The sequence below is a fragment of the Vibrio sp. NFR genome (assembly GCF_027587095.1).
GTDB lineage: Bacteria > Pseudomonadota > Gammaproteobacteria > Enterobacterales > Vibrionaceae > Vibrio > Vibrio harveyi.
Genome location: NZ_JAPPTN010000004.1, coordinates 230,686 through 288,356 on the forward strand (window position 1 = coordinate 230,686; position 57,671 = coordinate 288,356).

Genomic DNA, 57,671 nt, shown 5'->3' on the forward strand with positions numbered 1-57,671 from the left:
AAACAATCGCCAAACAAAAGCATAGTACGTTGGAGTTTCGGTGAAATCCGTCAAGGAAATTTATGGCCGATCAGTGTTGCCTTAATTCTCGTGATTGCCAGTATCTTTGCGCTCTCGGCTCTGGCAGAAAGAATGGAGCAGGTGATCGTTAAGCAAGGTAAAGATGCGTTAACAGCTGATGCTGTTTTTGTGTCTGCTAACCCTATACCAAATACTTTGTTGGCTGCTACCGACGAGATGTCACGCTCTACCATGACACGATTCGCTACCATGGCATTCAGTGATACTGGCATGCAGCTTATCTCTGTTCGTGCCGTTGATGAGCAGTACCCTCTGATGGGTGAATTAGTCTTGGACAATAACTCAGCCGGCCACGTCAAAGAAAACCAACTATGGCTTGATGAACGCATCATGGCGCAGCTTGATGTCAAAAAGGGTGACGCTGTCACCATTGGCGATGCGGACTTTATCGTTTCAGGTGCAGTTTTGATGGAACCAGGTTTGAGCTTTAACCCATTCCAACAAATGCCTTCAGCCTATATTCATCAAAGCGACGTTGAAAAAACAGGGGCAATCCAGTTGGGGAGCCGTGTTCAATATCGTTTGTTTTTAAAAGGCGACGATGCAACATTAACGCAACTGCAAGACATTACTGAATTGTCACCAAGTGATCGCTGGAGAACGCAAGATACTGCAAGTCGAAGTAACGAAGTCTTCGAACGAACAACTCAATACCTGTCTTTGACGGTTGCTATTGTTATCATCATGGCGGCAACGACGTTGGTTTTGACTTGCCAAAGCTACGTGAACAGCCGAACGCAAACCATCGCAATGTTGAAAAGCTTGGGGGCGAGTCGCCGCTGGATTGAAAAGTGGCTTTTGATTCAAGTCACTATTTTGCTGCTTAGTGCCAGTATTGTTGGTCTGCTATTAGGTAGTGGTTTGGAGTATTTATTGCGAATTCCCCTCAGGGATTTGTTGCCTAATCCACTGCCTAGTTACGGCGTCACTCCTATCTTGATTTCAGTTGTATCAGCGGTTCTTATTACTGTTCCAGCGCTTGGGATTCCCTTACTCGGATTAATCAAAACACCTGCTCTAGAAGTTCTTCAACAAGGTTCTGGCAAACGCTCTTGGAAACGCATGTGTCTTATCTTAGTGCCCGTCGTGCCTTTGCTTATCCTTTATGCAAACAACACTCTGGTTTGGATTGTACTTGCGGGCATTGCGATGTTATTTGTCGTGCTTGCGGCAACGAGCGTTGCGCTCACTAAGTTATTTGCTCGAGTTTCTACTCGACCAGCAATGAAGCTTGCACTCAGTCGAATCAATCGCACACCAGTTACCAGTGGTTTGCAGTTTGGTGCTTTATCGCTTTCTCTGATGTTACTTTCGATAATTTGGTTAGTGCGTAGCGATATTCTTGCTGATTGGTCGAGAACACTTCCTGCGGACGCACCTAACGTATTTGCTTTGAATATCGCTGATTACGAACTAGACAGTTATCTAGAAACATTGGATAAAAACAACGTGACGCGGTCACAAGCTTTCCCAATCATTCGTGGCCGATTAGCAGAAATTAATGATGTAAGCGTTAAAGAGATTAAATCAGAGGGGCAAGGCTCAGATGCCGTGAGTCGTGAACTTAACCTCACTTGGGGGGAGACGCTTCCTGAGTACAACGATGTCATATCTGGTGAGTGGAAAAACAAAGCCAGTGTATCGGTAGAAGCACAGGTTGCAGATGAACTGGGTATCGAACTTGGTGACAAATTGCGGTTTGTTATTAACAGCCAAAACTTCGATGCCACTGTTGATAGCATTCGTCATGTTGAGTGGCGTGATATGAAGCCTAACTTCTATTTCATCTTTTCGTCTGACGTGATGGCAAGCTTACCAGGCTCTTATTTGATCAGTTATCGTATCGACGATGATAACAATGCATTGTTGACGTCGATGTCACGTGCACATCCGACGGTCTCCGTACTCGATATTCGAACCATGGGTGACAAAATCCAAACACTTATCCAACAAATTGTATCGGCAATCACCATATTGGCATTGCTTGGTGTAGTGGCTGGTCTTTTGCTGATATTTACATTGCTTCGTTTGAGTTTGTCTCAACGCCAGCAGGAAATTCGACTCTATCGAACATTGGGGTCAAGTAAGAAGCGTATCAACACTACGCTATGGGCTGAATACGGCATTATGGCAATGGTGGCGAGTGGCGTTGCAGTGTTTGCAGCAGAGGTCTGTGTCGCTGCTGTGATGAAATATGGCTTTGAGCTTAATGCGCAGATCCACCCTGAATTGTGGATAGCTTTACCTTTCGCTACGTTTGTTGTTCTTGCTTTAGTGGTAATGAGCCTTTTGAAAAGATTGTTAACGCCAGTAAACACTTAATTAGCCTCCGTTTAACTACCGCGGATGCACTCCATGACAGTTTTATTTTAGTTATCCACAAAAACGGTGGATAACTTTTGGGATAACTGAGTCGTTAGTAAAGTGGGGTGTTTCCGCAGGCTTTATGCCATGGGTGTTAGCGTAAAAATATTATTCACACAGGGTCAAAAACACGCTTTCCTAACAACCTCGTCAAGCACTTTTTTCGGAAATTTTTTGCTCTCAAAAGTAACTTTTGACGTATACCGTTAACAAACGCAAACCCATGAACTTTTTGTGATTTTAATCATACTCAAACCCGAGTAGAATCGACACTAAGTAAAGATTTCTCCTTATAAAATTTCAGTGAAGCAATGAAGTCTGAGTTTCCAAATCGTAAAGATAAACACATCGCTATCGTTGGTGGTGGCGTAGCAGGTTCAACTGCTGCGATTCACTTTGCCGAGTTAGGTTTTAAAGTGTCCGTAATCGAAAAAGGGGTATCGTTGGTGAATGGTCCCCCAATATGCCATTTGCATGCCGGCGGCAACCTGTATCGAGAGATTTCTGAACAACAATGTTTAGATCTTCTAACCCAGTCTATTGAGACGATTCGCTTGTATCCCCATTCACTGAATATTCGTCCGACTATTATTGCTGTTCCGTATTCAGACGGTGGTGATCCAGAAACTTTGTTACCACGACTGGAAGTGATTAAACGTGCTTACCAAACGCTGGTTGCCCAAGACTCTCGAAACCAAGTTCTAGGTGAACCTGATGAGTACTACAAACTCTACTCGAAGGAAGCGTTACTACAACTTGCGAGCCAAGCTCAACCAGAACAGCCTCAAAGCATTGATGAATGGTGCATCCCATTTGCTCAGCATGCCGATCTAGATGAGCTTAAATACCCGGTTGTGGCGGTTCAAGAGTATGGTTGGAGCGTATTCCGTCTTGCTGCAATCGCGAACATGACTTTAGAGCAGATGCCAAACGTCGATGTAATTACACAAGCGGAATTGGTGGAGTCTCATTGGAATGGTTCTGCTTGGACTTTGGCTTATACAAAAGATGGTTCTGAACATGCGTTGAACTGCGACTTCTTAGTGAATGCGTGCGGTTTTGAAACCGGAGTCGTGGACGACAAGGTAGGTGTCCGGCGTGAACGTCTTGTTGAGTTTAAGGCAGCATACGTCACTCGTTGGAACGAATGTACTCAACAATGGCCAGAGGTTATTTTCCATGGTCCTCGTGGTACTGATAAGGGCATGGCTCAATTAACACCTTATGGTGATGGTTATTTTCAACTACATGGGATGACCAAAGGTATTACGTTGTTTGACGATGGCTTAGTCGAAAGTTCACAGGCTTCTGCGCAGCCAGAACTACCGACAAGTTTGTTGTCGAAAATACGTCATGGTTGGCGTCAAGAGATACTTGATGAACGTACCGACAATGCGATAGCACACATGGCTCAGTTCATTCCAGATTATCACACGGCAGTAAGAGGTGGTAAGGCGTTATTTGGTGCTCAGCAGATCCCAGGGACAGATCCAGTACTGCGAGCCGCGGACGTCACGTTTGAAGAAAATAACTACGCGCGTATCGAAGTGGTTAAAGCGTCGTCTACATTACTCGCTGCGCAGAAAATGGCGCAATATTGGTTTGATATTGAACCTAGCGATAACGTCGAGCAGCAGCATCCTGTGACTGTCCATTGGACTGATCAAGAAGTAGAGGATTGTGCGATCAAACTGACCTATGAGCGTGGTTATCCGCAAGCATTAGCAGAGCGCTACGGTATGTAACATCCGCGCTTGATACTAAACTACTAGAAGGGCTCAATAACCAAAAAATTGAGCCCACTGACACCATACATCTTGTAGACCTTGTCTATCTCCTCGTATAAAGCTTACGGATTGTCCCGGTTTTGCCTGAGCCAAGCGCGGCAAATCAATCCTAGCGACGCAGCCAAACTTAGGATACCCCCCAATAGTCTGATGATCATTTAACAAAATGATTGGTTTCCCGTCGTTTGGTATTTGGATAGACCCAAGCGCAATACCCTCAGATAAAATGCCATCGTAAGGAGGAGTGATAGTTTCACCTTCTAGGCGATAACCCATGCGATTCGAGTTTGGCGATATTTCAAATATCGTGGAATAGAAACGGTCGATCGCTTCTTGAGAGAAGTCGTTGTATTGATAACCCTCAATAACGCGAAGCTTGATAGGAAGGTTATAATCAGGCTTAAAACGAAAAGTCATTTGCTTGGACTTTCGGCTAGGGAGTGCGTGTGGGTTGAAACTTAAGATGTCTCCAGCTTTCAATGCCAAGCCATTTTGTTCGATGCCTCCTAAGGATTCTCTTAATACTGTTGATGAACTTCCTAAATGTTTCTCGACATTAAAACCGCCTTTCACGGCTAAGTAAGCTCGAAGACCATTGCGTGGCATTCCAAACTTAAGTGTTTGTCCTTTTTTTAACGAAAAGTCAGACCAATTGGTGAGTGCTATTCCGTCAATAGAAGCGTTTAAATCGCCCCCACAAATAGAAAGGTGACAGTCTTCTAGTGCTTTGAAGCTGGCATTCCCAAGCGTAATTTCAATGACTGAGCAATTTACAGGATTCTTTAATAGATGATTTGCCCAACTGTAAGCGTAATCATCAACCGGACCGCCTTGCGTAATACCAATATGAGCGAGCCCAAAACGACCGAAATCTTGAATCAATGAGAGTGGACCTGGTTTCTCTACGATTAAACCTGAAAAGCTCATAATTTGCCCCCTAAATTGATGTATTCCTGTCTTGTGATTGAACCAAAAGTGACCTTGTCACCAACTTCAAAAGGAATAAATGGAGGCGTATCAGTGAACAACGAGATGGGTGTTCGACCTATGATGTTCCAGCCTCCAGGGCTATCTGAAGGGTAGACAGCGGTTTTACTGTCCGCTATCGCGACGCTGCCGGCTGGAACGTGAGTGCGGGGGGTATTGTGTCGTGGCATGTGTAATGCCTTTGGTAAGTCTGAAAGAAACGCGAACCCTGGCGCAAAGCCGATTGCTGATACCGTGTAAACCGTTTTGGTATGCAGCTCGATCAATTCAGCCAACGGCAAACCAGCATCGTTGAATCGTTCTAAATCGAGCGCGGTCTCTTCTGAGTAGTAAACCGGAATGGAAATGTAGTTAGGTTGCTTATTATCCATCGAGCGGACATCAAAACGAGTAACGAGTTGGTTCAATTCTTTGAGGATGATGGATTCGTTAATTCTAAAGGGCAGGTAATCGATCAAAATAGTTCGGTATGACGGAACAACATTCATGATTATGAGGCTAAGTTTATCGGCAATCTGATGTGCTAACTCCCCAATGTGTTCGACGGTCACCGCTTCATGAAAGCGAATCAGAATACTGCATTCAGAGATAGGAGAGATTGAAAACTGCCCTTGATTCATTAATTTCCTCCGGTGTAGAGACTTTGGCGAATCTTTTTAATCAATGCGATGGATTCGTCATTATCTCCGTGAACACAAATTGTGTCAGCTTCTAACAAAATATATTGACCCGATGCCGTTTTGACTCTTCCTGATTCAGCAAGCATTTTGACTTGTTCTAATATAGCGTGTTCGCTGTTTAAGACCGCATTAGGTTGTGTTCTGGGGGTTAGCATTCCATCATCTTGATACAGACGGTCCGCAAAGGCTTCAAATAACAGAGGTACATCAAAATCATCTGCTATTTCGAGATACTTTTCATTTTCTTGAGAGGCGAGGATCATTAGTGGAACTTTAAAAAGTGCCGCTGCTTTCACTACGGCGAGAAAAACGCCATCGCTTTGCATCATATCGTTATAAAGCGCACCATGGGGTTTGATATATCCTATGTCGGTATACTGCGCTTTGCACAAAGCTTGTAACGCGCCAACTTGATAAATCACCATGTTGGTAATTTCATCATTGGTCATTTTTAGGCTCCGACGACCAAAGCCTTGTAGGTCGGGATAACCAGGATGAGCACCAATTTCAACGTCGTGTTGGTTAGCGAGAGTAATCGTATCGTGCATGACATTAGGATCCGATGCGTGAAATCCACAAGCGATGTTCGCCATGTCAATGTGAGGCATTACGCTCTCATCGGTCCCCATTTTCCACGCGCCAAAGCTTTCGCCCATGTCGCAATTCAGTGTCAGTTGCTGGTTATTCAATGTCATACGTTTATAAAAGTCCAAAGTATGCTTTAAAAATGCAGGAAATTACGTTTAAGTTCAGTGACTAACTTCATTCTTCAAGAAGAAGATTATCAAATGAAGTGGTGAAAAGATCGTCGTGTTCTTTGAAATGATCCGAAATTTTAAGAAAATCATGACTAATCAGTCTAATAATTGAGATTTACGGCTTCATTTCAAGATTTGTCGTGTTAGTCTTGGGTCTTCTTTTTTGTGTGATAGTTTGCATAGCAATCCTTTCGTTATTTTGATTGCTTTCTGCGACAGGAATATATATGTCATTACGAGCAAAGCTAATATGGCCGATTCTCGCTTTCATCACGGTCATCTTTGTTACATCTCAAAGTTACACGTCATATAACACTTATCAGTCCGCCAAACATGAACTGGTCGAACAGACCAAAGTTCTGATCAATGATGCTTCTCACTCAATTAAAGATGCGCTTGCAACAAAGAACAAGCCAAAAGCGCAAACCATTTTGGCTGATCTGCTTAAGAAGCCAAACGTATCACGCGTAAAGCTTTACGACAAAGACAATAATCCATTTGCTGTATTTGCTTTGGATGGCTTTGCCGCACCTTCGCCGACAGTTAAAGAGCGAAGTCGTCTGCATGAAGTAGGATACGCACTATCTGCACACTTTCTCTACGTTTTTGAGCCTATTATTCACGAAGGACAAGTCATCGGATCGATTAGGGTGACGTTGTCACGAATTCCATTGTTCGAAGTACGAGATGCATTGCTACAAGACGGTGGGCTGTTCTTAGTCATTCTTTTAGCTGGTGGAGTTATGTTCTACTTTGGGGTTGAACGACGAGTTCTTCGTCCCATAGAGGAAGTCAATCGAGCGTTGCAAGATTTAGCTAACGGGCATCACCTTAGTGGAAGGATTCACCATAAATCAAAAGACGAGGTCGGTGCATTGGTCGCTTCTTTCAACTTTATGGTTGAAAAACAGCAGCGACTTGAAAAGCAGCGCAAACATAGCTTGGAAGTGCTAGAGCGCCGTAAGGTATTCGCCGAAGAAGTGATTGATTCTATACAGGATTCGTTAATAGTCACGGACAACTTAGGGAGAGTGATTCATTGTAATACTGCTACGCAACGTATTTTTGAACATACTTACCAAGGGATAGAAACGGCAAACATTTGCGATCTAATCCAGACCAAGACGCCAAACGAGCTTGGACAAATACTAAGCCGAGGGCTTGAATGTGATGATATCCACCTGGAAAGTGGTGAAGGGAAGCAACAGCTAAGTTTAACCAGTCGACGCTTAGCGAAAAACGGCTATATGCTTTTCGTAATTCAGGACATCACAGAGATTGAAGAAGCGATGAATCGCCAAAGAGTAGCGGGTCGTGTATTTGAAAGCAGTCAAGATGGTTTAGTGGTGCTTAACCACCAAGGTATTATTACCATGGTTAATCCAGCAGTGACGAAGCTCGTCGGTGTAGAAGCTGACCAATTAGTGGGTAAGCCGTTCATCAAATCAATTCGCTGGAGAAAGCTACAAGCTATGATGCCGAGCATTCAAGAATCTATTGAAAACTATGGTATGTGGCAAGGAGAAGTGATTGAGAAGAACCATCTAGGTCAACTCGTTCCAATGTTTGCAAAGGTTAATTGCATTAACAAGAGCGATGACCAAAATACTTATGACATGGTCATCATTCTAACCGACCTATCAAGTGCAAAAGAGATGGAGCGTTTGGAGTATCTTGCACATCACGACGCCTTAACCGGGTTGGCAAATCGTTCTAAGTTCCACCTAGAGCTCGAAGAATTGGTACAAAGATCAGGCTATTTGCGCGACGAATTCGCGGTACTTTACTTGGATTTAGATGGCTTTAAGAATATCAATGACACTTATGGTCATGATGCAGGTGACGAAGTGCTCAAACAAGTGGCAGACCGGATGGCTGCGGCAACTCGGCATAGCGATTTGATTGCTCGTTTATCGGGAGATGAATTTGTCATGTTGGTCAACCCAGCAAATCAGAAGGTCGTAACAAGGATTGCAGAACAGTTACTTGAAACGGTTTGTTCTCCAATTGAATACCGAGGCTCCCTGCTCAAAGTTGGCGTGAGCATTGGTGTGAAACTGGTTGGCGTTAACGAGCGTGACGCAACGCGTATTCTTAAGAGTGCCGATACAGCAATGTACCAAGCTAAGAAAGCAGGTAAAGGTCAAGCAATTTTAATGGGTTGCGAATCCCCAGAGACTGTTTAACTGTGGGCTAAAAACCTTTAGACTAGCCAGATTCGCGTCAGAAGGATATATAACATGAAAGTACTTGTTACGGGTGGTATGGGCTACATTGGCAGCCACACTTGTATTCAAATGATCGAAGCTGGTATGACGCCAGTGATCCTTGATAACCTATACAACAGCAAACCTACGGTGCTTGAGCGCATTGAAAAGGTTTGTGGTGCAAGACCTGAGTTTATTGAAGCGGACATCCGCGACAAAGCCGCACTTGTTGAAGCAATGAGAGCGCACAACATTGAAGCTGTTATTCACTTCGCCGGTTTAAAAGCAGTGGGCGAGTCGGTAGAAAAACCGCTTGAGTACTACGATAACAACGTTAATGGTACGCTAGTGCTTGTTGATGCTATGCGTGAAGCAGGAGTTAAATCCATCGTATTTAGTTCTTCAGCGACAGTATATGGTGATCCTGCATCTGTGCCTATCACTGAAGACTTCCCAACTAGCGCAACTAACCCTTACGGCCGTAGTAAGTTAATGGTTGAAGAGTGTCTAACAGACTTCCAAAAAGCGAACCCAGATTGGAGTATTACGCTTCTCCGCTACTTCAACCCTGTTGGTTCTCATCCAACGGGTGAGCTAGGTGAAGATCCTCAAGGCATCCCAAACAACCTAATGCCTTTTGTCTCGCAAGTCGCAGTAGGTCGTCGTGAGTTTTTATCTGTGTTTGGTAGTGACTACCCAACAAAAGACGGTACTGGTGTGCGTGACTACATCCATGTAATGGACCTATCTGATGGTCATGTCGCCGCTCTTGAAAAAGTTGGCAATAAAGCTGGTCTGCATATTTACAACCTTGGTACCGGTAATGGTTATAGCGTTCTTGAAATGGTTAAAGCATTTGAAAACGCATCAGGCAAAGAAGTGCCGTTTAAGTTAGTTGATCGCCGCCCTGGTGATATCGCGGAATGTTGGGCTGACCCTTCAAAAGCTGCAAACGAACTTGGTTGGAAGGCTGAGCGCACGTTAGAAGAAATGACAGGTGATACTTGGCGTTGGCAGGCAAATAACCCTCAAGGTTACCCTGACGCTTAAAAAATCAAGTTTTACATATTAATAACAAAAAGGCGCACTTCTGCGCCTTTTTTGATCTAAATCGGAAAAATTCGTAAATTACTGGTTAAAAGGTAGCTTAGATAAATAGAACTGCTAAACTATGTCCGACTCTTAATTTAGGTCGTAAATTTTCTTAAGACTATCGGGGTAGTTCATGGAACTTGGTCTAATCATCGCTTTCATCGTGGCAGCAGCAATCATGGTGAAAAAAGAGATGGCAAAGCAGTAAGTTTTCATTTTTCATTCTTTTCTTAACATTTTTGAAATGAAAACGCGTAAAAAAGTCAGCATATTGCTGGCTTTTTTGTTTTTGTAGCGCAAGTTCTTCGTTTATGACTCATTTATCAATCATTTTCGCGATGTCGCTGCAGATAGTTAGCTTTGCTTGAAAGTGGAAAAACAAAAAAGCACCCAACTAAGCGGGTGCTTTACGAACAGTTTTATAAATTGATGTCGCTTAGAACTGGTAATCTACAGAAATTGCCCAGTTACGACCCGGTAAGCTATGGAAGTCTTTGTTGTCCGTACTTTCGAGACCGCGAACATCTTGGTATGTCCAGTATTTCTTATCAAATGCATTGAACAAGCCTGCTGTCAGCGTTAGGTCTTTGATAGGCATGTAATATGCGGTTAAGTCCATTACACCGTAACCTGCCGAATCAATTTGGTCATCACTAGACCAGTCGTCTTTCTTAGCTGCAAGCTTAAGAGACGCAAGACCACCAAAATGATGCTCGACGTTGTCGTAACCTAAACCAAGTACAGAAGACAAAGGAGCGACACTATCTAGTGCTTTACCTGTTGTTTTATCTTCACCATCTAGGTATGTCACAGATACTTTCGTGTACATACCTTTAGGGGCGTCAAAAGCTTCATCTAGCAAAAGTGTAGAACTAAATTCAACACCAGAAATATCGACTTCATCTCGGTTTACGATCGTGAATCGGTCTTTATTTGGATCGATTTTTGGTAGTTCTTCTGAGTCGATAAAGTCTTTGTACTGAGTGATAAAGCCTGTAAGTTCAAACTGCGCAAAGTTGTTTTGACCACGGAAGCCAATTTCGTAAGAAAGGCTTTTCTCGGCTTCTAAATCTGGGTTAGGAACGAATTCAGCACCAGTGTCGTATTCATAGTAAAGCTGCTCAACTGTCGGTGCCTTAAAGCCCTGACTGATTTGGGCAAAAGTACTTAGTTTGTCGTTAAGGTGGTAAACCGCGCCCAGTTTCCCAGTAAATGCGTCATTACTGTTCTTACCTCGTTCGGTAGTAAAGCCTGCGTCAGATGTTGGATCCGCTTCAAATGAATCGTAACGGATGCCCGCATTTAGTACTAGTGTATCGTTAAGTAAGAATGCATTGTCTTGAAGGAAAATACCCCATTCGGTGACGGTGGCATCAGGGATTGTCGTTGAGCCAGGTTTACTAGTCCCATTGTCGTGGTAAATATCCACATTCGTTAGACTAAAATCTGTCACCACAGAATTTAGACCGTAGGTCAGTTCGTGAATTGTATTTCCGGTTGTGATTACCTTGTCGAACTGAGCATCAAACTGAAGTGATTCGTCTTCAGCTTGACGTAGGCGAGTGCGATCCCCGTTATAGCCAATGTAACCTAAATGGTCAGTGACATTAGCGAAGTTAGAGTTTTCGCTCTCTGTGACCTGATAATTAAGGTCTACTTTCATTGAGTCGAAAGCTGCATTTGCTTTAGTGAGTTCGTAGTTTACGCCATAACGCGTACGTGTCATTTCATCACTAGCTTTTGCGTTAGCATAAGTAACGCCAGGTCTTGGACCAAAATTAAGTGTGTAGTTGCCACGACGATCGTTTTCATCGTAGTTGTAGTTATAGCGTTCGAAGACAAAGCCGAGTTTGTTGACATCGTTAATGTTGTAATAAGCTTTTGCCAAAATGTTATTTAGATCTTTGTCTGCTGGGTTCTCAAGACCACGTGCTGAACCATCAATGTCGGAACCATCACCGTAGGTTTCAAGCTCGCTGCCGGTAGAGTAAGTTCCCATCAATAGTGTTTCAAACTTGCCACGGCGCATTGCCCAAGTTAACGTGTTCTTGAATTGTTCGTCTGCAGAGAAGTAGCTCGATTTAATGCCAAAACGAGTCTCGTCACCGTCAGTTTTTAGAACGTCTGAAGGATCTTTTGTCTTAAGAACAACAACGCCACCCATTGCATCAGAGCCATATAGGGTAGAGGATGGACCCTTGTTAATCTCTATACTGGTCAGTGTGTCGAGTTCAATCGCGTTCGGATAAATTGCTTGAACCGCACCGCCACCTGGATTGAAAGGAGTAGCTTGCTGAACGCCATCAATCACAACTTTCACGCGGTCGCCTTCCATGCCGCGAATGTTAAAGCCCGAAATGCCAAAACGACCGGAAGTCGTTGCTTCCACGCCAGGGGTATATTGAACGGCATCATAAAGGTTCTTTGAAAGTGTGCGGTCAATATCTTTTGACGATACGGTCTCAACTGAAGCTGAAACATCATTAACGTTTTGTTCGGTACGAGTTGCAGAGACGACAACTTCATTGAAAGTTGAGCTTTCTTCTGCGTATGCGCCTTGTGATAGGGCAATGAGAATAGAGGCTGACAAAATTGATTTTTTATACATTGGCTTCAATACCTTAAATCCATAATAGGCAATAACAACGTGCGGTATCTTAGTTTATACAAATGGTAATTACTATCATTACTATTGTTATTTAGTGTTATTTTTGTCAATGGAAATTTGTGCTATGCGCAACCTAGTCTTTATTTATCAATCTGTTATATTGTTTAAAGTCATTTTCTAGTATAAATTTTTAAATACCACTACTGTGATTTAAATCACGCAAATAGGGAGCTATAGTGCAGAGCCCAATCACTTTAGAAGCACTTCATATCTTGGATGCTATTGATAGAAGAGGAAGTTTTGCTGCTGCTGCGAACGAATTAGATCGCGCGCCTTCTTCGCTTAGCTATCAAATTCAGAAACTGGAACAAGATCTCGATATCATCATTTTCGATCGTTCAGGTCACAAAGCACATTTCACAGAAGCCGGGAAGTTAATTCTTGAGCGTGGTAGGGCAATTCTGCAAGCTAGTGAGAAGCTTGTTAATGATGCAACGCTCCTGGCCAATGGTTGGGAACTTGATATTACGGTGGCTTTTGATGGAATTATTCCTATTTCAAATTTCTTCCCAATGGTAGATGCGCTATCTAACGTGAGTAGTACAAGGGTGAGGTTACAAGAAGAGATTCTTGCGGGAAGTTGGGAGTCGCTAAATACCGGAAGGGCAGACTTATTGATATGTCCGGCTCTCGATACACTTCCGCAAGATGTTAAGGCGGAAAAAATTGGTAAAATGAGTATGGTTTGGGTCGCCGCTTCTGATCATTATGTGCATAAGCGAAGTGGGGCGTTTGATGACAATGCCCGAGAAAAATATCGCGTTATTGCGATTGCTGATACGGCAAGAGAGCAGCCAGCGCTATCAATCAATGTAATGCAAAAACAGCCAAGACTCACAGTAACCAACTTCCCTGCCAAAGTTGAAGCACTAACTTCCGGGTTAGGTATTGGGACGCTACCAAGTCAAATCGCGGAACCTTTAATTGAGAGTGGCGTTCTTAAACGCATTGAAGGTACGGAAGAACAGCCAATTGATATTATTTTAGCGTGGCGCAGAAATACGATGGGCGAAGCCAAATCTTGGTGCGTACAATACCTTAAGAAAAATTGGCGTCTCAAATAAAAAAATCCCAGCATATGATGCTGGGATTTTTCGTTAAGAAGTGTGTTGATAACTAAAATTCGTACTTCGCTGTAATAGCCCAGTTACGGCCGGCTTGTGTTAGGTCTTTATTCTCAGTTTTCATTCCGCTTACATCATTCCAACGGTAGTATTCTTCGTCTGCCACATTAAATACTCCCGCTCGCAGGGTGAGATCTTTAATTGGCTTGTAGTATGCAGTTACGTCAACAACGGTTGCTGAAGAAATTGGTAGGATGTCATCACCATTGATATCACTGCTGTCTTTCGACGCAGTGTAGTTAACCGTTAGTGAAGAACCCCAGTTCTGTTCAGAGTCGTAGTTGAAGCCAGCAACTAGATTCCATGGGTTAACACTGTTTAATGGATCGTTGTTTCCGTCTTCACCTTCAGTATAGGCTGCAGCAACTCGAGAACTAAAGCCTTTTACTGGCATGAACTTATCCCAAGACAGTTGGTTGGAAAATTCAATACCTTTGATTGTTGCTTTACCAATGTTAACGTATTGGTAAACCGCAGGGTCGATACCTGGAATGAAGCTGCCTGAAACTTGTTGTCGCTCGATAAAGTTATCGTAGTCACTGTAGAATACCGCGACTTCACTGCTTGAAATATCGTTGTTGTGGCGCCAGCCAAACTCGTAAGAAATGCTTTCTTCTGCTTTCAAGTCTGGGTTTGGTTTGTTTATGTAACCGTGCATCGGGTTACCAAACGAGTAATACAGCTCTTGAAAATCAGGTGCGCGGAAACCTTGGCTTATCTGGGCAAACAAACGGTGTTGTTCGTTTAGTTTGTAGATCGTGCCTAAACGAGCAGTAAACGCGGAGTCAGAGAACTTTTTGTATTCGTTATCAGGGTTACCACTTGGGTTGTCGCTAGCGTTGCCAGGATCGGTTTCGAATGAGTCGTAACGAACACCAGGAGTGATGATGAAGTTGCCGACGGTAATCTCGTCTTGTAGGAAGACTCCGTAACGACGTTCACTTGCCGATGGGATGTAGAAGATCTCTTTATCCGTCCCAGCGCTATTGAACTCTTTGTTTATGTTCTTAATGTCTTTATCTAAGTAAGACGCACCATAAACAATGTAATGTTCAGTGTTACCAAGCGTTAGGTACTTATCTAACTGCATGTCGAACTGGAAGCCTTCATCGCTGTAGGTGTAATCTTTGCGTTGATTGTTCAAGCCTTTGACACGATGTGTTATGCCAGTTTCGTCTTTACTTAAGTAATCTAGTTGCCACGTTAATGTGTCAGCAATTGATGCTTGAGCATCCCAAATATGCTTAATACCGACTTGATATTGTTCAGTTGTATCTTCGCTTCGTCCATCCGTGTAGCCATCATATGATTGAATGCCATCACCTTCATTGCGAATGTAGTTACCGCTAAATTCAAGTCTATGTGCTTCGTTTAACTGATATTGTAATTTCACTAAAAGGTTATTGGCAGAGGTATCGGCATCCGCTAAATCACCAAAGTTATCAAGCTCGCTACCATCACGGCGAGTGTAAGCAACTAAAGACTCAAGGTCCCCAGTTTTGTTTGCAAGAGCTACCGATTCGCTGAATGTATTGTCTTCTGAAGAGTAGTTAAATTTCGCATGACCACCAAAATCACGACCCTTTAAGAAGTCCGAAGGGTCTTTCGTTTCGAAAGCTACAATGCCACCAATTGCGTCAGAACCATGCAAAGATGATGCTGCACCTTTTACGATTTCCACTGCTTTAACAAGATCGGTGTCAACTTCAACACGAGAAGAGTTAATAAAGTTATTGCCTGAATCGAACTGGTTACCTTGAGCAACACCATCAACTAGAACTTTAATTCGGTTGCCTTCGATACCACGAATGTTGATACTTTGAACACCTTGTCGAGCATTCGTCTCGACGGTAACTCCTGGCGTGTATTTAAATAGATCATCAAGACCGGTAATCATGCCATCTTCGATGTCTTGGTCTGTGACGACTGCAACTGACGCTGCAGTATCCTCGAGTTGGCTATTTGTACGTGTCGCAGTAACAACGACTTCTTTAAAAGTTGAGTGTTCTTCTGCTTGTGCACCGTGAGCTAGAGCTAATAAAATTGATGCTGACAGAATTGATTTTTTATACATTGGTTCTAACACCTTATATCCATGATAGGCAATAACAACGGGCGATATATTATTTCACGCAAATGATAATTACTATCATTATTGTTATCACTAAGGTGGTGGTTAGGTATGTAAGAGAAATGACCTTTTTGTATTTAGTACATAAAATTCAACAAGATAGCTTTTTACGACATAAGCTCGACGATAAGTTCTATAAAATTAGCAAATGAGATGTCGGTCACGTAAATTGCAGTTTGATGAAAAAGTAGGTATGCGCCAGTGTGATTTATTGGTGTTTACGTATTGTTGTAGTGTATGGGTTATGGCGGTAGTTATGCATGATTTGCGATTGGTTTATTATTTTATGAAATGTTTACTCAGGTTACCCAACAAAGTCTGAAGTTAGGAGAATAGGTAGGGCTGAAAACTTACAGCCCAAATCTTTGCTTTATCAGATATCATTTTCGCTTGAGTGGTAACACCATATCTGCAGTGCCATCTGCAAATTGTACGTCCAACTCAAATCCTAAACTTTGTGCGAGTGACAGCATGCCTCGATTGGTTGGCATTGTCATTCCGGAAATCTGCTTAGTGCCTTTTGCTTGGCAGTAACTAATGATTTTTTGCATCAGTACTTTGCCCAGACCTTTACCCTTTAAATCTGATCGGACCAAAATCGCAAACTCTGCATCACTATTATCCGGTGTTATCAGAGCACGAGATACACCAATAATGGAAGGTCCATTATCATCAAAGGCAACAGCAACAAATGCCATTTCACGGTCGTAATCAATTTGGGTTAAATTTGCGAGTGCCTCATGATTGAACTCCCCAACATCGGAGAAAAACCGATTGTAGAGATCTTCTTTAGATACGCTATTTATAAATTGAGCGTGAATTGGCTCATCCTCAGGAAGAATTGGGCGCAACAGAATAGGTTGCCCGTCACGTAATGTCACTGTCTCAACAAACTCTGCGGGGAAAGGACGAATAGCTAAGCGTTCCTGCGCATCTCCATGGTACTTTTTGAGTGTCACGTCTGCGTCGATTATGGTTAATTCACTACCTGATACCAATACTGGATGTATATCCAGGCTTTCTATTTCTGGTAGTTCAACCGCCATTTGAGATATGCGAACCAGAAACTTTGATAGTTCGGTCACATCAATCGCGTCTTTATGCTTTTGCAAGCGAACTTTCCCTGATTTCAACGCAATTACCACTAAATAACGAGCTAGGTTCATATTCAGTGGTGGCAATGCCGCAACCGCGTCTTGAGTGATGTTCCAATCTGAGCCTCCTTGTCCGAGCAAAATCACTGGACCGAATACTTTATCAACCGCGATACTAATTCTGAGCTCCTCAGCACTACCTAGTTTCGCCATTCCTTGGACCAACAACCCTTGTAGGTTCGCCGCTGGATAGCTCAACTTTGCGGTGTCGAGAATGGCTTGCGCGGCGCTAGATACCTCTTGGCTATTACGCAAATTGAGTGCAACACCATGTACATCAGACTTATGAGGAATATCGGGAGAGCGAAGCTTTACCGCGACCGGGTAGCCAATATTTTCCGCCATATGGACCGCTTCAGTAACTTCAGAAGCGATCCAAGTCGGAAGAATATTAAAGCCAAACTGTTCAAACAAAGGGCTGGTTTGATGCGTATCCAGCATTACTGTTTGTTTGTCCAGTAATTGTTCGTTTACCCATTCACGAGCTGAACTCACGCTACCGGAGTGTAAAGGTTCAGCGGTTGTTGGAGTTTCCATCAATTGTTTTTGATTTCGTCGGTATTCGACCAAATGCATGTAAGCAACGACAGCACTTTCAGGTGTTCTATAAGTTGGAATGCCCGCACGTGTAAAGGCTAGCCGAGCCTCTCTCGATGTCTGCTCACCAGACCAATTGGTTAATATATTGAAATGCTTATGTCGGGGATGAGCTTGAATTGCTTCAATCACAGCGTTCGCGGTTTCTAATGAATCCGACACCGCTGAAGGGCTATGCATTATTAAGATGGCATCAGCGCAGTCTCCGTTCATCAGCGCGTTTATGGTATCGACATAACGTTTCTTTGTTGCATCTCCTGCAAGATCAATAGGGTTAACACCACGCCAACTAACAGGCAATGCGGACTTTAGTTGTTCGACAGACTCTTCATTTAACGTTGCGAGCTTGCCGCCTCTTTCAAATAGAGTATCGACTGCCATGATTGCAGGACCTCCGCCATTGGTTACGATAGCTAGGCGTTCGCCTCGAAGCGGAACCGAATGTGTCAACGTTTCTACTGCCGCAAATAACTCGTGCGTATTACCCACACGCAGCATACCCGTTCTTCTTATCGCAGAATCGTAGATAACATCCAATGAATCAGTGTTGCCATCGCTAAATGGGCGAGCTTGTGATGACCTACCAGCTTTGAGAACCAAGATACGACGGTTTCGTGACGCTGCACGTGCTGCTGACATAAAGCGTCGAGCATCTTTAATTGAATCAACATAAAGAAGAATGGCTTCGGTCTTTGCATCCATGCTTAAATAATCAAGCAGTTCTGCAAAGTCGATGTCTTGCCCTTGACCTATTGAGATAAAAGAAGAAAAACCAATATTCTTGTCGTTTGCCCAATCAAGAACCGTGGTACACACTGCAGCGGATTGAGAGATGAACGCAATTTTACCCGGTTGCGCTGCCACGGGAGAAAAGGAGCAGTTGAAGTTATGCCAAGGAAGAATTATCCCGAGGCTATTTGGTCCTAAGACTCTTATGTTTAGATCAGAGAAATCGATACTTTCAACATCATCTGAAATGACGATGGCAAACTCCGTGCCGCGCTGATCCAATTCAACAAGTAGTTGTTTATTACGTGACACATTCGTACAAAGAATGGCGATATCTGGGGTATAGGGCAGGGAGGCGACGTTAGGGTATGCGATAACACCAGATACAGACTTATATTTCGGTGTCACGGGCATGATTGCACCACCGAAGCCGCTCTGAAGAAGATTCCGCATTACTATTTGCCCTGCGCGTAACTCTTTTTGAGAGGCGCCGATTACCGCAACAGAATTAGGTTTGAAGAGTTTTTGTAATTTATTCATTCTTTCTCCTTGGCCTCTTACGCCTAGAACGGTTGGTCACTCCTCATACAATCATAAACGAATAAGCATCTCTTTAAATATGGACAAAGCAGACATTGGCTCAAAAGTGAGCCAAGCGTACAGAGTTTGTGTCACTCATCACATGAAAATCACAGTTTATTGTGTTTGGTGCTTGATAAAATGACCTGCTATCGGCATGATTTATCGTAATATTTATTTAGAGCGTTTGTTACTCCATGAAAAAAATCGCAATCATCGGCTTATCAGTACTGCTTTCTGCTTGTGCTTCGGAAACTTACATCACAGATGTAACCTCAGAAAGCTACCGTGAGGACTACCAAACTCCTTCAGTTTCAAAACCTATTATGTCGTCTGAAAGCGCTGTAGTAGAGAAAGACGTAGAACCAACAGTTGTTAAAATGACTGCGAAGCCTGAAGAGAAAAAGGTAGTTAAGCTGACACCGAAAGAGCAGGTAAAACCAGTTAAGATCGTACCGCCAAGCAAGAAACAAGCGGGTATCCAGCGTTTTGGTTATACCATTCAAGTTGTCGCGGTTGGAAGCCAAGCTAAAGTGGATCAGTTCGCTCGCCAGCTTCCTCAAAATGGTCAGCCAATTTGGGAAAACTACAAAGTAGTGAACGGTACTAAGTGGTTCTCGGTACTTTACGGTGACTACGCAACAAGTGCAGAAGCAAAGCAGGCAATTTCTTCTCTGCCTGGTCATTTTCAACAGCTTAAGCCATTTGTGAAGAGTATCGATGCCATTAAGAACTCGGCATATCCTACGCTTAATAAGCTAAATTAATTTACGAAGAGAAGGGAGCGAAATGCTCCCTTCTTTTTTGGTCAAATCCTATTCGAACAGCATTCCTCACAGTAAAATAACTGTACGTTACTACTCAAAGGTTTATCATACTGAATAGTATCTTTTGGAGATCACGGAAAGATTGATTCATGATTAAAAATATCCTTTTACTATGCGGTGGCGGCTCTTCTGAGCACGAAATTTCACTGTTATCTGCTAATTTTGTTGAGCAGCAGCTAAACCTCATCGAAAACGTGAACGTTACGCGTGTAGAAATTAAAAATGAAGGTTGGGTGACTAACCAAGGTGAGTTGGTTTACTTAGATCTCAACACCAAAAAATTGTGTTCTGACAACTTAAGCTTAGAAGTCGATTTCATTGTCCCTTGTATCCATGGTTTTCCTGGCGAAACCGGTGATATCCAGTCTATGTTCGAAATCGCAGGCATTCCATATTTAGGTTGTGGACCAGAAGCAAGCAGTAACAGCTTCAACAAAATTACTTCGAAACTATGGTACGACGCGATTGGCATCCCAAATACACCTTACTTATTCTTGACTCGTAACGACGAGCAAGCTCATGCGCAAGCATTACAAGCGTTTGATAAATGGGGTAAAGTTTTTGTCAAAGCTGCACGACAAGGTTCATCTGTTGGCTGTTACAGCGTCACTGAAAAGAATGGTGTAATTCAAGCCGTTAACGATGCATTTGGCTACTCTGAGCAAGTTTTAGTTGAAAAGTCTGTGAAGCCGCGTGAGCTAGAAGTCGCAGCGTACGAAATGAATGGTCAACTGTTCATTACTAAGCCCGGAGAGGTCATTGCTCCAGATGGCGCGTTTTATTCTTATGATGAGAAGTACAGCAGCTCAAGTCACTCTTTGACAGAGGTTGAAGCAAAGAACTTAACAGCAGAACAAGTTAAAGCGATTCAAGTTGCTTCTGAAACCGTCTTTAAACAGATGAATCTGCGTCACTTATCTCGCATTGACTTCTTCTTAACAGAAGATGATGAGATTTATCTGAATGAAGTCAACACCTTCCCAGGTATGACTCCAATCTCTATGTTCCCTAAAATGCTGCAGAACAACGGTCACAAGTTCCACGAGTTTTTAGCAGATTGTATTAATACTGCAATCTAAATAACGTTACCGTCGTTTGTTTTGTGGTAGAAATAGGCATAACTGAGCGATATAACAACATTAATGTTTGATTATTGCTCAGTTGTAATTATGATTGTAAAAAAGCACTAAATAGATGGCTCAGTGGTATGGCAATTTCAAATTATAGAGGTTTTAACCTGCAATCAGGCGGACCTGATGGTAGCGTTTGGAAGGTAAAAATCAAAAACCACGTTTTACAAGGCAGTTTGACGGCGGTAAAAAAGAGCATAGATTGGTGGTGCGATACCGCGTCTATTATTGATCCAAAAGAGTTTGCAACTTTAGGTCAACGCGCACAAAGCACTAACAGTCCACAAACTGAAATATTTAACGGCTACACGATAAAGAACGACACTGGCGAGCCAAACGCTTGGTATTGTATGTTCAATGGCAAACTAATCAAAGGCGGCAAAGCTGCGATTCAACGCCATATCGAAGCGTATTTAGTTGCAAAACAGAAAGCGCTACAAGCTCAACAACAAAAGAAATAAGAATATGACACTCGTATATTCAACAGAAACTGGTCGAATCAAACCTGAAGAAGAGAAGATCGAACGTCCTAAAGGTGATGGTATTGTTCGCATTCAACGCCAAACTAAAGGTCGTAAAGGCAAAGGCGTTTGTATCGTTACTGGTTTAGATTTGGATGACGCACCATTAAAGCTACTGGCAGCTGAACTGAAAAAAGTTTGCGGCTGTGGTGGCTCAGTGAAAGATGGAAGCATTGAAATTCAAGGAGATGCGCGTGATAAGATTAAAGCGTACCTTGAAAAGAAAGGCATGACAGTCAAGTTAGCCGGCGGTTAATAGTAAAAAAGAAGCCCTTTGAGGGCTTCTTTTTTTAATTTCCAGGGATGCAATCTCAGTAGATAATCAATATTGAATACTGACTAGAACTCATACTTTTCTAAAAATCAAAGAGTGTGCTAATAGCAGAGCAAGCAATCGCAGATTGATAGATCCATATTAGCTATTTTATGGTAAATCGCGGTTATGTTTAATGACACTCATAAAAAGCCTCATATTTTAAAATCTGAGAGGGATAGGAGCCCAAACGAAGAAAGAATTTGCGTACGTTGATATTCTATTTAACATAACACATATAATGCGCACTAAAGGTGTTAGAGCAATTTAGTAATGTCCGGTTTTAGCCACTTTAAAATGTCCTCCTAAGATTAACAACATTGTTTGCTTTTGAGGCTTTAACCGATGTTGATTACTAAGGTTCTGTCTGACGTCCGTGAAAAGCTATTACGTCAAGTTGATGCTGCATATCCGGCGCACAAGTCTCGTGATCGTCCAAGTAACCGACGTTACTCTGAAGACTTTAAAGTGGTTTATCTCATTGAACCAACTGAAGAAAATACTCACTTAGTTCACGAGCATGTCAAAGTCTTACACTATCCCAACGGAGACATTGCGATTGTGTATGGTCACAGAAAGTTGGAATTCAAAATTTTCGATAAACTTGAGCATATTCAACAAGCCCAAATTGTCGACAACAAACGATTAGGTCAAGTACTAAAAGGACATTTTAAAATGGGTTTGACAGTAAGTGTAAGGTTATTAAAAAGCTTCTGAATTAAACCTTTTAAGTTCCCCGTTAGATAACATCTCAAAATCAAGTTAATAAATTAAATTTTGGGCGGTCTTGCCGGAGTCGCTATTCCAGTGAGATGATTGAAAACGACGAGATTCTTATCTCGTAAAAAAGCCCCGAGCGGCAACTCAGGGCTTTCATTTTTCACAATAAGGAAACCTTATGGATCCGGATACGCTCCAAGGTGTTGCAGCTATTATTGGTTCACTAGCAACACTAATCCTTGCGCTTAAGAGCAAGCGCTAAACCTCCAAACCTTTGAGGTGATCACACTCACTTCAGAGGTTGTGGACCAAAAAAGTCCAAATTCAAATCAAGTGTAAGTAAGCTTACATATCAAGTCAACAACACTTAACATTGAAGCCTCGTGTGAACGTACCAAAGATGTTCCGCTTCTTCACTCTCAGACGTTTCGCTTATTCGAGCTGCGGCGAACGGTATCACTCAACATAAACACCGGATATAAGAGTGTTAAAGTGACTACCTTGCTGTGTATAGAGTTTCTAAATAGTCCATCTAACTTCAAACCTTGGCTCTCTAAAAGTGCACTATATGGCTTGCCAAGACTACTCTTGTATTTATAACCGTTAGTTGACTCAAACTCTGATTCGAAAGTGAATCGCAAATGAACAGGAAGCCTGTCGAGGTAGTTCAACCTGCCAAATGTATTGGCTCCCTGCCCGTTGTTGGAATCCTCTTTGACACTGAGCGAAAAGACTAAGCAACCAATTGAAGCTGACTCCCTACCCATCTAACGCACTGTTAACAAAGGTACGTTTAGGATTACTGCTCCTTACTATTCCTTACATACATCAATAAGCCTCTCCTATATATTCTTTCGCAGCTCTAAATAAAACAATATAAATAAGACAAGACAGGTAGGAGAACCATCGTATGGTTATTTTCACAGCGGATTCGCTAGCATTGATGCTGGATTTATTAAAACAGGCAGATTTCAAAACGAACCATTTTTATTTTAACAATGGTCATCAGCAAGATCAGGTTGTTGGGTTAGACATCCAATATGAGGACTTTGAATGCAATGGCTCTTTTCAACGCTTAGAGACTCGTTATCGCTTAAAGCTAACCAATGGTGAACGAGTTGAATTTTGGTTCAACCGTGGTCAAATGAAGATCAACACGATTAAAGCATCACAACCAATGACTGACATTGGTACCCCAACTCAAATTTCGCAATACAACTTCTAACTTTCTCTCTGCTTCATGCAAAAAAGCCGAACCCCATCGCCAAGGGTTCGGCTTTTTAATAGGCTTCTCACTGATCATTGGTACGTAAAACTTAACTTTCTTGAAGCCTGTCTAGGTCAATAGACATGACAAAGGTAGCGAGTCGATTGCCAGTATGTAAATCATCATTAGTGTAGGTCTGAAGCTCGTCGCAAGGTTTAAGCTTTTGGCTTAATGTTTGTACATGATGCTTAGACGGGTAATACATTCCTTTCTCGAAATAATCTAACTCAAACTTCTTAGTCTCGTTTCTTCTCTTCCTGGTTCTTTTTTCACTGCTCCGTGTGACCATCTAGAGATGGTAGTAGCCTACTACGGCTATTTGAACGAGAGCGTGAATCTACACTTGGCTCTGTTCCAGCCTTTCGTTGTGACGCGGTAACTACTTAGTAAAACGCTTACCCCTCCATAGACACGCATAGATGTAACTTGAAGATCATTTACATTGATTCTACTGCTTTAGATTTTATTTCTTCATACCCCTAATCCGATTGTTTTTTGATGTCGCCTTATTTTAAGGCGGAAATTTGTGTCTCGATCAAATTTTGTTCGCAAGTGCTTACTGTTCTTTTATAGCCCGGTATCCAAAAGCTAAGTTCTGAAAATTTGTTGTGACGCTGTCTCTTTTAGATTTTTACAGCATAAATCACTACCCAAATTATTTACAAATAATTGGTCTGTAATTAAATTACATAATGGTTGTTTGGTATTGTTCGTTGTGGAGATTTGTTCTTTCGTAACTCATTGAAATATAGCCTGTTTGCTTTGTTTTTATGTGATTGCTATACATTCACCCCAACCTAAGTGTGCGATGGTTAATGTAAGTTAGTAAAATTTTACTAACTCATTACTTTAGTGGTAACAGTTGTTTTGCGCCTGTTTTTAGTGACGTGGTAACGTCGAATTTTAATTGATTGGCGGGACTATTGCTGCGGGAGGATTTGATTTTCGATAGATACAAAAAAGCAGGGTCATTGCCCTGCTCTTTGGAATTTTCTTAGCTTTGTTGCTTTGCTGCGTATTCGGCTCGAATCTGCTCTGCAACAATCTTGATTGCTTCTGCTGTGCTCGTCCCTTTCGTCATCAATTCTTGGATGCGCTCAACAGCTTGTTGTTGTTCTTCGTGGGACAGAGGTGGTAAATCGTCAAACATAAAAAAAGCTCCTCATTGTGAGGAGCTGACTATAACGATTCGCTTAGTAGGTCGCAAGGAAATTAATTGAAGCCCCCATTGCGTCTTCGTTAGTGTACTGTGCGGCGATATCTACTTCGATTAGATTTAACGGTGACAGTCCGATACCTGCAGTAATTGTGCCTTCGTCATCTGAACGCGCTAGGTTTTTCATGTAACCGCCACGCAGAGCTAGTTGACGCAGTACATCGATTTCGAAACCGGCACGAATCATTTGAGTGTTGTCATCGAACGTAGAAAACTTTTTCTCTTCATTCAAATCGTAGTCAACGCTGAAGCTAAAGTAGTCCGCTACGTAGCCTGCACCCACAGTGTAAAGCGGACGCATGCTGTACTCATATGAATTGATGTTGTAATTATTTCCGCCCTGAGTGAACGTAAACGCTTTTGTTTTTACATCACGACCAATCAAGTTTTTAGCTGAAATACCTAATCGGTAAGGACCGAAGAACCACAATGCACCGGCATCTAGGTTAAACATGGTTTCTGCGGTTTCATTTTCGCGAAGATCTTTGGTATCGAAAGAAGCAAAACTTGTAGCGTATGAGTAAGTGTATATACGCTGCAGTTTTGGAGTGATACCAAAGGACAAGTGTTGATTCATGAAGTTAGCGTATTTCGCTAAAGAGATCCCCGCCTCTGCTACACCGATTGAAACGCCTCGAACATAGTTTTTGTCGATGTCCGTAACGTCATTAACTTCCGGTTGAACAAAGGATTCTGTGTAGAGCTTTCCGTAAGCGGTCGCAGATAGGAATTTGTTAGGGATACCAACAGCAACAACACCACCGATATCGAAATCCATTTTTTGACCGTTGATGCCATTCAGACCTTTTGCGATCTCTGCTGGATCTGTAAGTTTGCCGATTCTTTCGATTTCATCAATCAGACCGTTTTGGTCGTTATAATTGATACCAAAACTTGGCACGATCATGCCTGCATCATCGTTACGACGATAGATTGCGGTCAGTGCTGGGTTAAAGAATGGCGCGGTTAGGTAAGAGGCAGATACAGTGCCCACTCCACCCATCGCATCACTGCGTGCTTCAATTGCGTAAGTTGCTGCAGAAGCAGCGCCGGAGAACAGCGCTGCAGTCATGGTGGTGGCTAAAATTTTGAATTGTGTCTTCATACTACACTTGTGTTTTCGTTCTTCCTGAACTTATATCGGCACAAATGTAATTTCTTTAGCTATTCTTCGAGAGAAACATCATAGGTTCGGCTAATAGTTTGAGCTTGCTCAACAATAATGTCACCTTGCCAACGACGACTGTTGATACTTACAGCTAAAACATAGCGATCGTTTGGTATTCCCTCTAACTCTAATGAGTTTGGATAGTTCGACTCATACGTTTTTTTCCACACTTGTTCATACTGGCCTTCAACGTAATCGTAAAGTCCGACTTCAAGTTGTGGTAGAGGACAATGTGGGTTGCGTAGCGCGCTCTTTTCTACTTTCCAATTTTCTTTGGAGGTCCAACGAACATATTGTGAAGAATTTGAATCACCTAATATGACCCAAGTTCTGTAAGTGCGTTTGTCTTTTGTCGTCACAGATAGGTGGTATAAGCCAGCGTCTAGTTTACCCGTAAGGTTATAGCGCTTGAGGAAGTTACGTTCGTTGGCTAATTCCGTCCCTTGTTGGGGCTCTTCGTAGTTAAAAGAACTATCCGCCGAGATTGAGCTATCAACCCAACGACGAAAAGAAATGTCATCGATGTCGGTTGTTGCACGTAGCTTAACGACTAAGCGATAGGTATCACGCCCGGGGCTTTGTATGGTTTGACGGATAACGTTAATCCCGCTTATCCACTCCGGTAGAGTCACTCCCGTTAAAGATTTTCCACAGTCTTTTGATAGTGATTGAGCAAGCAAGTCATTAAGGTGTGGTCTTAGTTCTTTATTAGGTTCACTTTGCCAAAGTTCGACAAGAGAGTTGAACATGCCACCGAGGTCATCTTCTAAAAGATGTTGGTGTGCTTGTGTCAGCGGTGTGTTGGATTGAAACCAGTCCGTTGCATGGACTGGCTTCACTAACAGTAATGATAGAACTACAGGAAGTAGTGTTTTCATTCTTGTTCTTACGCTTTCATCTTGTAACCAACACCGCGAAGCGTTTCGATTTCAAGACCTGGTAACTTCTGGCGAAGCTGTAGTACGTGTGTGTCTACAGTACGTGTGGTTGGGAAATGGTTGTAACCCCATACATGGTCAAGTAGCTCATCACGAGTAAAGACACGACCTAGGTTTGATGCTAAGAACAATAGCAAGTCAAACTCGGTACGAGTCAAAGTGATCATCTCCCCTTTGAAAACGACTTCGCGTGTTGCACGGTCGATTTCTAGGTCTTTAGTCATGACTTTATCGGCATTACCTTGTTCTGCTGAATCTGGTGCACGCAACTGTGCACGAATGCGTGCAAATAGCTCCGCTTCAGCAAAAGGTTTTGTTAAGTAATCGTTCGCGCCAGAGTCAAGACCCGCAACTTTATCTTTAACTGTCACCAGTGCAGTCAGCAGAATAACTGGGACATCTTTAATTTTTTTCCATTCAGGAAGTGATTGTACCGAATCACCATCAGGCAGTTGGCGATCGAGAATGACTAAGTCAGCCTTTTTCCATTGTGGCTCAACGTCTGAAATACGCTCCACATGTAAACACTCATATCCTGCTTGTTCCAGGCTTACTAACAGGCCGTCAGCCAAGTTTTTATCGTCCTCAACGAGAAGCAGTGTCTGTTTCACAAGGTATCTCCAATATAAAGGTTGTAGGTGGTCCCATTAGGGACATTTTTCCGCCCATGCGGCCTACCATTGATTCAACTATTGTTAATCCAAGCCCTAGTCCGCTCTTACTAACAAACGGTTTTCTTAGGTTTGCCCAATCTTTTGCAGTCAAGCTGCCGGCATCTATGACTTGGATAATGATTTTTTCTGCACTGGTTTCAACACGAAGTTCTACCGGTGCTTCGCCATACTTCAATGCGTTACGCAGCAAGTTATCGATACAGGTCCCGAGCCAATACACGTTAACTTTAGCAGCTACATCTTCATTAATTTTGAAAAGTACAGCGTTATCAAATTCTTCTTCAATCTTATATTCTAGCCATTCTGCAACGGATGGAACCCAGTCTGTTGCAAGCATTTGGTTATCAGATTGCAAATAATCTTTACTTGCTTCTGCTAACTGGCGTAATCGGCGCGTATCTTCACACAATCGACGGAATTCATCGTAGACACTTTCCGGAAGGTGTTCAAACTCTCGACGAAACCCTTCTACAGTTAGCGACAATGATGCGATCGGCGTTCTCAGTTCGTGCGTTAAAATTTGCAGAACCAACATACGGCTGCGCATTTCTTCACGCTTGCTATTCCAACGATATACCGCCCAACCGATCACCAACAAAATGTTGGCGATGACGAGGATGATCATACTGATCCGCAACACTTGCGAGTGATCTTCCACATCCCAACAAATGTTGCCACGTTTTACGAAGCAGCTTCGGCTTTCTGATGCTAAACCGTAAGACAGACCGGCGTTTGCAACGTTCTCCTGCCATACGTTTTTAGCGAATACAAAATAATGGTCGCCACGGCGAAGCCACAGTTCTTTGCCTTCAATGAACATACTTGCGCCAGCGATGAGTGCATTAATTGCATCGTCATCCATGTTTTGCAGGCTAGAAAGCAGTTCATCCCCTTCATCATTACTTCTCTCTTTGATATGCATGTACTGAGCAAGTTTGTTACGTAGCTCAGGATACTTTTCCGCATAACGCGCTGCGTATGTACCACCACCTGGGTGGATCAGACCGCTTCGAGAAAACCAACGTGGTGTAAGCTGCGTCCCTTTACATATGGCACGCGTAAACACCAAAGGTTCAGTAATTAAAGGGCTTAACGGTAATTTTCCGCGACATGTGTTCGCCAAACGGTACAACTGCTGGATGTCTTTCAGCGGGTAATCTGCGGTTTGTGGCAGCATTGAATCCGGAGAAAGCAACTTAGTTGGGTAGTTAGATTGCAGTATGCGTATATCATACGATTTAAGAGCCACTTCATAATTAAATAGCTCTGTAAATGTATCTATTCGTTCTGGTAATGAATCTGCAAATGCGGGTGCCGAAAAAAGTGGCAGCATTAGAGCAGAACGGAGCAAAAACTGTTTAATCAAACTGTTACCGTTACTTGTTATATTAGCCAGAACTATACATCAATAAACAAGCAAATGACATTAGACGGCTTAAGGATTTGCAGTACTATAACATTGAAAGAGCACAAAAAAAGGCCAGCGAATGCTGACCTTGATTAGTTTTAAAGCAACTTATTTTAAAGTGCTTTGAAAATCGCCTCGACACTTTCTTTCGCATCACCGAATAGCATTGAGGTGTTTTCTTTAAAGAACAATGGGTTCTGAACACCTGCATAGCCAGTATTCATTGAACGCTTGAATACGACTACGTTTTGCGCGTTCCAAACTTCCAATACAGGCATACCTGCAATTGGGCTATTTGGATCTTCTAGTGCTGCTGGGTTAACTGTATCGTTCGCGCCGATAACAAGAACCGTATCTGTTTCTGGGAAGTCATCGTTGATCTCGTCCATTTCTAGCACGATATCGTAAGGAACTTTAGCTTCCGCTAGCAGTACGTTCATGTGGCCAGGTAGGCGACCCGCTACTGGGTGAATACCAAAGCGAACTTCGATTCCTTGAGCGCGTAGCGTTTCAGTAATCTCGTGAACAGGGTATTGCGCTTGAGCTACTGCCATACCGTATCCCGGAGTGATGATCACTGATTTTGAGTTCTTCAGCATTTCTGCAACTTCTTCAGCAGACGTTTCACGATGCTCGCCCTGCTCTTCATCACTGGAAATCACAACTTCTTGACCAAAGCCGCCTGCAATTACACTCACGAATGAGCGGTTCATTGCTTTACACATGATGTAAGACAGGATGGCGCCTGAAGAACCAACCAGTGCACCAGTCACGATCAGAAGATCGTTTGCTAGCATGAAACCAGCCGCTGCTGCTGCCCAACCTGAGTATGAGTTCAGCATTGAAACGACTACTGGCATATCTGCACCACCAATCGATGCAACCAAATGGTAGCCGAATGCAAACGCTATCAGCGTCATGATGATCAATGCGAACATGCTGCCGTCGGCTTTTACGAAGTAAATCATAAGAAGCGTAGAAACGACGATCGCCGCAAGGTTCATTTTGTGCTTGTGAGGCAAGTTAAGTGGCGATGATGAGATGATGCCACGCAGTTTACCAAACGCTACGATAGAACCAGTAAAGGTCACTGCACCGATGAATACACCAAGGAATACTTCAACAAGGTGAATCACATGTTCAGCGTGCATACCAGCGAGGTCAGTTGAAACTGGTGCTGGTGGCTCTAAGTAGCTGTTAAAGCCAACAAGTACTGCTGCCATACCTACAAAGCTGTGTAGAATCGCAACCAGTTCTGGCATTTCAGTCATTTCTACTTTCTTCGCGTAGTGGATACCGATACCACCACCGATCACCATTGCAATAATGATCCACGCAAAACCTTCCGCATTTGGGCTGAAGATCGTTGCGATAAGCGCGATCGCCATACCCGCAATACCGTAGTAGTTACCGTTTCTTGCCGATTCTTGTTTAGAAAGTCCCGCGAGACTCAAGATGAAAAATAGCGCAGCAATGATGTATGCCGCTTGTACTAATCCTGCAGACATTGGTTACTCCTATTATTTATCTTTGCGGAACATTTCAAGCATACGTTTGGTCACGGTAAAGCCACCAAAGATGTTAATGCTTGCAATGAGAACAGCAATGAATGATAGGAAGGTAACAACGCCATTACCCTGACCGATTTGTAGCAGTGCACCTACTACGATAATGCCCGAAATCGCGTTCGTTACAGACATTAGAGGAGTATGCAGAGCATGTGTTACGTTCCACACTACGTAGTAACCTACCACACACGCCAACACAAACACGGTGAAGTGAGACAGGAAAGCTGCTGGAGCGACAGACGCTACCCACGCAAACGCACCAACGCCTACTGCCAGTGCACCAAACTTCTTAACCGGAGACGTTGGTTCTTCAACTTTAGGTTGTGGCTTAACAGGTTCTTGTGGTTTAGCTTGTGGCTGCGCAGACACCTGAATCGGTGGTGCAGGCCAAGTAACCTCGCCTTCTTTCACTACAGTGACACCGCGAAGAACAACATCTTCAAAATCAATGTTGATGTTGCCATCTTTCTCTTTGCATAGCAGCTTTAGAAGGTTTACAAGGTTGGTCGCGTATAGCTGAGAAGATTGCGTTGGCAGTCGACCTACCATATCGGTGTAACCAACGATTTTCACGCCGTTAGCCGTTGTGATGACTTGATCTTTTACAGTGTATTCACAGTTACCGCCGTTTGCTGCTGCAAGGTCAACGATAACGCTACCGGCTTTCATACTATCCACCATCTCTTTGGTGATTAGCGTCGGAGCCGGTCTACCCGGAATTAGTGCGGTGGTGATGATGATATCAACGTCTTTAGCTTGCTCTGCGTACAGCTCAGCCGCTTTTTTGTTGAACTCATCTGACATTTCTTTCGCGTAGCCGTCGCCTGAGCCCGAGTCTTCTTTGAAGTCTACAGTCAGGAACTCTGCACCCATCGATTCAACTTGCTCTTTTACTTCAGGACGAACATCAAAAGAGCGAACGATAGCACCAAGACTACCAGCAGCGCCGATCGCCGCAAGACCCGCAACACCGGCACCTGCAACCAACACTTTCGCTGGTGGAACTTTACCTGCTGCCGTAATTTGACCAGTAAAGAATCGACCAAACTCATGTGCAGCTTCAACCACGGCACGATAGCCGGCAATATTAGCCATAGAAGAAAGTGCGTCTAATGCTTGCGCACGAGAGATACGAGGAACGGCGTCCATTGCCAGAACGTTAATGTTCTTGCTAGAAAGTTGTTCCATTAACTCTGCATTTTGAGCAGGCCAGATGAAGCTTACTAGTGTTGCGCCATCTTGTAGTAATGCGATTTCGTCGATGCCTTTCTCTTCATCCACGAGCGGCGCATTGACTTTAAGGATTAAGCCTGATGTCCATACTTCTTCACTAGATACAATTTTCGCCCCTGCGGCTTCATAAGCTGCATCGTCGAAACTGGCTAGCACCCCCGCTTGAGATTCGATAGCGACATCGAACCCCAACTTAATTAACTGCTCAACCGACTTTGGTGATGCAGCTACTCGCGATTCACCTGCGAGTATTTCTCTAGGTACACCGATTTGCAAAACGCATACTCCTTGTATACATATCAATAATTAGTCCCAAAACAGAGCGTAGCTCTACTCTAATTCTTTTTTATTTCTATCTGTTTACGACGCAAGATAAATGCAAACGAATGATGGTGTTTGGGGTCACCCACTTGCATAGTCACATCTTGACTAACAGCCCTGTTATTATTCTGTTTTTATCTAACGTCAATCGTGACTTCAAGTGTTTTGTAATAAAAATACTAAATTTCATTACATATAACGCCACGGAATGAATAATTCTCCACTTCGCGCTGAAAAATAACAACGATTAGCATGACTAAGCAGAGGTCTAACCAGACACACTCTAACTGCTTATTTAACAGATATTTAAGCCTAAAAAAGAAAGAGAGCCATCAGCATATACACTAATGGCTCTCTTTAAGATGATTCGTATCAAGTTGCAGTGAATTCTTAATCGAAGATCTTTTCACCCATTTGGTCAATAAACATCTGCGATTTTTTGAGCATCAGTTCATTGGCGTCTTGCTCTGAACCCAATAAATCAGAACGGATAAAACGATGTGACTTCACTTCGCCATCAAAGTCTTTTTCGATACGTCCAGCAATACGGTACTGACCGCCTTCTGAAACGCTTTCTTGATAGATTAGGTACCCTTTGTACTCAACTGGTTCAACCGTTTTTACTTCAGCAGCTTTTTCACTGCCACCGAACAAGCGTGAAAAGAATCCCACGGTTCCTCCTTGGGGATGCCCACTATCTGTACCTTCTCTTAGATACTAATGAACATCGATTATTTTATGTTGACGTTGAGGATCGGTTTTTCGAACCAATCCAGTTCTTTGTCTTCATCATAACTGGTATGGGACAAAATTACAGGCACATCATTGTTACGATTTTTGCGTCTGTCTTCTAGGATCATTGCCGCTGCATTTTGGACTGCGATATCAACACTTTGCTTAAACTGAGCCAGCTTTCGCTCAGGGAGTGCAGAAAGAAAATCGATGTCGTGTCGAATATAAACCGGTTTTAACTGTATGAGCGCGAGGCAGGCAATATCGGCGAGCTGCTCATTGTCAAACTCATCGATATACTGCTCTGAAGCAAGCACCTGTCCTACCAAAGTTTCCATGTAATTGTGTACGTCTGAACTGATCTGCATCGATTTTCTCCTTTGTTCAACACTTTGAAAGTATAGCACCCACAAGTTACATGCAACTTGTTGATTGCTCTTAATTTAATCAACCTCTCTCTTTTTGTAAGCATTGACTGTAAAATGCTTGGAAATTTCCTAAATACACGTATTCTTGTTAGTTTTGAAAGCATGTGAATTTATACTGTTCACACACGGTATTAATTGAATGCTTAATGTAACTCATTAGATATATTCAACTATTTGAAGGTAATTTGTAGTAGATGGCTTCATCTTTAATGACCTCCCCAGGCTTTAGGTTTCTATTCCCAATTTTGTTATTGGGTATGGTCAGCGTGGGTATGGATAGCATTATTCAGATGACTCAGTCGAACTGGGGAATCGCTGCAAACTTGCCGTATATTTTGCTCGGCTGTGCACTACTAATGTGTTACTCGTTCAAGCAAGGTCGCGAGTCCATGGTGTGTATCGCTATGCTCCTCGCTTATTTTGTGATTCAGCACCGCTTACAGGTACCACTTCAAACTGGCACAGCTCTTTTAGAGCTTACCATCCTCGCAAGTTTGCTTCCTGTGTCTTTCTTAGCTGTTTTTCTCTTCAATAAAGAAGGCTTCGATTCACGAGCAACCCTAACGTACATGTTGATGTTGATCCTGTTTGTGTTTTGGTCTTACGTAACATTGACGTATTACGTCGAAGGCGGCTTTGAACAGTGGACTAATGGTATCTTGTTTATCGTACCGAGTATCTCCAAGCTTCCTTTGGTCTTGGTGCTTTACTGCATTGGCATTGTTTGTTTTCTTGGAATCCTGGTGCTTAAGAAGAACAAGATCATCCATGCAATGACCTATTCTGCAATGGTTCTGGCATCAGCAACGTTTATTTTCTTCGATGTTCAATACATATCTAGCACCATGTTCACGCTAACTGGATTGTTGATCATCATCTACTCAACATCAGCAAGTCATCAACTGGCATTTACTGACAGCCTGACGCTCATCCCAAGCCGCCGCGCATTAGATTTAGACTTAAAACATATGGGGCGAAAGTTCACCATTGCGATGCTCGATGTGGATCATTTTAAGAAATTCAATGACACCTATGGGCATGATACTGGTGATGATGTATTGAAGATGGTGGCTTCTCGCCTAATGAAAACCCAGGGCGGCGCCAAGGTATACCGCTTTGGTGGAGAAGAGTTCACGATCGTTTTCAAAGGCAAGTACACCGAAGATTGCGAAACGCATGTGGAAGAAGTTCGCGAACTGATTGCACAATATGAAATGATTCTACGCGATCAAGACAACCGTCCTGAAGATAACAAACAAGGTCGTAAAAAACGTGGTAATGCCGTTCCGAAGAAGAAAACCGTGTCAGTAACGGCAAGTTTTGGTGTGGCAGACAGCCGCAGTGCTCGCAATCCTGCTGATGTTATTAAGTTAGCGGATGACGCCTTGTACAAGGCGAAAAAAGCAGGCAGAAACTGCGTTAGGTTCTGCCACGCTTAATCCGTATTACATCAATGTACGGACATTATGCTTGGTTGAAGAAAAGCACCAAGCTTCCCCCCTTGAATGCACTACCATAGTTCAGGCTCATCCCCACACCGATGTTAACGACAAACGGAATTTTGACTGGAGGAGTCATCAACCAGCCCATACTTGCTTCGTAGTAGTGGTCTGTGTTTAACGGCTTTTTCGTGTCTCCACCAATGTCTACACGATTAAAACTGGTATAAAACGATTGGACCATATTTTGCCAAATAGCCAACCGATGGAAGACTTTCACGCCATTGACCCAGTACCAACCTTCGGGATTAATAGCATCATCTCCCTTCCCTAGATTGATGCCAAAACCATTGAAATAGTGCAGTGAGGACCAAAAGTACCACTGTCCAAAATGACCGTAAGGGCTGTATTTTACAGTCGCGTTAAGTTCACCAACCATAGCTACAGAGCTCGTGTTGACATAAACGCCATCAATCTGGTCTCTATAGTCTTCTAATGTATCACTCCGGTACGCATAATTATTTTGGTAATACATGACGTGTGTACCTGCCGCCGCGCTTAACGTTACATTTCGGTTGAGATACGCTTCCTGTTCGACTTCTAAGTAGCCACCAAAAGTCAACTCATCCATTTCGTCGGGTGTACTCGACTCAAATGCGGATATTTTTTGTTGAGCAGACAGTAAATACCCCCTTCCATTTACCTTAGTTTGATAAGGAGAATAACGATAATGGTTAACGGGAACACTGAATGGTAAAGACATCACAGAGACTTTTTTTCGTAAATCGACGGATTCACTGTCACCCAACAATTCATCATCAAGGTTAAGGAACTCATTAGGGTCGAAGTTTGAAAATCCAAACGTGAAAACGTCGCTGTCAGAAAGCACAATGCTGGATGCAAAGTTATAATCGAACTCTTTTTGAAGTTGTTTTTGAACCGTACTGGAATAAGAAGAAGTAGAGGCGAAAACCATCGCCAGACAAGCCAACTTACGCATAACTCTTATGTGTTTGCTATCGCCGTTCCATGACTTGGTTTATGTGCTTATGTTCCTATTAAGCAAAATGGGGCGCGATTTTGGCTTGGAGAAGAAATAAATGCAAATGTTTTCTTTATGCCTAGGAGCGGTTGCGTTTTCAAGCGGTTTTATGCTGGTTTATTAAGCAGTATTTGTTTGGAAGGCTAAACGACACAGTCCTTGCCTCGCCTAAAATAATTTTGACTATACCCAAGTGACTTCAAGATGCAGGATTCAGAGCGTTGTCATTGATTCGAGAGCAAGGAAAGCAACGCAGTGTAATAGCCAGCTCTTTCCAAGTTGTTTGACGCAGCAATCGGGTCAATGACACGCTCCCAAAGGGCGAGCTGCCTTGGCTTGTATACTTTGTTGTCGATTCTTGATTTAGACCCACTAAACCTTTAAATCGCCGCCGCGTCTACAAACCAAGTCAGTCTCGCTGAACCTAGCATCTCGAGGTTACTTGGGTATAGGCGTCCCTCATCCGAACAAAATTCAACCGCGAGAGATAGACTGACTCTACTCTTGATTAAAGAACAAAACCAAACTGCCGCCTTTGAGTGCGCTGCCGTAGTTGATCGTCAGACCTAGTCCGACATTGTCAATCCAATCGGATTTGAATGGCGGAGTCATCAACCAGCCGACGCTTGCTTCATAATAGTGTGAAGTATTCATCGGTTTACTGGTATCGCCACCTACGTCTACTCGATTGAAGCTTGTATAAACAGACTGAACCGTGCGACCTACCTTAGTAAAATCATAGAAAAGCTTTACGCCATTGACCCAGTACCAGCCCTCAGGGTTACCCACATCGCCATTATTACCTTCGCCCCAGCCTGCACCGTAAAAATAATGCGGCGAAGACCAAACGTACCATTTCCCCCACTTTTCATTTTCTAAGTATTTGAGCTCAGCATTAACTTCACCAACCAATGCCCACGCATCGGTATTGAGGTAAATGCCTTCTAGATAGGGCTTCAAGTTATCGAGAGCATCGCTACGGTAATCATAGTCGTTGCGATAATACATAAAATGGGCACCTGCTGCGGTACTTAGCGTGAGGTGTTCAGAGAGAGTGTCTTGACGTTGGAGTTCATTGTACGCGCCAAGAATCAATTCTTTGTTTCGGTCAGGTCTTTTATCATCGTTTACCGTGACATCTTGATCAATACTAAGTGCGTACAACCTGCCTTTTAAGTTATATCGAGCCTTCGTTTGTTCTTTGTCAGTCAGTGAAAGGTGATAAGGTAGCGTCGAAATTGCGACCTGTTTTCTCAAATCAATCGAATCTTGGGTACCAATATCCTCATTGTCGATATTTAGGTATTTGTTTGGGTCAAAATCGTGAAATCCTAACGTAAACACATCACTATCGGATAAGACGATGCCAATTGCGAAATTACGCTCAAACTCTTTTTGTAAGGTTTGCTGTACTTGCGCTGAATTTGCAAAAGTAACAGTCGAAATAAGTGACAATGTCACTAGTGTATATCTCATTCTATCGTATTGATTTAACTTGCATTTACTACAGTATACGTATTGCGACCTAGCGACTTTGATGTGTAAAGTGCTCTATCTGCAGTCGCATATAATTCAGCGACATTATCCTTACCTGTTGGCTGAAATGCAAACACACCCTGTGACACTGTCACTCTATTTGCAACGCTAGAGTATGCATGTGGGTAATCTAAGAAGTACATCGCTTCTTGGATTCGCTCCGCCTCTCTTTCTGCGGTCTGGGCGTCTGTACTGTTCAGTAAAATGACAAACTCTTCACCGCCGTAACGACCTACATATTCTCCTGAACGGCAGAATGTCGCTTTGAGTTGGTTTGCGATTGCTTGTAAGCATCGATCCCCTTCTATATGACCGTAGTTGTCATTAAATGGCTTAAAGAAGTCTACATCGAGAAGAATTAACGCCATCGGCATATGATGGCGACCATGCCACGCGATCATGGTTTCAAGTTTATGATCGATATAGCGTCGATTATACAGCTTTGTTAAACCATCTTCGTTCGCCTGTTGCTGCAGACGTGAATTCATTTCTTCAAGTTGCGCGGTTGCTTGCTTCAATTCACGACGCATGTGGGCAATACGCTGCATTGCCATAAGTTTGGAATTGAGCACCAATTTGTCGACCGGCTTTATCAAATAGTCATCACCACCCGCCTCTATCGCTTTCGCGATCATTTCTGGCTCTTCATGACTACTTAAGAAGATAATAGGAATCCAATCCGGGAAGGTTTCTCTGATATGAAGCGACACTTCGAAGCCATTCATGTCGGGCATCGCAATGTCGAGCAATACGAGCTCTGGGTCGAAGCTTTCATAGGTATTGAGTGCTTCCAGCCCGCTTCCAACGGCTTTAACTATATGACCTTGTTGTTTTAATCGGATAGCCAACTGCATTCGGTCTAGTTGAACATCATCAACTAACAGAATGCGCATCGATGTCCCTGTCGGTTGCATAGCGCGTTCCATTCTTTTATCAGTCTTTATTAAACATATATCATACTCACAGACTTGTTGCATTACGCGACAAATTTAGTGCTATATTTTTTTGTTGAACGGTCACGTAATCAAATAGTTCTTATGGTAGCTATTTGATGCATTTGGTATTAATATTCCCGCCTTTTGTAACGAGAGCCACTGTAATCTGGTTACACTATGCACTAAAAGTAATGTGCGCACTTATGTACTAACAGGACTTACCATGTCAGAAGCAACTAACAACGAAAGTAAAAAAATCGATCTAGAAACTATTTCTCCAGAACTGCGCAAAGTTATCGAGTTTGACGAAGTTCCTGAGCAAATGTTCGAGATGGTTACCTCTATCCATGAAGTGTCTGAAGAAGCTGTTCGTGCATCTTGGGATGAAATGCCAGCGAGTGCACAAAACATTCTGGACAACTTCGAGCAATTCCACGCTCTAGTATCTGTTGGTCAAGCTTTTGCTGGCCTAAATGTAATGGAAGAATTCCCGACACTAAATCTGCCAGAAAACATGACAGATGAAGACAAAGAAGACTACCGTGCTCAACTGCTAGACAATGTTCTACACAACTGCGTGAAAGACATGGTTAAGCAACTTAAGAAAGCACGTCGCGATCCTCTTCTTAAACGTGAATTCAAAGAAGTATTCGTGAAGTAATTCCGAAACTCTTCAAAATAAAGGCCGCAGATGCGGCCTTTTGTGTATTTGAGGTTCTGGTAATCAGTGATGAGCTAACGCAATATCTCGTTGTGTAACACTTACGCCTTTTATCTGAACGTAGACGGCATCGCCGACTTTTAGGTTCAAATCGTCCAATGCCCATGGCGTAATCGTTGCCCACAAATGGCACTCTTCATCTAGTTTGAGCGAAACGGTAATACTTTGCTTGTCTTCACCTGTATTCAGCTCTTCTATGGAAGCAACTGTTGCGGCTAAGACGTTACGAATAGAGGTGCCAACAGGCTTCTCTAATGCAATAGAAACATCGTTCGCACGTACTTGAAGACGAATAGGCGTATTAGGTTCACCATCCACCTTTTGAACCCACAAACAAGCACATGGCGCGAGTTTTACACACGTCAACGCGTATTTCTCGTGATGAGTCGCGATCTTTCCTTCAAACAAGCTACTGTGGTCTGAAAACGACTGCCAAGGGCGCATGGCATGAGATGCCCACACATCTTCTAACTTGCCAGACGTCATGATTCGCCCCTTGTCTAGAATCGACAGGTGCTGCGCTAAACGTAAGATTTCTTGCAAGCTATGCGTAACGTAAACGATTGGAATATTGACTTGCTCAGACAGCTCTTCCAAAAATGGCATTACTTCACGCTTACGCGGCATATCTAGAGACGCCAAAGGTTCATCCATCAAAAGTAGATTAGGCTTGGAAAGAAGCGCTCTTGCAATAGCGACACGTTGCTTTTCACCACCGGATAAAGAGATTGGAAAGCGTTTCAGTAGCGGCTTAATAGCGAGCAGTTCTGTCACCTTATCAAAATAATCTTCATCTTTTTCCACGACACCGTAGAGTAAATTGCCTTTCACGGAGTAATGCGGGAATAAACGCGAGTCTTGGAAGACATAACCGATTCTGCGTTTATGCGTGGGTAAATTAATGCCAACATCGCTATCGAAAAGAACATGTTCCCCAATGGACACTTTGCCTTGTTGGGGTGTGACCAATCCGCTAATCACATTGATTAACGTTGTTTTTCCTGCTCCTGAGCGACCAAATAAGGCACTTATTCCGTTACCCGGTAACGTCAGATCAATATCAAAGTCAGTTTCGCCAAGTAATTGTTTAAATTGAATTTTGATACTCATCGCTTAGCTCCCAGACGTGAAGCCGCTTTACGATTTAACCATTCAGAGATCATTAAGGTCGACAGTGCTAAAGCAATGGAAATAACGCACAAACGAGCAGCTTCTATCTCTGCTCCTGGCGTTTCTATGAAGTTGTACATCGCCAAAGGAATGGTTTGGGTTTCGCCTGGTATGTTAGAAACAAAGCTGATTGTGGCACCAAATTCACCAAGGCTACGGGCAAAAGACAACATCGTTCCGGTAATAATTCCAGGAATGGTTAAAGGCAATGTGATCGTAAAAAACACCTTCAAAGGTGATGCGCCTAACGTCGATGCGGCATGCTCAAGTTTCGGGTCAACATTATCTAAACTCAGACGGACGGAACGCACCATCAAAGGTAGAGCTACAACAACACAAGCAACCACCGCTCCCTTCCAGTTGAAGCTGAATACCAAACCAAAATGTTCATATAGCCAATTCCCCAAAAAGCCTTGACGACCAAGCGAGATCAGCAATAGATAACCAATTACCACTGGCGGTAAAACCAATGGCAGATGGATCAAGCTGTCTAGAATAGACTTCCCGATAAACTCTTTTCGTGAAAGTAACCAAGCAAGAGCAATTCCCAAAGGAATCAACCATAGGACAGCATATGCTCCAACTTTAAGGCTCAGTATTAAGGCTTGGTATTCAAGTTCTGTCACTCTGTGCCCTTTTTATTGAAAACCGTATTGTGCAAACACTTTTTTAGCATCGTCCGATTTCAAATATTCGAAGAATTGCTCGGATTGCGTAGAGTCTTTAACAATCGCTGCTGGGTAAATGATGTCCGCGTGAGTGTCATTTGCAAACTCGCCCACCACTTTTACTTTATCTGTTAAAAGTGCGTCCGTCTTATACACCACGCCCAATGGGGCTTCGCCACGTTCAACAAGCGCTAAAGCTAAACGAACGTTCTTTGCAGGTGCAATTTGGCGTTCTAGTTTCTTCCAAACACCAAGGTTGGTGAGCGATTCTTTCGCGTACATACCAGCAGGAACAGATACAGGGTTACCTAAAGCGAGACGATTACCTTCTAATGCTTGGTTCCATGCATTTGCATCTGAAAAATCAAAAGGCTCGATTGTTGAGGCTTTTGGTGCAATCAAAACTAGGCTATTTCGCACTAAATTAGTGACACTGTCATTTTTCACTGCTTTTGATTTTACTAAGTAATCCATCCACTTAGTGTTTGCCGAGATAAAAACATCTGCAGGTGCGCCGTTTAAAATCTGGCGAGCGATAGACGAAGACCCCCCATAAACAGGCGTGACCGTTACGTCATACTTTGTCTCGAATTGTTGTGCAATATCGTTGACCGCGTTGGTCATTGACGAAGCTGCATAAACTTTTAATTCAGTTGCTGCGTTTGCTGCTGATGAAACGCTCAATATTGCCACTAGGCAAGCATGTATTTTCCATGCTTTCATAAAAACACTCCGGTTCTAGGCAGGCAGAAGTTGAAACTGTGGAGCTATCTGTCCACTTTTATTTGTGCTTCAAACAGTTAAAAACTGGTTTTATTTGAACAGAAAGTCAAGATTCATATGTTGTTCTATCGCATCCGCAATGCGATTAATGCCCTGTTCTTTTAACTCTTCAAAGTCTTGTTGTTTGATTTGAGTGCCGTTTACCCACTCTGAAACCAAGCTCAACACGTCTGCCTCATCGAAGAACCCGTGTAGGTAAGTTCCCATAATTTGGCCACATTCACTCAGCGATCCTTCTGCCTCCCCTGAATTTAACTTGAGAGGTTGAGCGCTCTTAACTTCAGTTCGACCAACGTGAATCTCATAGCCTTTCACGTCTGCTGTCTTACCGTTTAGGCAAAGCTGCGCTTGTGTATGCGTTAACTGTTTACTGTCGGTTAGAGTTGTAGTGATGTCTAACAAACTAAGACCTTCACTACGACCAGGCTGACCCTCTACGCCATTTGGGTCGTCAATTACGTTGCCAAGCATCTGGTAACCACCACAAATGCCAATGACTTTGCCACCCAGACGGATGTGACGTTGAATGTCTTTATCCCAGCCTTGGCTACGTAGATAATCCAAATCGTCTCGAACTGACTTAGTACCCGGCAAGATCACGAGGTCGGCTTTGTCGATCTTTTCGCCCTTGCCAACGTAGCGAAGGTTAATGTCTGGATTAAGACGCAACACATCAAAATCGGTGTGATTACTAATGCGGGTTAATACTGGTACCACAACATTGAGTTTCACTTGTGAAGACAGCTCTTGCTGTGCCGTAATGGCATCTTCTGCTTCGAGGTTTAGCCCGTGAAGATACGGCAATACACCCAGTACAGGCTTGCCCGTTTTCTCTTCTAACCAATCCAGACCAGATTCAAGCAAGCTGATGTCGCCACGGAAGCGATTAATCACAAAGCCTTTGACGCGAGCTTGTTCAGATTTGGATAGTAACGCTAGCGTCCCATACAGATGGGCAAACACACCACCACGGTCGATATCCGCGATAATAATAACGGGTACGTCGGCTTCTTCTGCAAAGCCCATGTTGGCGATGTCATTTGCTCTTAAGTTAATCTCTGCCGGACTGCCTGCTCCTTCAATCATGACGGATTCGTATTCATCCACCAGTTTTGAAAATGAGTCCAATACGGTTCCCATTGCCACTTTTTTGTAATCATGAAATCCGACAGCATCCATGTTCGACAAAGCTTTACCTTGTAAGATGATCTGTGCACCTGTATCGCTGTTCGGTTTGATTAGCACTGGGTTCATGTGAACGGTTGGTTCGACATTACACGCTTGCGCTTGCACTGCTTGAGCACGCCCAATCTCCCCACCATCTTTGGTTACTGCACTATTTAAGGCCATGTTCTGTGGCTTGAATGGGGCAACCTTTATCCCTCTACGGGCTAGTACACGGCATAAACCTGCCACAAGGACGCTTTTTCCGGCATCAGAAGTCGTGCCTTGTACCATTAATGAAGGGATTGGTGATTTCATGAACGTTTAATAAGAGAAAAAAGAAGGTGAACAATCATAACGTTATCTCAGTATCGGACTCAAGAAAATGAATCGAATATGAATGTTCGAATCAGTAATGGTTCAAATACGGTTTGTTTTAATAGCACCATCAAAAACGAACACCTATATAGAGAAACCAAATTATGAAAAATACTGTAATCGCTACTATCGCTGCACTTGCTATCGCTCCTACTGTTGCAATGGCTAAAGACCACAACCACGGTCAATCAAGCATCCAATTTAATGGACCTGTAACGGTAGAAAAGGTAGATGCGTTGATCAAAGACTCAAGCATGTTTACAGAGAAAGACGTTGTCGTAGAAGGCAATCTACTACGTCAAACTCGTGCTGACCGATTTATTTTCAGCGATGGCTCTGGCGAAATCATGGTTGAATTGGATGATGATATTCGACTAACAACTCCTATTGACCAAACCACAAAAGTACGTCTATTCGGTGAGTTTGAAGGCGGAAGCAAACCGGAAATCGAAGTCGAACATTTAGTTGTGATGTAGTTCTGCCCTTTCAACGCCAATTTGGGCAATAAAACATTGATCATGCGCACTTTGTCCTAGTGCATAGGGTGACGGGAAACACCTATAATGATATTTTGTAAATCTTGGTCTGCATTTTGCAGACCTTTTTTTCGTTCGTATTATTTTTTGCCGGAGACACCCATGCTAGGTAAAGCTCTAAAGGTAGCAACCTTTGGTTTGTGCGCTGTTTTGCCACTTGCCGCACACGCTAACAATTTCAATTACAACATGATGGAATTCCGCATGGGTACAAGCCCAGGCACGTTTGGCGGCGAAGTCACAACATACTTTACAGAAAACACGCATTTTATTGGACGCGCAGACAGTGAGTTCAGTGGTGACTGGGACATCGCCGGTGGTATTGGCTTTAATGGTCCGGCAGGTCAGTTTGCTGATATCTATGGTCAAATGCTGGTTCACAACATTAAAAAAGACAGTGGTGATCTTGTCGGTGACGAATGGAAGACCGAAGTTAACATCGGTACTCGCGTTTGGTTTATGCAGAACATCGAATTGCACGGTCGAATTGGCCAATTAATCGATAATGATGATTCAAAAACGATTTACAACCTTGGTGCAAGGTTCCATTCGACCCAACAGTTATCTTTAGGTGCTGATTTGAAAGATAACGGTACTTACGGTCAACAACTTGTGTTGTCAGCGCGTTTCGCTTACTAACTTCGACAGGTTAACCAAGCGAACTAAAACTCGGTTAACTGATTGAAAAAATCAAAAAAGCCTCTCAGTTGAGAGGCTTTTTTTTGTTTCAGTTTCCAAACGATGAACTACTTACCGCTTGGTTTGTTTTGAACGTATTTTTTTGATACATCCACAACAGCGACATCTCGGAAAAAGCTACGTCCTAAGAGCATTGGAAACTTCATATGTCCACGCTCTGTTAGAGTAAACTCGGTTTGCTCTTTTAGGTCGCCTACCTGGATGTAAGCAACAACAACTGGACGTTTATCAACATCTTCCGAAGAAGACTGACGTATCTTTGCCCAACGCTCTACTGGAAGTTTAAATTCTTTACTTGCTTTACCGTTGATATCGATTTTGAACTGAACCCAATCTTTACCATCACGCTCGAACGGAACCACTTCGGTTGCGCTGATAGAAGACGTTGTCGCTCCTGTATCAATGCGAGCTTTAAATGTGCGGTCAATCGCTGGTACGTAAACCCATTCTTCTGCACCAAGGACCAGCATGCCATCAGGCGTTTTTTGAACCTTAGCTGGCTTTTCTGGTTTTGGCTCCGGCTTTTTCTCAGGTTTTGTTTCCGGTTTTTGCTCCGGTTTCACCTCAGGTTTTGGCTCGATTTCAGGTTTTACGTCCGGCTTCTCTACCGGTTGCTCCACAACTGGCGTTTCTGGCTCAGCAGGCTCAGTGGTTGTCGGTGTAGATGTACAAGCAATAAGACCGCCGCTCATCATTAGCGGCAGAATCAGTTTCCAGTTCTTCATTAACTCTCCCAATTAACGTTGAGATACTTTTTGGATCGCGTCAGCAACGTAAGGAATATGAGTTTCGGTCAAACCAGCGATGTTAATACGACCATCACCGACACCATAAATGCCATAATCTTCACGCAGTTGCGCCATTTGGTTTTCACTAAAGCCTAGCACAGTAAACATGCCTTTGTGGCTCTCGATGAAATCAAATTGATCTGTATTATGGTTGTTTCTCAATTCGTTACACAAAGTTTGACGAAGATTCAGCAAGCGTTGCTGCATTTCGCTCAATTCTTGTTTCCAAACTGAAGTAAGGTTGGCATCTTGAAGAATGGTTTTCACCAATGCTGCACCGTGATCTGGCGGCATAGTGTAAGTTGAACGTGCTAACGTCAGAAGCTTACCTTTTGCATTCGCCACGTCTTGCGTGTTTTTACCGATCACAATCGCAGCACCAGTACGTTCACGGTACAAACCAAAGTTCTTAGAACATGAGGTTGTGATCAGCATTTCTTCTACGTTGTCAGCCATAAAGCGGAGACCTTTTGCGTCTTCCTCTAGACCGTCACCAAAGCCTTGGTAAGCAATATCCACAAATGGGGTAAAACCGTTCTTTTGCGAAAGCTCTGTAATTGATTGCCACGCAGAAAAATCAATATCTGCACCCGTTGGGTTGTGGCAACAGCCATGCAGAAGCACGACATCAGAAGGACCTGCTTTAGAGAGGTCTTCTAGCATTTTCGCTGTATCAACTTGTTTCGTTTCTGGCGAGAAGTAATGGTAGAACTTCACCTTAAGTCCAGCCGCTTCCATCACTGGCTTGTGGTTTACGTAGCTTGGGTTTGAAATCCAAACCGTCGTATCTGGTTGTGCAACCTTCATTAGGTCACCCAGCATACGCAACGCACCGCTTGCACCGGGCGTTTGAATCGCTGCCACACGATCTGTTGCTGACGTACCCGTCAGAAGTAGATCGATCATGCTTTGGTTGAATTCTTCACAGCCTGCAAGCCCAACGTAGGATTTGGTCTTTTGGTTTTCGACAACCACTTCTTGTGCCATTTGAATGGCTTTCATGATTGGCGTTTCACCAGCGCTGTTTTTGTACACGCCAATACCAAGGTCAACCTTGTTTGGACGTTCATCGCCGCGGTATGCGACGGAAAGAGATAAAATAGGATCTAATACGGGAGTTGGTAGATTAGAAAACATGAAAGTCATAACCCTTTGAAATTCAAGTATCGAACCTCACGGTAACACTTTCGTTAAAAATGGCGAAATGATTTTTCACACATTTCGCCAATTAGAGTACAAAATTCTGGTGCCTAGGGAATTTTATGAACTCAATCGGTCATAAAAAGAACGATTCACTCATTGAAGTTTGAATCTAGCTTACCGTTTTTCCTAAATTCGCGCGGAGTCATGTTGGACCAAGCTTTAAATCGTGTACTGAAGTTTGCGCCTGTTGGGTACCCTACTATTTCACCGATGTGCTGAATTGACCACTCTGTTGAGCGCAACAAACGCGCGGCATACTCCATTCTCATACGAGTTAAGTGTGCCATTGGGCTTCGCCCAAACTGTTGCTGGGTCAAACGATGCAAGTGGGGTTCAGAACATGGGTACAGGGCTGCAAGTTGTTCTACCGTCCATTCTTTATGGAGTTGTCTCTGAACCAAATCGAATACGCGGCGCAACTTTAACTGGTTGCGTGATATGGAATCTGAGTGCGGCATATTCAGCATGAGCTCTAACTGGGCAACACTGTGTGCGCCGACTTCACCACCGTAATCGATAGGTAGATTGATACTTCGCAATAGAGTCTGAATGCAGAAATACATCACTTCTGGTGCTGGTGTAAGTTGATACTCAATCTCTTCATTCACCATCGACCATTCTTTGTCTTGTGAGAGAAACACCCATGCGATTTGCCACGTTTCGTCTTCCATTCCAAAGCCATTTTCAATACCTGCTGGCACGATCACCAACGATCCTGGCTCCAGTTCATAACGACATGCTCCGCTCTCCAACCAGCCTTTGCCACGAACCGTGTACAACAACATGTGTTTCTTCTGATTTTTGCGATAAACGGAAAAGAACTCTCGGCAAGTGGCGATTCCACATTGAACGATGCCTCTTTCTTCAAGAGCAAGCACGCGAGTGTGGTCGATGAACTCTTGATAGGTCTTTTCTGAAATGGTGTAACGTTCTTGCTTCTCTTCCATGATTCGATGGCTCACAAATGCACTCACGGCAAACGTGTTCTATCAAACCACCGATAAACACTGGATAGTTTGACAAAACTTTTGGATGTCTTCGAAAAATACACCGCCAAATCATACGGATAAACTACTCGCATTGTTCTTAGAGGAGAAATGCGATGCTCTTAACACGTCAATACATAGACAAAGCATTTTGGAAAAAACTGATTGCGATCGGCGTTCCTGTATCGCTGCAATCCATGCTGTTTTCGTTACTTGGTGCCATCGATATTTTTATGGTGAGTCAGTTAGGTGAATCGGCAACAGCGGCGGTTGGCGTTGGTAACCGAATCTTTTTCTTTAATCTCGCCGTGGTGTTTGGATTGTGTGGTGCAGTAACGGTTTTAGCCTCTCAATATTATGGCTCTGGAAACCTTTCTGGCATACGCAGAACACTCGCCCAATCCTGGTTTATTTCGCTGGTAGTTACTTTGCCATTCATTTGGCTGTACGTGGTTTATGACAAAGAAATCGTCTCTTTTATGGCGGACGATCCTGAGTATGTTGGTTATGCGAGAGAATACTTAGTCGTCACAGGTTTGAGTTTGATAGGCACAGCAGTTGTTGTTCCTATTGAATCGGTGTTGAGGTCCGTCGGTGAGGCAAAGATGCCAACTTACGTCAGTATTGCCGCTATCGTTGTGAATGTCTTCCTCAATGCCGTTTTGATCTTTGGCTTGCTAGGATTTCCACAATGGGGAGTATTTGGGGCTGCAGTCGGTACTTTTATCTCACGCTTTTTCCAAACTGCGGTGCTGGTTTATTTCTTTTGTCGCCGATATTCACATCTGCTTCCTACTCGCTCAGATTGGCTTAAAGGCACAGTAAAGAAGTACCGAAACAAATATTTCAAAGTTTCTATGCCAATGCTGATCCACGATGCGTTGTGGACTGGCGGTTTGATTGTCTACAGCATCATTTATGGTCAGTTGGGCGTAACCGAACTGGCAATTATCTCGTTCCTATCACCAATTGAAGGCGTATTGATTTCAACCTTTATGGGATTTGCTGTTGCCGCTTCTGTACTGCTTGGGAATGACATTGGAGCCCAACAATATGACCGTGTAGAGAAAACTGCGTGGTGGTATGTATTAACGAGCGCGGTATTGGCGACCATTTTGTTCTTTGCCGTATGGATTTGCTCGCCTTTGATTTTGAATTTGTTAGAGATGAGCCCGCTCACAGACAAACAAATGGCGTTGAATGTATGTTTGGTGCTCGCATTAGGCATGATACTGCGCGTGTTTAATATGGTTGGTATTGGAGGCGTATTAAAGAGTGGCGCTGATATTCGCTATAGCATTTTCATCGACACGTTTGGTCAATGGGCGATTGGTATTCCGCTTACCTACTACACCGGGATGGTGTTAGGTTTACCACTGCATTGGGTGTTGATGTCCCTACTGGTCGAAGAATTAGTAAAAGGTATTCTAACGACTCACCGAATTCAGTCTAAGCGATGGATTAATAACATGGTTGATGATGACTCCAGTGTGACGGCGTAACTGAAACGTTGTGCTATGGTTGTTGAATTAAGCTCAAAACAGAACGATTTCATCAATCAAAGCTTAAAAAGAACTCACACCAAAAGGGCACATTCGAAATATCCGAATGTGCCCTTTTTATGTTTGGCTTTTCTTGAGTTGGAACGCTTAAAGCTCAGTGAATCGATGGATGATTTGATTCGAACTGCCTCGCCATTCTAGGTTGAGGTCTCGTTTATCTTGCTCGTATTTGCCATCGATTAATGTGTCGATGTATTGCGTCACTTCACGCTGCGCATCGTCGAGCTCTTCAAGCGTGTAACCTGTCCAAACCCAAATATCTTTGCCTGGGCACTCTTCTCTTACGCGTTTTACAAGCTTAAGAATGTGCGGCACGTTCGCTGGATGCAAAGGATCACCACCGGACAGAGATAAACCACGGCGTTTGATGCGTGTGTCGTTTAGGTCTGCAATGATTTTGTCTTCCGCTTCTTGCGTGAAAAACACACCAGAATCCAAGCGTTGCGTCGACTGGTTATAACAGCCACGGCACTGGTGTACACAGCCCGACACAAACAGCGTGCAGCGTGTACCTGGTCCGTTAACAACGTCGATTGGATAGTATTGGTGGTAGTTCATAATCGTGCCTTGTTTTGCTGGCTAGAAAAGAAAATCAACCCACCACAGGTTGATTTTCATTATTGGGTTTGAGCTTAAGTAAACCTTACAGGTGCTTAACTCGACGCTTCACTTCTTCTTGCTTACCGAAGTTAAACGGACGTGCATCTGGGCTGCCTAGGTAGCCACAAACACGGCGTGTCACTGACACTTTGGTTGAATCGTGGTTGCCACAGCTTGGGCAAGTGAAGCCTTTACTTGTACAGTCAAACTCACCGTTGTAGCCACACTCGTAACACTCATCAATTGGCGTGTTTGTACCGTAGTAAGGTACGCGGGTGTAACTGTAGTCCCATACGTTTTCTAGTGCTTCAACGTTACGTTGCATGTTCGGGAACTCGCCGTAACAGATAAAGCCGCCGCTTGAGATTTCTGGGTAAGGCATCTCAAAGTCGATCTTGTCGTATGGGTTCACCTTCTTCTCAACATCTAGGTGGAAGCTGTTGGTGTAGTAACCTTTGTCTGTTACGCCTTCAATTACACCGAACTCTTTCGCGTCGATGCGGCAGAAACGGCTACATAGGTTTTCACTTGGCGTTGCGTATAGGCTGAAACCGTAACCAGTATCTTCTGCCCAACCGTTTACTGTGTCTTTCAGGTGCTTGATGATTGCTACTGCTTTTTCACGTAGAACAGCGTCATCATAAACGTGCGCTTCTGTACCGAATAGCGCGTTAATTGTCTCGTGTACACCGATGTAACCAAGAGAAATAGACGCACGACCGTTCTTGAAGATATCTGCGATTGAGTCGTCTGCTTTCAGGCGAACACCACACGCACCTTCCATGTAAAGGATCGGAGCAACACGTGCTTTCACGTTTTCTAGACGAGAGATACGTGTTTCTAGTGCTTTACGAGCAAGACGTAAGCGATCGTTTAGAAGCTCGTAGAATTTCTCTTCACTGCCGTTTGCACGGATAGCGATACGAGGAAGGTTCAAGCTCACTACGCCTAGGTTGTTACGACCTTCGTGAATCAGCTCGCCGTTTTCTTCGTAAGTACCAAGGAAGCTACGACAGCCCATAGGTGTTTTGAATGAACCCGTTACTTCCACTACTTTGTCGTAGTTAAGAATGTCTGGGTACATACGCTTAGACGCACACTCAAGCGCAAGTTGCTTGATGTCGTAGTTTGGATCTTCTGATTTGTGGTTCAAGCCATCTTTGATGCCGAATACCAGTTTAGGGAATACCGCTGTTTTACGGTTCTTACCTAGACCTGCAATACGGTTCTTCAGAATAGACTTCTGGATAAGGCGTGATGCCCAGCTTGTTCCAAGACCAAAACCGAACGTAACGAATGGTGTTTGACCGTTCGCTGTGTGTAGCGTGTTTACTTCGTATTCTAGAGATTGGAACGCGTCGTAACACTCTTTCTCTGTGCGCGCTTTTGCGAACTCTTCTGGCTCAGCAATGTTCCACTCTTTTGCGATCTCTAGATGTTTCTCGTAGCTTGTGATTACGTACGGTTCTAGAACTTCATCAATACGGTTGATGGTTGTGCCGCCGTAAATGTGGCTCGCTACTTGAGCAATGATCTGTGCCGTTACTGCTGTTGCAGTCGAGATTGATTTAGGAGTATCAATCTCAGCGTTACCCATTTTAAAGCCGTGCGTTAGCATGCCTTTAAGATCGATAAGCATACAGTTAAACATTGGGAAGAACGGAGCGTAATCCAAATCGTGGTAGTGAATGTCACCCACTTCGTGTGCTTGAACCACATCGCGAGGAAGGATGTGTGTCTTCGCGTAGTGTTTCGCAACGATACCAGCCAACAAGTCACGTTGAGTAGGAATCACTTTGCCGTCTTTGTTCGCGTTCTCGTTGATTAGGTCTAGGTTACTTTCTTCAATCAGACCTTCGATTTCGCGAGTTAGCGCGCTTTGCTTCTCACGAGCGATGTCGCGATCGTGGCGGTATTCAATGTAAGAACGTGCTAGGGCTTTGTAAGGACCTTGCATGAGTTCATTTTCGACTAAGTCTTGAATCTCATGGATGTGAACTTCATCGTGATCCTGAAGCTGTAACTCAACTGCCAGAGCGACATTTAGTGCATAAATGGCGACATCTTTGTCTTTGTTTTCCGCTGCAGCTTCTACTGCTGCTTGTATACGATCCCTGTTGAACGGAGCTCTTGAGCCGTCACGCTTGATTACGATTGGTTTCACTTTTTCTCCTTACCCCAGCATACTCACAGAGTTATCCACAAACACACTATATGGGGTTATTTTTTATTCTGCTGACACAATATATTGTGGCGTATTTAACGAGAAGCACCAATTGAAAACATTGATTTTGATCAATAAAAAATGGGTAGCGAACAAGAACAAATCGATCTTATTGGCGTTGATCTCACTTGCGAAGAAAACTGTGAAAATTGCAAAATTGGAGCGAAATCCACTTGCTTTTTTTCGAGGTCTTATAGGATAAAGGATGGAAAGGAATGCGCTAAATTATAGGAGTGCGATAGACCAAAATGCGATCACTTTTTGTTACGGTAATATTACTTTTTAGTTCTCTTTCATTTGCTCAAAATTCCGTCAAATTAACCAGCTGGAATATTGAATGGCTATCTATAGATGGTGGAAAAGTGTCTAGAACACCACAAGATTTTGAAAAACTGACCCACTATGTGGATAAAACACAAGTCGATATTCTCGCTTTTCAAGAAGTCGAAAGTGTCGCTGCAATCCAAAAAGCCGTTGGCAATGACTTCACTATTTATCTTTCCGATCGTTCAAACGCCTCCAACAGACACCTTCAGTTCAATGACACCAATCAATACACCGGTTTTGCGGTACGTAATGGTATGAGCGTGTTGGACAAACCAGACTTTTCTATCACACGAGGCAACAGCAAGCTCCGCTTCGCCAGCTACCTTGTCTTGAATCCAAACCAAGACAACGAGACTCACCTACTCTCTGTGCATCTAAAAGCGGGATGCAGTGGTGCGTATCGCAATAATCGCGATTGTAAGATCGTGAAACAACAAGGACAGGCACTAGCCAAATGGATAAAAGCGCGCGAGGACAACAAACAACAATATGTGGTGCTTGGCGACTTTAACCACAATTTGGGTTATCGAGGAGATTGGTTATGGGACGTGCTATCGGTCAGTACCAATGCAAAGCTAGTGACCAAAAATACCAAAGCGGAATGTAAAGTGCGTTCTAATCGTAATCCGAATAAAACCCACCAATTCCGCTCTGTGATCGATCACATCATAGTGAGTGGTGATTTAAAGGCGTCGTCAGGTGTTCAAACCGTTTTTAAAACACAAGATGTGCTCGACTACAAACTGAGTGACCATTGCCCGGTGTCTACGACGCTCTCCTTTTAACGTTTAAGTTCTGTTTTTAACGTTGAGATGCTCTGCGTTGAAGAACTCTTTAGCCACGAACCATTCTTTTAACGGTGAATGACCCAACCAACATTGCCGCTATAAAGAGCAGAACTTGTATGTTGCCAGTAAAAAGGCTGGCAACCGCAGGACCTGGACACACACCCAATAAGCCCCACCCAATACCAAACAGTGCTGCACCACCAACTAGCTTTTTGTCTATCGTTTTAGAAGTCGGACAGACAATCTCATCACCAAAAACAGATTCGCTTCTTGGCTTTATTAATAAAAGATAAGCAGGAACGAACACCGCAAGTGCTCCGCCCATAACGAAGGCTAAGCTTGGGTCCCACGCGCCGGTAATATCGAGGAAGCCGATCACTTTTGCCGGATCAGCCATACCGGAAATCACCATACCAATACCGAAGAGCGCACCAGAAAATGCAACGATAGAAATTTGCTCAATACTTTTCATTACCTGAGTTTTCATAACGACACTATTCCTTACGAGACTAGTAAGACGGTTAACATGGCGGTTGCCATAAAAGTACACGTTGCGACTACAGAACGGATAGAGAAACGCCCCATCCCACAAATGCCATGACCACTTGTGCAACCATTACCGATACGTGTACCGACCCCAACCAGTAAACCAGCAACGACAACCAAACCAAGAGAGCCGCTGTACTCAGTTGGTACATACCCGCCAAGAGCATAAACAGCAAACACACCGCCCAATGCCATCACAATTAAGAAGACAATTCGCCAAACTCGGTCCGCATTCTCAACGGCACCATTTAAGATCCCGCTGATTCCAGCGGTCTTGCCATTGAAAAGCATCAATACTACCGCTGATGCGCCAACCATGACGCCGCCCAAAAGCGACATCCAAGGAACTTCAAACATAACAACCACCCGTATAAAGTTTTGAATTACTGCTTACAGAAAACTTGGTTAAACGCCTCAATCAGCGGACCAACTCTTTCATCAGAAATCGAATAGAACACCTGCTGAGAAACCTTGCGAGCTTTGATGATGTCGTGTTTTCTCAATACGGTGAGGTGTTGTGAAAAGGCTGATTGGCTTAATGTTGAGCCTTCAAACAGTTCACCGACCCCTTTTTCGCCTTCAATAAGCTTGCACATCACGATTAAGCGCTCTGGATGAGCCATTATTTTAAGTAGCTCACTCGCTTCGGTCGCACTTTGTAGCATACTGTCGCCCATTCTTATGCCTCTTCATCAATACGTTAAGTTTTATTAGATATTACTAATTAATATTATTAAGTCAATGCTAATGTAGCCAAATTAACATTAGACATAACTAATTTATTTAAGTAAGGTGTAGGCGTTTTCGATCATTCAGTAGGAGAAATCCATGAGCAAAATCGTGATTATTGGTGGTGTTGCTGGCGGTGCATCTGCAGCAGCTCGCGCTCGTCGTCTTAGTGAAGACGCAGAAATCATTATGTTTGAACGCGGTCCATTTGTGTCATTTGCAAACTGTGGCTTGCCGTACCACATTGGTGGCGATATCCAAGAACGAAGCAAACTGCTTCTTCAAACGCCTGAAAGCTTTTTAGCGCGTTTCAATGTTGATGTTCGTGTGATGAACGAAGTGGTTTCAATTAACCGCCAAGATAAAACGGTTACGGTTAAGAACCTACTTGATGGTTCAGAATACCAAGAGAGCTACGACTTCCTTCTACTGAGCCCTGGTGCAGGTCCAGTTGTGCCGCCTATTCCGGGTATTGATAACCCATTGACGCACTCGCTGCGTAATATTCCAGATATGGATCGCATCATTAAGACGATCGAAACCAACAAAGTGGAACACGCTACGGTCGTTGGTGGTGGTTTCATCGGTTTGGAAATGATGGAAGCCTTCCACCAGCTTGGCGTAAAAACCACATTGGTTGAAATGGCGGATCAAGTGATGACGCCCGTTGACCGAGAAATGGCCGGTTTTGCTCATGCAGAAATCCGAGAGAAAGGCGTCGACCTGCGCTTAGGCGTTGCTCTATCTTCTGTTGAATTTGTGGCGAACCAATCTGTCGCTAACATAGAAGCGGGTGAAGATGACACACACCAACACCTTCAAGGAAAACTGACGCTGTCTCTAAACAATGGTGACCAGCTTGATACCGATATCCTGATCATGGCAATTGGTGTACGCCCTGAAACAAAACTCGCGCAAGAAGCCGGTCTTCAAATTGGTGCACTAGGCGGTATTTACACCAACGAATACATGCAGACCAGCGATCCTTCTATCTATGCCGTTGGTGATGCGGTTGAAGAGAAAGACTTTGTCACTGGCGAACAAACCCTTGTTCCGTTGGCAGGTCCGGCAAACCGTCAAGGTCGTATGGCTGCAGACAACATGCTTGGTCGCCAAGAAACTTACCAAGGTACGCAAGGCACGGCGATCTGCAAGATCTTTGATTTAGCCGTCGCTTCTACTGGTAAAAACGAGAAACAGCTAAAACGTGACAACATCACTTATGAAAAAGTGTATGTCCACACAGCCAGCCACGCGAGTTACTACCCTGGCGCAGAAACTGTGTCGTTCAAAATGTTGTTTGATCCAGCAACCGGCAAAATTTTAGGTGCACAAGCAGTAGGTAAAGACGGCGTTGACAAACGTATTGACGTAATGGCAGTTGCTCAGCGTGCTGGTATGACAGTAGAACAACTACAACACCTTGAACTCACTTACGCGCCACCGTATGGTTCAGCGAAAGATGTGATTAACCAAGCGGCTTTCGTTGCGAACAACATCATGAAAGGTGACGCAACAGCGATTCATTTTGATGAAATCGACAACCTCTCAGAGGACCAAGTTCTGCTCGATGTTCGTAATCCGGGAGAATTGGAATCTGTCGGCTTCATTGATGGCGCAATCAATATTCCTGTCGACCAACTTCGCCAACGCATGAATGAACTGCCGAAAGACAAAGAGATCGTGATTTACTGTCAGGTCGGCTTGCGCGGTAACGTCGCTTATCGTCAACTGGTCAATTCAGGATTTAAAGCACGTAACCTACTTGGTGGTTACCGTACCTATAAGTTCGCAAGAGCTTAATCTCTGAATTTTAAATATCTAAGGTTTAGGACTGAAAATAAAAAAGGGGCACGTAATGTGCCCCTTTCTACATTTCAGATTCGACCAAATGAATTATCTTGGTCGCTTTTTCGAAGTGATCGAGTTGATGAATTTGAATCCACCAAGTCGCCGCTTCCATCAATAACTCAGGATTGTCATTCTTATTAGCGAAAAAGGCATAAAAGGACACGCCAACATTGTCGCCTTTCTGCTCTATTTTCTTCTTACACACCTGAATGATTTTGTCTCTTAACGCGATGTTCATTGCCTTTCCCTTTCTCTTTGCGACAGCAAAATTAGCCCAAAAAATAGAATGACTGTATTTATATACAGTTATTCTTAGTAAGGCAAATAAACATAATCATCTAGATGAATATTCTCGCACGAAGACCTAATACCCAAGTGCTGCTTTTGTTCGAAAATGCTGGGTCTTTGATGTATTGAATATCCGGTGTGATTTGGATGTAGTCGTTCAACTGCATGTTGTAGTATAGCTCGGCAGTGAACTGTTCAGAGTCATCCACACCATAAGCGTGCTCTAGGTTATCGTTAACATGGCTCCAGTTAACCGCGAAGCCTAGGTTGTTGGTTGGTTTACCTAAACCAAAGTAACCAATCCCCACCGTTAGGGAACGATCATAAAGTGCCACATCGCCTTCCGAGAAGCCACCACGAACAAATGGCATTAATTGCTCTGTAGCAAAGTAGCTTGCTGAAAAGTTAATACCCTGCCCGCTGTCCTTATTCGTCAGGTTATGTTGCGTGTCGCCATCCAAATGCCAAGCGGTTAAATGAACATTATCGGTATAGATTTGATCTTGTGACGCCGTCCAACCCAGTTCGAACGTCGTAAACAGTTTATGATCGTTGAATAAGGTGTCGAAGCCATCAAATGGTTCATCTGAACGCCCTTTACCATCGACCACACCTGCAACCATATAGAAGTTATCAGTCAGCATGTGGCCGACAGCTAAGCCGAGAATCCCATCATCCGGTAGACCAATGGAACCACCACCAGTACTGAATGTAAGGTTACTGAATCCGGTCCACGGACTGGCTAAAGCGTATGTATCAACATAGTCAGTGGTATCTAAGAAACCCACCATGAACGAGGTTTTGCCACCATTGAGCTTTTGTTTCCAATATAGGTTAGTTAGGCGAGCACCTTGATCACTGTACGCTGGACCAATCATACCTGCATAACCTAACCCATTGCCGATGAAGCTAAACTCTTTTGGTGACAAATCACTATAAGCATGGCGGTGTTCGACTTTCCAAACCAATCCGCCCGTATTTCCAGACTCAAGACCAACCAGATTCCAGCTACCATAAAAACGAGCTACACCAGCACTTGCGGTATCTTCACCGCCACTTTGCGGGTCAGACGCCGTTAAGCCAAGCGCTTGGTAATCCAAACCAAACGTTAAGTTATGATCTTCCGCTAGTGACTCTCGCCAAGTGCGTTTTTCACGAGCATTTTCAGCAATGGTGTTGTCAACCGTATCAGGGCTACCAAAGTTCGCCGCGTTAATCGATGACGCCATTACAAGTGAAAGAGCGATAAAACTAAGCTTTGGAACAGTTACTTTCATGTCTGGTTTCTCATTAAATTGATTTCTAG

Annotated in this window: 50 protein-coding genes (1 of these 50 running past the window's edge); 18 read left to right on the top strand and 32 right to left on the bottom strand. The window is 43.5% G+C overall.

The window, feature by feature from the left end; all coding sequences use genetic code 11:
• Together OH463_RS09780 and OH463_RS09785 are read left to right on the top strand one after the other, a co-directional pair.
• Positions 1 to 2,403, top strand: partial view of an ABC transporter permease gene (locus OH463_RS09780; RefSeq protein WP_269991156.1) — the 3' portion only. Its footprint begins 54 nt before the window's first position; only the last 2,403 of its 2,457 coding nucleotides appear in the window; the start codon falls outside the window, past its left edge; its stop codon occupies positions 2,401 to 2,403.
• A gap of 353 nt (positions 2,404 to 2,756) precedes the next feature.
• Positions 2,757 to 4,190, top strand: a complete 1,434-nt coding sequence (locus OH463_RS09785) for an FAD-dependent oxidoreductase (protein WP_009696684.1) — start codon at positions 2,757 to 2,759, stop codon at positions 4,188 to 4,190.
• Between the two features lie 33 nt (positions 4,191 to 4,223).
• On the opposite strand, the gene OH463_RS09790 is transcribed toward OH463_RS09785, so the two are convergent.
• The 3 genes from OH463_RS09790 to OH463_RS09800 are packed head-to-tail and all read right to left on the bottom strand — an operon-like array spanning position 4,224 to position 6,594.
• Positions 4,224 to 5,159 carry a biotin-dependent carboxyltransferase family protein gene (locus tag OH463_RS09790; protein WP_017189044.1) on the bottom strand — a complete coding sequence of 312 codons (936 nt, stop codon included), beginning with the start codon at positions 5,157 to 5,159 and terminating at the stop codon, positions 4,224 to 4,226.
• The gene (locus OH463_RS09795; protein ID WP_047515782.1) at positions 5,156 to 5,839 is read right to left on the bottom strand and encodes a 5-oxoprolinase subunit B family protein; all 684 of its coding nucleotides are present in this window, start codon (positions 5,837 to 5,839) and stop codon (positions 5,156 to 5,158) included. The genes OH463_RS09790 and OH463_RS09795 overlap by 4 nt, the downstream gene beginning before the upstream one ends.
• Positions 5,839 to 6,594: a 5-oxoprolinase subunit PxpA gene (locus OH463_RS09800; RefSeq protein ID WP_069688251.1), complete on the bottom strand. Its 756-nt coding sequence runs from the start codon at positions 6,592 to 6,594 to the stop codon at positions 5,839 to 5,841. Before OH463_RS09800 ends, OH463_RS09795 begins: the two co-directional genes overlap by 1 nt.
• A gap of 290 nt (positions 6,595 to 6,884) precedes the next feature.
• On the opposite strand from OH463_RS09800, the gene OH463_RS09805 reads away from it, so the two are divergent.
• Positions 6,885 to 8,843, top strand: a complete 1,959-nt coding sequence (locus tag OH463_RS09805; RefSeq protein WP_017819611.1) for a diguanylate cyclase domain-containing protein — start codon at positions 6,885 to 6,887, stop codon at positions 8,841 to 8,843.
• Between the two features lie 54 nt (positions 8,844 to 8,897).
• The gene (gene galE, locus OH463_RS09810) at positions 8,898 to 9,914 is read left to right on the top strand and encodes a UDP-glucose 4-epimerase GalE (protein WP_049537356.1); all 1,017 of its coding nucleotides are present in this window, start codon (positions 8,898 to 8,900) and stop codon (positions 9,912 to 9,914) included.
• Between the two features lie 478 nt (positions 9,915 to 10,392).
• Here galE and OH463_RS09815 read toward each other — a convergent pair whose 3' ends face one another.
• Positions 10,393 to 12,564 carry a TonB-dependent hemoglobin/transferrin/lactoferrin family receptor gene (locus OH463_RS09815; protein ID WP_269991163.1) on the bottom strand — a complete coding sequence of 724 codons (2,172 nt, stop codon included), beginning with the start codon at positions 12,562 to 12,564 and terminating at the stop codon, positions 10,393 to 10,395.
• Positions 12,565 to 12,800: 236 nt separating this feature from the next.
• On the opposite strand from OH463_RS09815, the gene OH463_RS09820 reads away from it, so the two are divergent.
• Positions 12,801 to 13,688 carry a LysR family transcriptional regulator gene (locus OH463_RS09820; protein ID WP_005451789.1) on the top strand — a complete coding sequence of 296 codons (888 nt, stop codon included), beginning with the start codon at positions 12,801 to 12,803 and terminating at the stop codon, positions 13,686 to 13,688.
• Positions 13,689 to 13,740: 52 nt separating this feature from the next.
• On the opposite strand, the gene OH463_RS09825 is transcribed toward OH463_RS09820, so the two are convergent.
• Complete coding sequence (locus tag OH463_RS09825) at positions 13,741 to 15,822, bottom strand: TonB-dependent hemoglobin/transferrin/lactoferrin family receptor (RefSeq protein WP_269991165.1); 2,082 nt, start codon at positions 15,820 to 15,822, stop codon at positions 13,741 to 13,743.
• A gap of 437 nt (positions 15,823 to 16,259) precedes the next feature.
• Positions 16,260 to 18,899, bottom strand: coding sequence for a bifunctional acetate--CoA ligase family protein/GNAT family N-acetyltransferase (locus OH463_RS09830; RefSeq protein WP_269991167.1), 2,640 nt, complete (start codon positions 18,897 to 18,899; stop codon positions 16,260 to 16,262).
• A gap of 236 nt (positions 18,900 to 19,135) precedes the next feature.
• On the opposite strand from OH463_RS09830, the gene OH463_RS09835 reads away from it, so the two are divergent.
• The 6 genes from OH463_RS09835 to OH463_RS09860 all read left to right on the top strand — a co-directional run bounded on the left by OH463_RS09835 (position 19,136) and on the right by OH463_RS09860 (position 23,674).
• Complete coding sequence (locus OH463_RS09835) at positions 19,136 to 19,705, top strand: SPOR domain-containing protein (RefSeq protein ID WP_005451792.1); 570 nt, start codon at positions 19,136 to 19,138, stop codon at positions 19,703 to 19,705.
• 149 nt (positions 19,706 to 19,854) lie between these two features.
• On the top strand, positions 19,855 to 20,844 hold the full coding sequence (locus OH463_RS09840) for a D-alanine--D-alanine ligase (protein ID WP_050936108.1): 990 nt from the start codon (positions 19,855 to 19,857) through the stop codon (positions 20,842 to 20,844).
• 128 nt (positions 20,845 to 20,972) lie between these two features.
• Positions 20,973 to 21,356 (top strand): DUF3319 domain-containing protein, encoded by a 384-nt coding sequence (locus OH463_RS09845; RefSeq protein WP_005451794.1) that lies wholly within the window; start codon positions 20,973 to 20,975, stop codon positions 21,354 to 21,356.
• A gap of 4 nt (positions 21,357 to 21,360) precedes the next feature.
• Complete coding sequence (gene yciH, locus OH463_RS09850; RefSeq protein WP_017189053.1) at positions 21,361 to 21,672, top strand: stress response translation initiation inhibitor YciH; 312 nt, start codon at positions 21,361 to 21,363, stop codon at positions 21,670 to 21,672.
• 402 nt (positions 21,673 to 22,074) lie between these two features.
• Positions 22,075 to 22,446 carry a hypothetical protein gene (locus tag OH463_RS09855; protein ID WP_269991170.1) on the top strand — a complete coding sequence of 124 codons (372 nt, stop codon included), beginning with the start codon at positions 22,075 to 22,077 and terminating at the stop codon, positions 22,444 to 22,446.
• A gap of 913 nt (positions 22,447 to 23,359) precedes the next feature.
• Positions 23,360 to 23,674, top strand: coding sequence for a hypothetical protein (locus OH463_RS09860; protein WP_005451803.1), 315 nt, complete (start codon positions 23,360 to 23,362; stop codon positions 23,672 to 23,674).
• Positions 23,675 to 24,710: 1,036 nt separating this feature from the next.
• Here OH463_RS09860 and OH463_RS09865 read toward each other — a convergent pair.
• From OH463_RS09865 to OH463_RS09905, 9 genes are all read right to left on the bottom strand, one after another.
• Complete coding sequence (locus tag OH463_RS09865; RefSeq protein ID WP_005446846.1) at positions 24,711 to 24,866, bottom strand: YoaH family protein; 156 nt, start codon at positions 24,864 to 24,866, stop codon at positions 24,711 to 24,713.
• A gap of 43 nt (positions 24,867 to 24,909) precedes the next feature.
• A complete protein-coding gene (locus tag OH463_RS09870) occupies positions 24,910 to 26,037 on the bottom strand; it encodes a conjugal transfer protein TraF (protein ID WP_005446848.1) in 1,128 nt (375 codons plus the stop codon).
• 59 nt (positions 26,038 to 26,096) lie between these two features.
• Complete coding sequence (locus OH463_RS09875) at positions 26,097 to 26,978, bottom strand: DUF2861 family protein (RefSeq protein ID WP_005446850.1); 882 nt, start codon at positions 26,976 to 26,978, stop codon at positions 26,097 to 26,099.
• Between the two features lie 8 nt (positions 26,979 to 26,986).
• Positions 26,987 to 27,649, bottom strand: coding sequence for a response regulator transcription factor VxrB (gene vxrB / locus OH463_RS09880; protein WP_005446851.1), 663 nt, complete (start codon positions 27,647 to 27,649; stop codon positions 26,987 to 26,989).
• Complete coding sequence (gene vxrA, locus OH463_RS09885) at positions 27,624 to 29,045, bottom strand: sensor histidine kinase VxrA (protein WP_301182665.1); 1,422 nt, start codon at positions 29,043 to 29,045, stop codon at positions 27,624 to 27,626. The genes vxrB and vxrA overlap by 26 nt, the downstream gene beginning before the upstream one ends.
• Before the next feature lie 188 nt (positions 29,046 to 29,233).
• A complete protein-coding gene (gene pntB / locus OH463_RS09890; RefSeq protein ID WP_005446861.1) occupies positions 29,234 to 30,628 on the bottom strand; it encodes a Re/Si-specific NAD(P)(+) transhydrogenase subunit beta in 1,395 nt (464 codons plus the stop codon).
• A 12-nt stretch (positions 30,629 to 30,640) separates the two neighbouring features.
• Entirely contained in the window at positions 30,641 to 32,197 is a 1,557-nt protein-coding gene (locus OH463_RS09895; protein ID WP_009696668.1) for a Re/Si-specific NAD(P)(+) transhydrogenase subunit alpha, read from the bottom strand.
• Positions 32,198 to 32,632: 435 nt separating this feature from the next.
• Positions 32,633 to 32,914 (bottom strand): HlyU family transcriptional regulator, encoded by a 282-nt coding sequence (locus OH463_RS09900; RefSeq protein ID WP_269991172.1) that lies wholly within the window; start codon positions 32,912 to 32,914, stop codon positions 32,633 to 32,635.
• 59 nt (positions 32,915 to 32,973) lie between these two features.
• Positions 32,974 to 33,342 carry a late competence development ComFB family protein gene (locus OH463_RS09905; protein ID WP_005446871.1) on the bottom strand — a complete coding sequence of 123 codons (369 nt, stop codon included), beginning with the start codon at positions 33,340 to 33,342 and terminating at the stop codon, positions 32,974 to 32,976.
• 254 nt (positions 33,343 to 33,596) lie between these two features.
• On the opposite strand from OH463_RS09905, the gene OH463_RS09910 reads away from it, so the two are divergent.
• Entirely contained in the window at positions 33,597 to 34,841 is a 1,245-nt protein-coding gene (locus OH463_RS09910) for a GGDEF domain-containing protein (RefSeq protein WP_005446873.1), read from the top strand.
• Between the two features lie 25 nt (positions 34,842 to 34,866).
• Here OH463_RS09910 and OH463_RS09915 read toward each other — a convergent pair whose 3' ends face one another.
• The 3 genes from OH463_RS09915 to OH463_RS09925 all read right to left on the bottom strand — a co-directional run bounded on the left by OH463_RS09915 (position 34,867) and on the right by OH463_RS09925 (position 38,333).
• Complete coding sequence (locus tag OH463_RS09915; protein WP_269991174.1) at positions 34,867 to 35,841, bottom strand: Solitary outer membrane autotransporter beta-barrel domain; 975 nt, start codon at positions 35,839 to 35,841, stop codon at positions 34,867 to 34,869.
• A gap of 540 nt (positions 35,842 to 36,381) precedes the next feature.
• Positions 36,382 to 37,359 (bottom strand): Solitary outer membrane autotransporter beta-barrel domain, encoded by a 978-nt coding sequence (locus OH463_RS09920; protein WP_026000207.1) that lies wholly within the window; start codon positions 37,357 to 37,359, stop codon positions 36,382 to 36,384.
• 14 nt (positions 37,360 to 37,373) lie between these two features.
• Complete coding sequence (locus OH463_RS09925; protein WP_005446879.1) at positions 37,374 to 38,333, bottom strand: diguanylate cyclase; 960 nt, start codon at positions 38,331 to 38,333, stop codon at positions 37,374 to 37,376.
• 244 nt (positions 38,334 to 38,577) lie between these two features.
• Here OH463_RS09925 and OH463_RS09930 point away from each other — a divergent pair, with 244 nt between their 5' ends.
• Entirely contained in the window at positions 38,578 to 39,015 is a 438-nt protein-coding gene (locus tag OH463_RS09930; protein ID WP_005446880.1) for a DUF3069 domain-containing protein, read from the top strand.
• Between the two features lie 63 nt (positions 39,016 to 39,078).
• Here the strand turns inward: OH463_RS09930 and modC are convergent, their stop codons facing one another.
• From modC to OH463_RS09950, 4 genes are all read right to left on the bottom strand, one after another.
• Positions 39,079 to 40,185 carry a molybdenum ABC transporter ATP-binding protein ModC gene (gene modC, locus OH463_RS09935; protein WP_269991176.1) on the bottom strand — a complete coding sequence of 369 codons (1,107 nt, stop codon included), beginning with the start codon at positions 40,183 to 40,185 and terminating at the stop codon, positions 39,079 to 39,081.
• Positions 40,182 to 40,871 carry a molybdate ABC transporter permease subunit gene (gene modB, locus OH463_RS09940; RefSeq protein ID WP_005446883.1) on the bottom strand — a complete coding sequence of 230 codons (690 nt, stop codon included), beginning with the start codon at positions 40,869 to 40,871 and terminating at the stop codon, positions 40,182 to 40,184. The genes modC and modB overlap by 4 nt, the downstream gene beginning before the upstream one ends.
• Positions 40,872 to 40,883: 12 nt before the next feature.
• On the bottom strand, positions 40,884 to 41,636 hold the full coding sequence (modA, locus tag OH463_RS09945; protein ID WP_269991178.1) for a molybdate ABC transporter substrate-binding protein: 753 nt from the start codon (positions 41,634 to 41,636) through the stop codon (positions 40,884 to 40,886).
• A 90-nt stretch (positions 41,637 to 41,726) separates the two neighbouring features.
• Positions 41,727 to 43,178 carry a cobyric acid synthase gene (locus OH463_RS09950; protein WP_269991180.1) on the bottom strand — a complete coding sequence of 484 codons (1,452 nt, stop codon included), beginning with the start codon at positions 43,176 to 43,178 and terminating at the stop codon, positions 41,727 to 41,729.
• A 164-nt stretch (positions 43,179 to 43,342) separates the two neighbouring features.
• Here OH463_RS09950 and OH463_RS09955 point away from each other — a divergent pair, with 164 nt between their 5' ends.
• Positions 43,343 to 43,714, top strand: a complete 372-nt coding sequence (locus OH463_RS09955; RefSeq protein ID WP_269991182.1) for a YgiW/YdeI family stress tolerance OB fold protein — start codon at positions 43,343 to 43,345, stop codon at positions 43,712 to 43,714.
• Between the two features lie 162 nt (positions 43,715 to 43,876).
• On the top strand, positions 43,877 to 44,413 hold the full coding sequence (locus OH463_RS09960; protein ID WP_005446887.1) for a hypothetical protein: 537 nt from the start codon (positions 43,877 to 43,879) through the stop codon (positions 44,411 to 44,413).
• A gap of 107 nt (positions 44,414 to 44,520) precedes the next feature.
• On the opposite strand, the gene OH463_RS09965 is transcribed toward OH463_RS09960, so the two are convergent.
• The 3 genes from OH463_RS09965 to OH463_RS09975 all read right to left on the bottom strand — a co-directional run bounded on the left by OH463_RS09965 (position 44,521) and on the right by OH463_RS09975 (position 47,411).
• Complete coding sequence (locus OH463_RS09965) at positions 44,521 to 45,198, bottom strand: putative ATP-dependent zinc protease (RefSeq protein WP_005446888.1); 678 nt, start codon at positions 45,196 to 45,198, stop codon at positions 44,521 to 44,523.
• Between the two features lie 12 nt (positions 45,199 to 45,210).
• A complete protein-coding gene (locus OH463_RS09970) occupies positions 45,211 to 46,398 on the bottom strand; it encodes an amino acid aminotransferase (protein ID WP_269991185.1) in 1,188 nt (395 codons plus the stop codon).
• Between the two features lie 155 nt (positions 46,399 to 46,553).
• A complete protein-coding gene (locus tag OH463_RS09975) occupies positions 46,554 to 47,411 on the bottom strand; it encodes an AraC family transcriptional regulator (protein WP_029789325.1) in 858 nt (285 codons plus the stop codon).
• Positions 47,412 to 47,566: 155 nt separating this feature from the next.
• On the opposite strand from OH463_RS09975, the gene OH463_RS09980 reads away from it, so the two are divergent.
• Positions 47,567 to 48,952 (top strand): MATE family efflux transporter, encoded by a 1,386-nt coding sequence (locus tag OH463_RS09980; RefSeq protein ID WP_269991187.1) that lies wholly within the window; start codon positions 47,567 to 47,569, stop codon positions 48,950 to 48,952.
• Between the two features lie 147 nt (positions 48,953 to 49,099).
• On the opposite strand, the gene nrdG is transcribed toward OH463_RS09980, so the two are convergent.
• Both nrdG and nrdD read right to left on the bottom strand, forming a co-directional pair.
• Entirely contained in the window at positions 49,100 to 49,570 is a 471-nt protein-coding gene (nrdG, locus tag OH463_RS09985) for an anaerobic ribonucleoside-triphosphate reductase-activating protein (RefSeq protein ID WP_005435220.1), read from the bottom strand.
• Between the two features lie 85 nt (positions 49,571 to 49,655).
• Positions 49,656 to 51,776, bottom strand: coding sequence for an anaerobic ribonucleoside-triphosphate reductase (nrdD, locus tag OH463_RS09990; RefSeq protein ID WP_005427114.1), 2,121 nt, complete (start codon positions 51,774 to 51,776; stop codon positions 49,656 to 49,658).
• A 308-nt stretch (positions 51,777 to 52,084) separates the two neighbouring features.
• Here nrdD and OH463_RS09995 point away from each other — a divergent pair, with 308 nt between their 5' ends.
• A complete protein-coding gene (locus OH463_RS09995) occupies positions 52,085 to 52,948 on the top strand; it encodes an endonuclease/exonuclease/phosphatase family protein (RefSeq protein ID WP_269991191.1) in 864 nt (287 codons plus the stop codon).
• Between the two features lie 49 nt (positions 52,949 to 52,997).
• Here the strand turns inward: OH463_RS09995 and OH463_RS10000 are convergent, their stop codons facing one another.
• From OH463_RS10000 to OH463_RS10010, 3 genes are read right to left on the bottom strand one after another with little or no spacing between them, the layout of a single operon-like run.
• Complete coding sequence (locus tag OH463_RS10000; RefSeq protein ID WP_269991193.1) at positions 52,998 to 53,438, bottom strand: YeeE/YedE family protein; 441 nt, start codon at positions 53,436 to 53,438, stop codon at positions 52,998 to 53,000.
• A 14-nt stretch (positions 53,439 to 53,452) separates the two neighbouring features.
• The gene (locus OH463_RS10005) at positions 53,453 to 53,854 is read right to left on the bottom strand and encodes a YeeE/YedE family protein (RefSeq protein ID WP_050940227.1); all 402 of its coding nucleotides are present in this window, start codon (positions 53,852 to 53,854) and stop codon (positions 53,453 to 53,455) included.
• A gap of 26 nt (positions 53,855 to 53,880) precedes the next feature.
• Positions 53,881 to 54,174 (bottom strand): ArsR/SmtB family transcription factor, encoded by a 294-nt coding sequence (locus OH463_RS10010; protein WP_009700376.1) that lies wholly within the window; start codon positions 54,172 to 54,174, stop codon positions 53,881 to 53,883.
• A 151-nt stretch (positions 54,175 to 54,325) separates the two neighbouring features.
• Between OH463_RS10010 and OH463_RS10015 the strand changes: the two genes are divergently transcribed.
• Positions 54,326 to 56,029, top strand: a complete 1,704-nt coding sequence (locus OH463_RS10015) for an FAD-dependent oxidoreductase (protein ID WP_269991195.1) — start codon at positions 54,326 to 54,328, stop codon at positions 56,027 to 56,029.
• A gap of 67 nt (positions 56,030 to 56,096) precedes the next feature.
• On the opposite strand, the gene OH463_RS10020 is transcribed toward OH463_RS10015, so the two are convergent.
• Both OH463_RS10020 and OH463_RS10025 read right to left on the bottom strand, forming a co-directional pair.
• On the bottom strand, positions 56,097 to 56,315 hold the full coding sequence (locus OH463_RS10020) for a DUF6500 family protein (RefSeq protein WP_029789318.1): 219 nt from the start codon (positions 56,313 to 56,315) through the stop codon (positions 56,097 to 56,099).
• Positions 56,316 to 56,415: 100 nt separating this feature from the next.
• Positions 56,416 to 57,642, bottom strand: a complete 1,227-nt coding sequence (locus tag OH463_RS10025; protein ID WP_269991196.1) for a carbohydrate porin — start codon at positions 57,640 to 57,642, stop codon at positions 56,416 to 56,418.
• Between the last annotated feature and the right edge of the window lie 29 nt (positions 57,643 to 57,671).

What these genes read in the sequence shown, in the direction of transcription:
- OH463_RS09785 (WP_009696684.1), top strand. Translation starts at nt 2,757, where the DNA reads ATGAAGTCTGAGTTTCCAAATCGTAAAGATAAACACATCGCTATCGTT.
- OH463_RS09790 (WP_017189044.1), bottom strand. Translation starts at nt 5,159, where the DNA reads ATGAGCTTTTCAGGTTTAATCGTAGAGAAACCAGGTCCACTCTCATTG.
- OH463_RS09795 (WP_047515782.1), bottom strand. Translation starts at nt 5,839, where the DNA reads ATGAATCAAGGGCAGTTTTCAATCTCTCCTATCTCTGAATGCAGTATT.
- OH463_RS09800 (WP_069688251.1), bottom strand. Translation starts at nt 6,594, where the DNA reads ATGACATTGAATAACCAGCAACTGACACTGAATTGCGACATGGGCGAA.
- OH463_RS09805 (WP_017819611.1), top strand. Translation starts at nt 6,885, where the DNA reads ATGTCATTACGAGCAAAGCTAATATGGCCGATTCTCGCTTTCATCACG.
- galE (WP_049537356.1), top strand. Translation starts at nt 8,898, where the DNA reads ATGAAAGTACTTGTTACGGGTGGTATGGGCTACATTGGCAGCCACACT.
- OH463_RS09815 (WP_269991163.1), bottom strand. Translation starts at nt 12,564, where the DNA reads ATGTATAAAAAATCAATTTTGTCAGCCTCTATTCTCATTGCCCTATCA.
- OH463_RS09825 (WP_269991165.1), bottom strand. Translation starts at nt 15,822, where the DNA reads ATGTATAAAAAATCAATTCTGTCAGCATCAATTTTATTAGCTCTAGCT.
- OH463_RS09830 (WP_269991167.1), bottom strand. Translation starts at nt 18,899, where the DNA reads ATGAATAAATTACAAAAACTCTTCAAACCTAATTCTGTTGCGGTAATC.
- OH463_RS09835 (WP_005451792.1), top strand. Translation starts at nt 19,136, where the DNA reads ATGAAAAAAATCGCAATCATCGGCTTATCAGTACTGCTTTCTGCTTGT.
- OH463_RS09840 (WP_050936108.1), top strand. Translation starts at nt 19,855, where the DNA reads ATGATTAAAAATATCCTTTTACTATGCGGTGGCGGCTCTTCTGAGCAC.
- OH463_RS09845 (WP_005451794.1), top strand. Translation starts at nt 20,973, where the DNA reads ATGGCAATTTCAAATTATAGAGGTTTTAACCTGCAATCAGGCGGACCT.
- yciH (WP_017189053.1), top strand. Translation starts at nt 21,361, where the DNA reads ATGACACTCGTATATTCAACAGAAACTGGTCGAATCAAACCTGAAGAA.
- OH463_RS09855 (WP_269991170.1), top strand. Translation starts at nt 22,075, where the DNA reads ATGTTGATTACTAAGGTTCTGTCTGACGTCCGTGAAAAGCTATTACGT.
- OH463_RS09860 (WP_005451803.1), top strand. Translation starts at nt 23,360, where the DNA reads ATGGTTATTTTCACAGCGGATTCGCTAGCATTGATGCTGGATTTATTA.
- OH463_RS09865 (WP_005446846.1), bottom strand. Translation starts at nt 24,866, where the DNA reads ATGTTTGACGATTTACCACCTCTGTCCCACGAAGAACAACAACAAGCT.
- OH463_RS09870 (WP_005446848.1), bottom strand. Translation starts at nt 26,037, where the DNA reads ATGAAGACACAATTCAAAATTTTAGCCACCACCATGACTGCAGCGCTG.
- OH463_RS09875 (WP_005446850.1), bottom strand. Translation starts at nt 26,978, where the DNA reads ATGAAAACACTACTTCCTGTAGTTCTATCATTACTGTTAGTGAAGCCA.
- vxrA (WP_301182665.1), bottom strand. Translation starts at nt 29,045, where the DNA reads ATGCTGCCACTTTTTTCGGCACCCGCATTTGCAGATTCATTACCAGAA.
- pntB (WP_005446861.1), bottom strand. Translation starts at nt 30,628, where the DNA reads ATGTCTGCAGGATTAGTACAAGCGGCATACATCATTGCTGCGCTATTT.
- OH463_RS09905 (WP_005446871.1), bottom strand. Translation starts at nt 33,342, where the DNA reads ATGCAGATCAGTTCAGACGTACACAATTACATGGAAACTTTGGTAGGA.
- OH463_RS09910 (WP_005446873.1), top strand. Translation starts at nt 33,597, where the DNA reads ATGGCTTCATCTTTAATGACCTCCCCAGGCTTTAGGTTTCTATTCCCA.
- OH463_RS09915 (WP_269991174.1), bottom strand. Translation starts at nt 35,841, where the DNA reads ATGCGTAAGTTGGCTTGTCTGGCGATGGTTTTCGCCTCTACTTCTTCT.
- OH463_RS09920 (WP_026000207.1), bottom strand. Translation starts at nt 37,359, where the DNA reads ATGAGATATACACTAGTGACATTGTCACTTATTTCGACTGTTACTTTT.
- OH463_RS09925 (WP_005446879.1), bottom strand. Translation starts at nt 38,333, where the DNA reads ATGCAACCGACAGGGACATCGATGCGCATTCTGTTAGTTGATGATGTT.
- OH463_RS09930 (WP_005446880.1), top strand. Translation starts at nt 38,578, where the DNA reads ATGTCAGAAGCAACTAACAACGAAAGTAAAAAAATCGATCTAGAAACT.
- modC (WP_269991176.1), bottom strand. Translation starts at nt 40,185, where the DNA reads ATGAGTATCAAAATTCAATTTAAACAATTACTTGGCGAAACTGACTTT.
- modA (WP_269991178.1), bottom strand. Translation starts at nt 41,636, where the DNA reads ATGAAAGCATGGAAAATACATGCTTGCCTAGTGGCAATATTGAGCGTT.
- OH463_RS09950 (WP_269991180.1), bottom strand. Translation starts at nt 43,178, where the DNA reads ATGAAATCACCAATCCCTTCATTAATGGTACAAGGCACGACTTCTGAT.
- OH463_RS09955 (WP_269991182.1), top strand. Translation starts at nt 43,343, where the DNA reads ATGAAAAATACTGTAATCGCTACTATCGCTGCACTTGCTATCGCTCCT.
- OH463_RS09960 (WP_005446887.1), top strand. Translation starts at nt 43,877, where the DNA reads ATGCTAGGTAAAGCTCTAAAGGTAGCAACCTTTGGTTTGTGCGCTGTT.
- OH463_RS09965 (WP_005446888.1), bottom strand. Translation starts at nt 45,198, where the DNA reads ATGAAGAACTGGAAACTGATTCTGCCGCTAATGATGAGCGGCGGTCTT.
- OH463_RS09970 (WP_269991185.1), bottom strand. Translation starts at nt 46,398, where the DNA reads ATGTTTTCTAATCTACCAACTCCCGTATTAGATCCTATTTTATCTCTT.
- OH463_RS09975 (WP_029789325.1), bottom strand. Translation starts at nt 47,411, where the DNA reads ATGGAAGAGAAGCAAGAACGTTACACCATTTCAGAAAAGACCTATCAA.
- OH463_RS09980 (WP_269991187.1), top strand. Translation starts at nt 47,567, where the DNA reads ATGCTCTTAACACGTCAATACATAGACAAAGCATTTTGGAAAAAACTG.
- nrdG (WP_005435220.1), bottom strand. Translation starts at nt 49,570, where the DNA reads ATGAACTACCACCAATACTATCCAATCGACGTTGTTAACGGACCAGGT.
- OH463_RS09995 (WP_269991191.1), top strand. Translation starts at nt 52,085, where the DNA reads ATGCGATCACTTTTTGTTACGGTAATATTACTTTTTAGTTCTCTTTCA.
- OH463_RS10000 (WP_269991193.1), bottom strand. Translation starts at nt 53,438, where the DNA reads ATGAAAACTCAGGTAATGAAAAGTATTGAGCAAATTTCTATCGTTGCA.
- OH463_RS10005 (WP_050940227.1), bottom strand. Translation starts at nt 53,854, where the DNA reads ATGTTTGAAGTTCCTTGGATGTCGCTTTTGGGCGGCGTCATGGTTGGC.
- OH463_RS10010 (WP_009700376.1), bottom strand. Translation starts at nt 54,174, where the DNA reads ATGGGCGACAGTATGCTACAAAGTGCGACCGAAGCGAGTGAGCTACTT.
- OH463_RS10015 (WP_269991195.1), top strand. Translation starts at nt 54,326, where the DNA reads ATGAGCAAAATCGTGATTATTGGTGGTGTTGCTGGCGGTGCATCTGCA.
- OH463_RS10020 (WP_029789318.1), bottom strand. Translation starts at nt 56,315, where the DNA reads ATGAACATCGCGTTAAGAGACAAAATCATTCAGGTGTGTAAGAAGAAA.
- OH463_RS10025 (WP_269991196.1), bottom strand. Translation starts at nt 57,642, where the DNA reads ATGAAAGTAACTGTTCCAAAGCTTAGTTTTATCGCTCTTTCACTTGTA.